At 40.4% G+C, this 43,785-nt stretch carries 52 protein-coding genes and 3 pseudogenes; 6 read left to right on the top strand and 49 right to left on the bottom strand.

What is annotated here, in order from left to right; genetic code table 11:
* From JL57_RS25160 to JL57_RS25170, 3 genes are all read right to left on the bottom strand, one after another.
* Positions 1-529, bottom strand: a 529-nt coding sequence (locus JL57_RS25160; protein WP_034144651.1) for a transposase, incomplete at its 3' end; no start/stop codon positions are given.
* A 179-nt stretch (positions 530-708) separates the two neighbouring features.
* Entirely contained in the window at positions 709-894 is a 186-nt protein-coding gene (locus JL57_RS25165; RefSeq protein ID WP_291300549.1) for a YcxB family protein, read from the bottom strand.
* A gap of 4 nt (positions 895-898) precedes the next feature.
* Positions 899-1,594 (bottom strand): DUF1287 domain-containing protein, encoded by a 696-nt coding sequence (locus JL57_RS25170; RefSeq protein ID WP_034144652.1) that lies wholly within the window; start codon positions 1,592-1,594, stop codon positions 899-901.
* A 257-nt stretch (positions 1,595-1,851) separates the two neighbouring features.
* Between JL57_RS25170 and JL57_RS35515 the strand changes: the two genes are divergently transcribed.
* Positions 1,852-1,974: a hypothetical protein gene (locus JL57_RS35515; RefSeq protein ID WP_291300550.1), complete on the top strand. Its 123-nt coding sequence runs from the start codon at positions 1,852-1,854 to the stop codon at positions 1,972-1,974.
* 26 nt (positions 1,975-2,000) lie between these two features.
* On the opposite strand, the gene JL57_RS25175 is transcribed toward JL57_RS35515, so the two are convergent.
* The 18 genes and pseudogenes from JL57_RS25175 to JL57_RS25260 all read right to left on the bottom strand — a co-directional run bounded on the left by JL57_RS25175 (position 2,001) and on the right by JL57_RS25260 (position 19,845).
* Complete coding sequence (locus tag JL57_RS25175; protein ID WP_034144653.1) at positions 2,001-2,642, bottom strand: HAD family hydrolase; 642 nt, start codon at positions 2,640-2,642, stop codon at positions 2,001-2,003.
* A 109-nt stretch (positions 2,643-2,751) separates the two neighbouring features.
* Complete coding sequence (locus JL57_RS25180; RefSeq protein ID WP_034144654.1) at positions 2,752-3,378, bottom strand: GyrI-like domain-containing protein; 627 nt, start codon at positions 3,376-3,378, stop codon at positions 2,752-2,754.
* A gap of 16 nt (positions 3,379-3,394) precedes the next feature.
* Positions 3,395-4,018 (bottom strand): LysE family translocator, encoded by a 624-nt coding sequence (locus JL57_RS25185; protein WP_034144691.1) that lies wholly within the window; start codon positions 4,016-4,018, stop codon positions 3,395-3,397.
* 91 nt (positions 4,019-4,109) lie between these two features.
* Entirely contained in the window at positions 4,110-5,780 is a 1,671-nt protein-coding gene (locus tag JL57_RS25190; protein ID WP_291300551.1) for a diguanylate cyclase domain-containing protein, read from the bottom strand.
* Between the two features lie 36 nt (positions 5,781-5,816).
* Positions 5,817-6,200 (bottom strand): MmcQ/YjbR family DNA-binding protein, encoded by a 384-nt coding sequence (locus JL57_RS25195; RefSeq protein ID WP_034144655.1) that lies wholly within the window; start codon positions 6,198-6,200, stop codon positions 5,817-5,819.
* Between the two features lie 447 nt (positions 6,201-6,647).
* Positions 6,648-8,270 (bottom strand): annotated as a pseudogene (locus JL57_RS25200) (CoA-disulfide reductase); the annotation flags it as partial.
* 176 nt (positions 8,271-8,446) lie between these two features.
* Positions 8,447-8,662: a hypothetical protein gene (locus tag JL57_RS25205; RefSeq protein ID WP_034144657.1), complete on the bottom strand. Its 216-nt coding sequence runs from the start codon at positions 8,660-8,662 to the stop codon at positions 8,447-8,449.
* On the bottom strand, positions 8,655-8,855 hold the full coding sequence (locus tag JL57_RS25210; RefSeq protein ID WP_034144658.1) for a DUF362 domain-containing protein: 201 nt from the start codon (positions 8,853-8,855) through the stop codon (positions 8,655-8,657). Before JL57_RS25210 ends, JL57_RS25205 begins: the two co-directional genes overlap by 8 nt.
* 54 nt (positions 8,856-8,909) lie before the next feature.
* Positions 8,910-9,113: a zinc ribbon domain-containing protein gene (locus tag JL57_RS25215; RefSeq protein ID WP_034144659.1), complete on the bottom strand. Its 204-nt coding sequence runs from the start codon at positions 9,111-9,113 to the stop codon at positions 8,910-8,912.
* 317 nt (positions 9,114-9,430) lie between these two features.
* The gene (locus JL57_RS25220; RefSeq protein WP_034144660.1) at positions 9,431-12,577 is read right to left on the bottom strand and encodes a molybdopterin dinucleotide binding domain-containing protein; all 3,147 of its coding nucleotides are present in this window, start codon (positions 12,575-12,577) and stop codon (positions 9,431-9,433) included.
* Entirely contained in the window at positions 12,540-13,844 is a 1,305-nt protein-coding gene (gene nrfD, locus JL57_RS25225; RefSeq protein WP_291300552.1) for an NrfD/PsrC family molybdoenzyme membrane anchor subunit, read from the bottom strand. Before nrfD ends, JL57_RS25220 begins: the two co-directional genes overlap by 38 nt.
* A 21-nt stretch (positions 13,845-13,865) precedes the next feature.
* Positions 13,866-14,756: a 4Fe-4S dicluster domain-containing protein gene (locus JL57_RS25230; RefSeq protein WP_034144661.1), complete on the bottom strand. Its 891-nt coding sequence runs from the start codon at positions 14,754-14,756 to the stop codon at positions 13,866-13,868.
* Between the two features lie 114 nt (positions 14,757-14,870).
* Positions 14,871-15,512: a response regulator transcription factor gene (locus JL57_RS25235; RefSeq protein WP_291300557.1), complete on the bottom strand. Its 642-nt coding sequence runs from the start codon at positions 15,510-15,512 to the stop codon at positions 14,871-14,873.
* On the bottom strand, positions 15,481-16,941 hold the full coding sequence (locus JL57_RS25240) for an ATP-binding protein (RefSeq protein ID WP_034144663.1): 1,461 nt from the start codon (positions 16,939-16,941) through the stop codon (positions 15,481-15,483). The genes JL57_RS25235 and JL57_RS25240 overlap by 32 nt, the downstream gene beginning before the upstream one ends.
* 6 nt (positions 16,942-16,947) lie before the next feature.
* On the bottom strand, positions 16,948-17,862 hold the full coding sequence (gene phnD, locus JL57_RS25245) for a phosphate/phosphite/phosphonate ABC transporter substrate-binding protein (RefSeq protein ID WP_034144664.1): 915 nt from the start codon (positions 17,860-17,862) through the stop codon (positions 16,948-16,950).
* A gap of 399 nt (positions 17,863-18,261) precedes the next feature.
* A pseudogene (locus JL57_RS25250) lies at positions 18,262-18,777 on the bottom strand (heterodisulfide reductase-related iron-sulfur binding cluster); the annotation flags it as partial.
* 88 nt (positions 18,778-18,865) lie between these two features.
* Positions 18,866-19,279: a hypothetical protein gene (locus JL57_RS25255; protein ID WP_291300553.1), complete on the bottom strand. Its 414-nt coding sequence runs from the start codon at positions 19,277-19,279 to the stop codon at positions 18,866-18,868.
* A gap of 284 nt (positions 19,280-19,563) precedes the next feature.
* Positions 19,564-19,845 carry a metal-sensing transcriptional repressor gene (locus JL57_RS25260; RefSeq protein ID WP_366557099.1) on the bottom strand — a complete coding sequence of 94 codons (282 nt, stop codon included), beginning with the start codon at positions 19,843-19,845 and terminating at the stop codon, positions 19,564-19,566.
* A 304-nt stretch (positions 19,846-20,149) separates the two neighbouring features.
* Between JL57_RS25260 and JL57_RS25265 the strand changes: the two genes are divergently transcribed.
* The gene (locus JL57_RS25265) at positions 20,150-20,365 is read left to right on the top strand and encodes a hypothetical protein (protein ID WP_034144667.1); all 216 of its coding nucleotides are present in this window, start codon (positions 20,150-20,152) and stop codon (positions 20,363-20,365) included.
* A gap of 79 nt (positions 20,366-20,444) precedes the next feature.
* On the opposite strand, the gene JL57_RS25270 is transcribed toward JL57_RS25265, so the two are convergent.
* The 4 genes from JL57_RS25270 to JL57_RS25285 form a co-directional block, all read right to left on the bottom strand.
* Positions 20,445-21,299, bottom strand: a complete 855-nt coding sequence (locus tag JL57_RS25270) for an Mrp/NBP35 family ATP-binding protein (protein ID WP_034144668.1) — start codon at positions 21,297-21,299, stop codon at positions 20,445-20,447.
* 97 nt (positions 21,300-21,396) lie between these two features.
* A complete protein-coding gene (locus JL57_RS25275) occupies positions 21,397-21,774 on the bottom strand; it encodes a NifB/NifX family molybdenum-iron cluster-binding protein (protein WP_034144669.1) in 378 nt (125 codons plus the stop codon).
* 109 nt (positions 21,775-21,883) lie between these two features.
* The gene (locus JL57_RS25280; protein WP_034144670.1) at positions 21,884-22,225 is read right to left on the bottom strand and encodes a NifB/NifX family molybdenum-iron cluster-binding protein; all 342 of its coding nucleotides are present in this window, start codon (positions 22,223-22,225) and stop codon (positions 21,884-21,886) included.
* Between the two features lie 37 nt (positions 22,226-22,262).
* Positions 22,263-22,751 carry a DUF134 domain-containing protein gene (locus tag JL57_RS25285; RefSeq protein WP_034144671.1) on the bottom strand — a complete coding sequence of 163 codons (489 nt, stop codon included), beginning with the start codon at positions 22,749-22,751 and terminating at the stop codon, positions 22,263-22,265.
* A 436-nt stretch (positions 22,752-23,187) separates the two neighbouring features.
* On the opposite strand from JL57_RS25285, the gene JL57_RS25290 reads away from it, so the two are divergent.
* Together JL57_RS25290 and JL57_RS25295 are read left to right on the top strand one after the other, a co-directional pair.
* The gene (locus tag JL57_RS25290; RefSeq protein ID WP_034144672.1) at positions 23,188-23,520 is read left to right on the top strand and encodes a hypothetical protein; all 333 of its coding nucleotides are present in this window, start codon (positions 23,188-23,190) and stop codon (positions 23,518-23,520) included.
* 54 nt (positions 23,521-23,574) lie between these two features.
* Positions 23,575-24,924 (top strand): 4Fe-4S binding protein, encoded by a 1,350-nt coding sequence (locus JL57_RS25295; RefSeq protein ID WP_034144673.1) that lies wholly within the window; start codon positions 23,575-23,577, stop codon positions 24,922-24,924.
* 226 nt (positions 24,925-25,150) lie between these two features.
* Here JL57_RS25295 and JL57_RS25300 read toward each other — a convergent pair whose 3' ends face one another.
* From JL57_RS25300 to JL57_RS25345, 12 genes and pseudogenes are all read right to left on the bottom strand, one after another.
* Positions 25,151-25,429: a metal-sensitive transcriptional regulator gene (locus JL57_RS25300; RefSeq protein WP_034144674.1), complete on the bottom strand. Its 279-nt coding sequence runs from the start codon at positions 25,427-25,429 to the stop codon at positions 25,151-25,153.
* 109 nt (positions 25,430-25,538) lie between these two features.
* Positions 25,539-26,126, bottom strand: coding sequence for a lytic transglycosylase domain-containing protein (locus JL57_RS25305; RefSeq protein WP_045691447.1), 588 nt, complete (start codon positions 26,124-26,126; stop codon positions 25,539-25,541).
* A gap of 60 nt (positions 26,127-26,186) precedes the next feature.
* Entirely contained in the window at positions 26,187-26,792 is a 606-nt protein-coding gene (gene coaE / locus JL57_RS25310; RefSeq protein WP_034144675.1) for a dephospho-CoA kinase, read from the bottom strand.
* Positions 26,793-26,805: 13 nt separating this feature from the next.
* Complete coding sequence (gene ytaF, locus JL57_RS25315) at positions 26,806-27,465, bottom strand: sporulation membrane protein YtaF (RefSeq protein ID WP_034144676.1); 660 nt, start codon at positions 27,463-27,465, stop codon at positions 26,806-26,808.
* Between the two features lie 61 nt (positions 27,466-27,526).
* The gene (locus JL57_RS25320; protein ID WP_034144677.1) at positions 27,527-29,374 is read right to left on the bottom strand and encodes an ABC-F family ATP-binding cassette domain-containing protein; all 1,848 of its coding nucleotides are present in this window, start codon (positions 29,372-29,374) and stop codon (positions 27,527-27,529) included.
* Between the two features lie 161 nt (positions 29,375-29,535).
* A pseudogene (locus JL57_RS35520) lies at positions 29,536-29,664 on the bottom strand (metallophosphoesterase); the annotation flags it as partial.
* A 9-nt stretch (positions 29,665-29,673) separates the two neighbouring features.
* Positions 29,674-30,465, bottom strand: a complete 792-nt coding sequence (locus JL57_RS25325; protein ID WP_034144678.1) for a lipid II flippase Amj family protein — start codon at positions 30,463-30,465, stop codon at positions 29,674-29,676.
* Between the two features lie 266 nt (positions 30,466-30,731).
* On the bottom strand, positions 30,732-31,160 hold the full coding sequence (locus JL57_RS36670) for a DUF3795 domain-containing protein (protein ID WP_366557100.1): 429 nt from the start codon (positions 31,158-31,160) through the stop codon (positions 30,732-30,734).
* A 94-nt stretch (positions 31,161-31,254) separates the two neighbouring features.
* On the bottom strand, positions 31,255-32,184 hold the full coding sequence (locus JL57_RS25330; RefSeq protein ID WP_034144695.1) for a TIGR01777 family oxidoreductase: 930 nt from the start codon (positions 32,182-32,184) through the stop codon (positions 31,255-31,257).
* Positions 32,185-32,249: 65 nt separating this feature from the next.
* On the bottom strand, positions 32,250-32,606 hold the full coding sequence (locus JL57_RS25335) for a hypothetical protein (RefSeq protein WP_034144679.1): 357 nt from the start codon (positions 32,604-32,606) through the stop codon (positions 32,250-32,252).
* A gap of 61 nt (positions 32,607-32,667) precedes the next feature.
* Positions 32,668-33,207 carry a GNAT family N-acetyltransferase gene (locus JL57_RS25340; protein ID WP_034144680.1) on the bottom strand — a complete coding sequence of 180 codons (540 nt, stop codon included), beginning with the start codon at positions 33,205-33,207 and terminating at the stop codon, positions 32,668-32,670.
* Between the two features lie 143 nt (positions 33,208-33,350).
* Entirely contained in the window at positions 33,351-33,803 is a 453-nt protein-coding gene (locus JL57_RS25345) for a DinB family protein (protein WP_034144696.1), read from the bottom strand.
* A gap of 216 nt (positions 33,804-34,019) precedes the next feature.
* Between JL57_RS25345 and JL57_RS25350 the strand changes: the two genes are divergently transcribed.
* Positions 34,020-34,334 carry a hypothetical protein gene (locus JL57_RS25350; protein WP_034144681.1) on the top strand — a complete coding sequence of 105 codons (315 nt, stop codon included), beginning with the start codon at positions 34,020-34,022 and terminating at the stop codon, positions 34,332-34,334.
* A gap of 70 nt (positions 34,335-34,404) precedes the next feature.
* On the opposite strand, the gene JL57_RS25355 is transcribed toward JL57_RS25350, so the two are convergent.
* The 8 genes from JL57_RS25355 to JL57_RS25390 all read right to left on the bottom strand — a co-directional run bounded on the left by JL57_RS25355 (position 34,405) and on the right by JL57_RS25390 (position 39,657).
* Positions 34,405-34,713: a hypothetical protein gene (locus JL57_RS25355; protein WP_034144682.1), complete on the bottom strand. Its 309-nt coding sequence runs from the start codon at positions 34,711-34,713 to the stop codon at positions 34,405-34,407.
* A 23-nt stretch (positions 34,714-34,736) separates the two neighbouring features.
* Complete coding sequence (locus tag JL57_RS25360) at positions 34,737-35,039, bottom strand: class I SAM-dependent methyltransferase (protein ID WP_034144683.1); 303 nt, start codon at positions 35,037-35,039, stop codon at positions 34,737-34,739.
* 273 nt (positions 35,040-35,312) lie between these two features.
* Positions 35,313-36,122 carry an aminoglycoside N(3)-acetyltransferase gene (locus JL57_RS25365; protein WP_034144684.1) on the bottom strand — a complete coding sequence of 270 codons (810 nt, stop codon included), beginning with the start codon at positions 36,120-36,122 and terminating at the stop codon, positions 35,313-35,315.
* A 160-nt stretch (positions 36,123-36,282) separates the two neighbouring features.
* The gene (locus JL57_RS25370) at positions 36,283-36,777 is read right to left on the bottom strand and encodes an HAD family hydrolase (RefSeq protein WP_034144685.1); all 495 of its coding nucleotides are present in this window, start codon (positions 36,775-36,777) and stop codon (positions 36,283-36,285) included.
* A 251-nt stretch (positions 36,778-37,028) separates the two neighbouring features.
* Positions 37,029-37,472 (bottom strand): DUF3795 domain-containing protein, encoded by a 444-nt coding sequence (locus tag JL57_RS36675; protein ID WP_366557102.1) that lies wholly within the window; start codon positions 37,470-37,472, stop codon positions 37,029-37,031.
* Positions 37,473-37,687: 215 nt separating this feature from the next.
* Positions 37,688-38,437: a hypothetical protein gene (locus tag JL57_RS25380; protein ID WP_034144687.1), complete on the bottom strand. Its 750-nt coding sequence runs from the start codon at positions 38,435-38,437 to the stop codon at positions 37,688-37,690.
* Between the two features lie 193 nt (positions 38,438-38,630).
* On the bottom strand, positions 38,631-39,047 hold the full coding sequence (locus JL57_RS35525) for a DUF3795 domain-containing protein (protein WP_291300554.1): 417 nt from the start codon (positions 39,045-39,047) through the stop codon (positions 38,631-38,633).
* 118 nt (positions 39,048-39,165) lie between these two features.
* Positions 39,166-39,657, bottom strand: a complete 492-nt coding sequence (locus tag JL57_RS25390; RefSeq protein ID WP_034144688.1) for a DUF2867 domain-containing protein — start codon at positions 39,655-39,657, stop codon at positions 39,166-39,168.
* A gap of 114 nt (positions 39,658-39,771) precedes the next feature.
* Between JL57_RS25390 and JL57_RS25395 the strand changes: the two genes are divergently transcribed.
* Positions 39,772-40,131: a YopX family protein gene (locus JL57_RS25395; protein WP_034144689.1), complete on the top strand. Its 360-nt coding sequence runs from the start codon at positions 39,772-39,774 to the stop codon at positions 40,129-40,131.
* Positions 40,132-41,044: 913 nt separating this feature from the next.
* On the opposite strand, the gene JL57_RS25400 is transcribed toward JL57_RS25395, so the two are convergent.
* The 4 genes from JL57_RS25400 to JL57_RS35530 all read right to left on the bottom strand — a co-directional run.
* Positions 41,045-41,536: a GNAT family N-acetyltransferase gene (locus JL57_RS25400; RefSeq protein WP_366557103.1), complete on the bottom strand. Its 492-nt coding sequence runs from the start codon at positions 41,534-41,536 to the stop codon at positions 41,045-41,047.
* A gap of 166 nt (positions 41,537-41,702) precedes the next feature.
* On the bottom strand, positions 41,703-42,350 hold the full coding sequence (locus JL57_RS25405) for a reverse transcriptase domain-containing protein (RefSeq protein ID WP_291300559.1): 648 nt from the start codon (positions 42,348-42,350) through the stop codon (positions 41,703-41,705).
* A gap of 312 nt (positions 42,351-42,662) precedes the next feature.
* Complete coding sequence (locus JL57_RS25410) at positions 42,663-43,394, bottom strand: reverse transcriptase domain-containing protein (protein ID WP_291300555.1); 732 nt, start codon at positions 43,392-43,394, stop codon at positions 42,663-42,665.
* Positions 43,395-43,520: 126 nt separating this feature from the next.
* Positions 43,521-43,785: group II intron maturase-specific domain-containing protein (locus JL57_RS35530; RefSeq protein ID WP_291300556.1), on the bottom strand; the 265-nt coding region annotated here is incomplete at its 5' end.

Here is a 43,785-nt window from a genome sequence, read left to right on the forward strand (position 1 = left end):
CATCCTTATCCGAGAAACGGGGTGGACAGGTACATTTCTCAGGGGTCTTACAGGTGCATTCTTTCTTAAATCCGCCGACTGCTGCGAAGATTGGACGAGAATCTAACGCCGAGATCATAAGGTTCAGAAAACCTTCCATCTTCTCTGCTTGACTTAAAAAAGGCTTAGAAAGTTCATTGATCGTATTGTCGTTTATACTTAACAGCTTGCGAAACCGACTTAGCGCCACGTGACTAGGTACTTTTGTGCCTGTGATACCGAGGAAATTTCGATAATCCTGATGCTTAGCTTTTGACAACTCCTTGCACATTTGACGAAATGAGACAAATTCTGGTCGCGTAAAGTAAAGAATATGCATGCGAAACAATACAACTGCGTCCCAGGGTTTACGCCCACGTGGATCAACAATTTTGCGAGGAAATAGGTTCCTAATTTGATCGTCTTTTATAAAAGTCATGTAATCAATGAGTTCATCATCAAAACCAAGTGTGCTATAATATAGGGGAGAGAACATGTCTAGTTGAATCAAGTTTTACACCTCTTCCTTGTGTGTTAATTTGGCTTGTCACCTTATTTTACCGCACAAATGGATAGAGGTGTAATTATTTTTTCAGAACAGACGTTTGGGACGTAATTATTTTTGAAACAGACACTAGTAGGCAAATCAACCCCAATAAATAATCTCATATACTCTTCTCCTATAGAAGCTTAATTTATTCCATCAACCCTCTGACGCAAAACGGTCAAAAATTCATTCTTTTGAGCTTCATTTACGAATATTCTATTGGGGATAATATGTGCAGAATCTGCACTTACATAAATATAAATATGCTCTTTTTCTTCCAGAATATTTTTTATTGCACTAAATTGAGTCTTTGCTTCACTATGTACCATTATGCTAAAACCTCGGAAAGCGGAAATGGCCAGTAATCGGAGATGGCCAAGTTAGCAAATGGTCTGACTCACTGGCAATTGGCCCAGAATTATGAAGTAGATAAGGTACACCATCTGGGCGACGCTTGTCAGATATAATCGCTATGTGTTCATGGGGATGATCAAATGTGACAATATCTCCTGCCTGCCATAAATACAGATTGTCCACATCTCCTGGTTTTATCTCTTTTGATAATTCCAATCCATATCTTCGAAAATAAACTAGGAGGTTAGGAACCCGCCTATAATCAATATTTGGATCTGGCTTCCCTCCAACTCGAAGATACTGCGATAAGTTATCTCTGATGTCCTTGTCGACTAATGCTTTAAGATTATAACCCGCATCTCGCATTGCCCTCCACACCACATCAGTACAAACTCCCTCGGTCTCTGGTGGATTCCCCCCTTGATAATAAGCACTGCGATATAGGGGTTTCCTGAGCACTTCTTCTTTGGCTCCAGCCACAATATCTTTTAGATCATCAAGGCCATCGCCATCTTTGTCAACTGGGCAAGAAATCCTTTCAACCTGAACCGACTTAACAAAAGGCTTAAACTCAGCAAAGTATGACTTCTTAAATTCTGTCTTAGTCAAAATCAAAACTAGCACGGCTAATCCGAGTATAGCTATAACTATACTGGACTTAACTAATCTTTTCATGAAGAGTCACCCCATTTAACATACATCAAAGGTAATTATTGCGTATCGTAGCTTACCTTGCCATACCTCGTTAAGAAATGCAACTGAAAAATCTTCTTGTATTTCATCAAGGAATTTTTTGTCGTATACTTCGACATAATTGGAATAATTTACAAACCTTTTGACCCTCTTAATAGTTGATATCCTCGCGTATAAAATAATGAAATTTGTTGAAATTTGCAAGGGGAAGGGAATATCTTTTTGGCAGGAGGAAGATAATGGCTATATCGGGAAGAATTTCAGATCTGAAAATACTGATAGCTTTATTCGGCAATGTAACTATTAAGGAAATCATTCAATTTAAAGAATTAAGAACGATAACTAATCCTAAAGTTGCTTAAAAGCTGAGCCTATGAACATCCCATTTCTACCCCAATTGCTTAATCCATTCAATAAAGGATTCTACATTATCAAAGGCAAAGGCTGGATTCATATCTAATACTTTTTGAACCTGCGCTGTTTTAGCCCATATCGCACTAATCGGTAAAACACCGACTTCTTTAGCGGCTTTCACGTCATAGGCAATGTCACCTACATAAACCACGTTCTCCGGTGGGTAATTCCAAAGTTTCAAGACTTGTTGAATATGTTCAGGTTTACTTGCTCCATGCTCTGAGCCCGTTAGAATTACCTCGAAAAAAGGCTTTAACCCCGAGTGTTTTAAGGATATCTCCATACTTCCAGGGCCTTTTCCTGACACAATAGCCAACCTTATTTCACGTTCTTGCAATAAAGACAGGGCCTCATGGACACCTGGAAATGGCTCAGCATAACTAGCATGAATTCGATCATACTCGTCAAGATAAAACTGCAAACTTTCTTCCCATGAATCAGGAAACAGTTTCTTAAAGATTCCTTCTTCTGAAGGTCCAAATAGGGAAGCTAACTCTTTGGAAGAATATTCACGCCCAATAAATTTTACTAAGGTACTGCAAAAACTAGCATAAACTACAGGCAATGAATTAATTAACGTACCGTCCAGATCAAAGATAAATCCTTTAAGTTTCATGTTCTACCCCCTAAAAACTGCTATTTTTATAAATCACCTAAATCTTGGTAATCTGCAGCATTCTTAATAATTCATGACATCCCATGGATTTGTAAACCAATTAAATTATCTAATTTTGATACTCTACTTTAAAACGCAGTACGGTTTTAAGCTTATCTGGCTGAGTATTACGGGCATCTGAAAGATAAATCTCTCGGTGAATCTTTGTTATCCGTTTCAAATTGTTCTGTGCACAATAATCCTCCATGATTGAAAAACTCTCTGGCTCATCATCATAAGGGCCTAAATGTAGCATTTGAACACAAAGTCCTTCTTCTAAACGATTAAATCTCACCTGATCAAGCAATGGGTGAGGTTTTTTTAATTTTACACTATTTATGACTTCTAGAGCCAACTTATCTGTTACAAAATCAGGTTGTCTTATCATGATTGTGTATATCAACCAATTTTTATCCAATATTTCCATCATTCTTGCTTCTTCTGCTAAATCCCAAATACCTTCAAGTGGAAATACCGTGTAATCAAAATACCCCTCAGGAATAATATCTTTTTTAGGCAACATTTTGATAGCGTAAGATAAAGAATACAATACACCAATAGCCTCAGAAAATTCTTCAGAATTAGGATTACCCTTTCCATCAATCATAAAGAATTTAAAATTTGGTACCGTCACAAGTTCAGGTTTATTTTTTGGCAAATACAGTTCCTTGGCTTGTTTTTTCCACTCATATTTCATGTTCTTTCCTCCTTCATTAAAAGAAATCAGCCACACTCGCTAAAGCAATTAGACCAAAAATCATGATTACTAATCCTGATGCCCGATTAACCCATTGTAATCCAGTGATACTAAATCTTTTTCGAAATAAATTCACCATTAAACATAGGATTAGCCACCATGAACCCGATCCTAGGAATACCCCTATTACTAAAATGAGTGAAGACACATAACTTGAACTATTTGCTCCAAGACCTAAGCCCGCAAAAACTGCTGCAAATGAAATTATGGTCATAGGGTTAGTAAGCGTAAGTAAAAACGTGGAAAAGTAATTACCAAACAACCCTTTATCATCAACCAAAGCTGGCTTTTCAGCTGGTCTCTTAATGAAAGTCCTAATTCCTAAATAACATAAAAATATCCCGCCAATTAACCTTAGCAAAACTTGTTGCCCTATGAGAAAGTTCGAAATTATGGTCAAACTGAAGCCTGCTATTATACCGTAAGTAGCATCTGCTGTAGCGGCGCCTAATCCTGATAAAAATCCGGACACCATACCCTCTGCCAATGTACGTCTTATACACAGAATACCGATGGGCCCCACTGGCGCAGCAATTGAAAATCCAATGATTAATCCCTTAATAAAAAACCCGGTATCCACCAACCTCAAATCCCTTCATTTAAACGCAATTTCGAATAATTTTATCCCTTTAGCCTCAACCGCGACATCCATGGCGACGGATACATACTTATCAGCCAGTCTCATCAAGTTTTAACATCATCAGCTTAATAAAAACACGAACCAAATCGGGATCAAACTGTGTCCCTGCGCATCGGATTAGTTCATTAAGTGCATCTTTCTCACTCATTGCCTTTTTATAGGATCTATTATGGACCATGACATCATACGCATCAGCAATAGCAATTATCCTAGACGATAGTGGAATATCATGCCCCGATAAGCCCTGGGGATATCCATTGCCATCCCAGTGCTCATGATGATAAAGAATTGCCTCGGCAATGCTGGCAAATTCACTGGTTGAGAGTGCAAGTCGATAACCTGATTCTGCGTGTTTTTTCATACATTCCCATTCGGTAGAATTTAGGGGTCCTTGTTTTCTTAATATGTATTCAGGTATGGTAATTTTTCCTATGTCATGTAATTTCGCAACAAGGCAATAGTTTTTAATCAAACTTTCAGGTAGATCAAGCTGAAGACCCATCTCCCTTACTAAGCTTTCCAATCTGTCCACATGTTCCTTCGTCTCGTAATCTTTAATAAATAATAATTGTCCTAAAGCATTGATGACTGCCAGCTTAGTATTGTTTCCTTCCCTAAGCTTATCTGTATACATGTCTTCTTCTGCCTTATTAAAAACATCTTCAATGCTTTCCCCCTGATTTGTTAAAGTAGCAACACCAATAGCCATACTTAAGGGTATGGGTTCAGGAGGGCATAACGCTAAAGCTGCTCTAACACGGGTAGCAATCTCTTTTGCATTACCGTTACTTGTACTGGGTAGAATCACTAAAAATTCATCGCCACCCCAACGTACTACGAGATCATCTTTTCGGCAAATAGATGCCAAGAGATTGGCTACTTTTTTGATTAATTCATCCCCTTGTTTATGCCCAAGTGTATCATTGATCAGCTTCAGACCGTTTACATCACATAAAATAATTGCTAAAGGTATTTGTTCGGAATTATTAACAAGATGTTGAATTATATCCTCGTAAAAATCCCGATTATAAACACCTGTTAATTTATCGTGAATATTAAAGTATTTTATGTGTTGTTCATCTTGCTTATAACTTTCATTAGTTTGTTTAATGTATAGCATCAAAAACCCTATAGCCAAGGAAAGTGCCACGACTTGGTAGGCAAAGTAAATAATAAATTTGATTTTTCCATCTAGAAATGTCAAGCTTAACGGACCAAAGTTGGTGCTCAATAAAATAAATGACCACCCTAAGCAATATTGTATAGAGCCCCTTGTGCTACTCTTAAGAAGAAGAATTCCAGCCCAAAATCGTATTACTCCTACAAAGAAAAGAGTAGCAATAATTGATAGAACTTGAACATGGAGGATAAATAGCCCAATAATAATGTTCAAGATAAAAACTAACCCACCACTGATTAACCATTTAGGTGGTTTCATATTTACATGCAGGAGGGTTCCTTTGAAAATACACAAATTAGATATTATGTAAAAAAGCCCATTAACGTAGAGTAAATAGTCATTATTGTAAGAGGAAACCTCAATTATGTACCTGAAGAAATTTGATATGAAACTCATGAACCACCCAATGGTTAACCACCCAATATATTGACTACGATCCAAGAAATAAATGAAAATATAGAAAGTAAATATAACAATAATTGCTCCTAAAGAAGCTGACATTACTAACTCTGCACCAAACATAAAAGCACCTCAAAAATCCCTATATACTATTGTCAATTAATTCTCCACTGCCTTTTGATTATTTCCTTCAATAATTTCTTTGAGCATTTTTTTGCTTAATTTCCCTAATACCAATTCATATGACATATCTATCATTTGTTTTAAAATATCATCCGGCACATCACCCTCTAAATACAAAGAGTTCCAGTGTTCTTTATTCATGTAATAGCCCGCAACGATATGTTTATATTGTTCTCGCAAGGATCGCGTAAACAATGGATCGCATTTCAAGGTAATAATTGCTTTTTTTTCTTTATCTCCACCTTGCATGGCAAACATTTTTCCACCTATTAGGTATCTTGTTGCGTCCCATTCTACCTTAAAATCTTTTTGTGTTCCTTTTTTAGAAAGACAATACTCATCAAGCCATTCATATTTCATTAGAAATCACTCCTTCTGTATTCAACGAGGACAGCTATTTAATAATTTCGCCAGACAACTTACATATCCTTCATTTGATGCCAATATTAACCCAGACCCATTATCCCGAGGTATCTTCTATCTTCTTGCATAATTCGCACTAATCTTTACGTGATAATGATGTGCCTGATACCCCTCTATTTTGAGAATCATGTAGACATTGGAGTCCGAGCGGTGCTAGCCCAAACAAAAAAGCCTCCAATCCTGGAGGCTCTCAAAAGCTTAATGACCATTCTAAGTTGGAACTAATTACTCAGAACAAATTCCACAATCACTATGACTCTTCTGATAGTCACTGATCTCTTTTCCCGCGTCACCCTTCACAACCTGGGTATCGGGATCGACTATTTGTTTTTCTAGCGTCTCTGCAGGAGCAACACATGCGGGTTTCAAAGGAGACATGAGACAAGATTTATAGCCGCCAGTAAGGTTTCTAACCTTAAATCCTTTTTGGCTTAAGATTCTAGACGCTACATATCCTCTCAGTCCAATTTGGCAATAGTCCAAGATCTCTTTACTTTTATCAAGTTCACCCAATCTTGCTCTCAGGCTATCGACTGGGATGTTGAGCGCTCCCTCAAGATGCCCCCCCTTATATTCCGTTTCTGTGCGGACATCTAATAAGATGGTGTTTTTCCGATCATGCTCCATGAACTGCTCAATCGATATGTCATCTACTCTGCCAGCTAGGACATTCTCTGCTACAAAACCAGCCATATTGACGGGATCTTTGGCTGATGAATAAGGTGGCGCGTAACAAAGCTCCAACTCGGTCAAATCTGTAACGCTTCCCCCCAGCCTTATGACCGTTGCAATGACATCAATTCTCTTATCTACGCCATCATTCCCAACGCCCTGCGCTCCTAAGATTTTGCCCTCTTCGTTAAAGATGAGTTTCAAGGTCATCATGAAGCCTCCCGGATAATACGAAGCATGTGACGCTGGATGAACGGTAATTGTCTTATAAGGGATCTTGAGTCGTTTTAAGGTCCTCTCATTATTGCCTGTACTAGCCGCCGTTAGCCCGAAAACTTTGAGAATCGAAGTGCCTTGAGTTCCCTTATAAGTACTCCTCAGACCTACAATATTATTTGCTGCTATTCGGCCTTGTTTATTGGCAGGCCCTGCAAGAGGAATGGCAGTAGCTTGCTTGTTAACAAAATCAACGACTTCAATGGCATCCCCGACGGCATAGACATTGTCTGCATTGGTCAATAAGTATTCATTGACTAAGATATGCCCTTTGGACCCGAGCTTAATTCCACTATCCTTTAGAAAGCCAGTATCCGGGATGACCCCTATAGCTAAAATCACGAGATCGGCAGTCAATGTTTTGCCACTATTGAGGGTTATTTCTACACCGTTTTCCTGATCCTTAAATGACTTAACCCCATCATTTAAGATGAGTTTCACTTCATGGTCCGCAAGTTCTTTTTCCACGGCTCCGACAACATCCGAGTCGAAAGGTGCTAAGACATGAGGTGCAGCTTCGACTATAGTCACGTCAAGCCCGCGATGTTTTAGATTTTCTGCCATTTCCACCCCGACAAAGCCACCGCCAATGACGGCAGCACTTTTGGTGCCCGCTTTATCTATATAAGCCTTGATTTTATCTGTGTCTGGAATATTTCTTAACGTTAAGATTCTCTGACTATCGATACCCTCAATCGGTGGTTTAATCGCTTTTGCTCCAGGAGATAAAACAAGATAATCATACGTTTCTTCATAGATTTCGTTCTTCTTGTGCTTAATCGTCGCTACTTTTTTATGGGTATCTATACCAATCACTTCGCTATTAATTCTTACATCAATGTTAAATCGACTCTTCATACTTTCTGGAGTCTGGACTATGAGCCTCTCTCTTTCTTTGATGGTCCCCCCAAGGTAGTAAGGCAAACCGCAATTGGCAAAGGAGATATACTCATCCCTTTCAAACATGATAATCTCGACTGTTTCATCCAGTCTTCTCAGTCTGGCAGCAGCGGATGCCCCACCAGCCACACCACCAATAATCAACACCTTTTTACTCACAGTGTGTCCTCCCCAATTATCTGATTTGGTTAATCATTATATTTTTAGCCGCTAAACAAGTTCGGCTGTCCCATTGCACCCGTCTATTCTTGAATCAGAAGAAAAGCATTCGACTAATATTACGGGAAATCATTTTCAAAAATAGTACCGTAAAGTGAAGTGTACACTCTTTATTATTAGGCTGGAGTAAGTAAGCCTAGTAAGCGCTCTCTTTCCTCTTCCAAATCCTCTCGTTCGGCGACCATCTTTGGTTGCACAGAATGAAAGGGCCAGCGTGCTTTTAAGTCAGTTAACTTTTTCTCCACATCGTTAAGCAGGAGCATAAGCTCCTGCTTATCTATAGTCTGTTCGATAGTCTGTTCTTTTTCGATCCGTTGTTCTTTCTCATCCATTCGATTTCCTCTCCTCTGACATGGTAAATGTTATAGCGCCATGCATACATGCTTCCATGCAGCTTTCACATTCAATACAAAGCTTAGGATCCACGACTGCCAGATGTGAAAGCATCGAAATCGCTTGAACAGGGCAAGCATTAACACAACGTTTGCACCCCCGACATAGCTTTTCTAAGATGAACGCAGACATTACTCCAACTCCCCTCATCAAGAGAAACACACGGTTTCTCGCTTAGCAGCCAGCTCAGCCAAAGCGGCGAGGAGCCGATTTGGCGGTCCCTGAGGATCCTCGATCTCCACTTGTACCCAAGACATTAACCGTTGTAAACCGCTGCTTGATTTGGTCACTCCCACAAATTGGGCAACTCTGCTGATCTTTTTGACTCATCGTACAAAAAACAGAAAATTTATGTTCGCACGATTGACACACTAAATCGTAACTTGGCATTGAGATTACCCCCTCTATTAATAAACTTATCGCAGATCAATGTTAATCCCTGTATACCCCGGAAGGGTATTATATGTTAAATATATTCATCTCTAACTAATTTGTCAACCACTTTTAAACAATATTTACTAATTTCAAATTATTTATGCAACCTGCAAGTACCTTTCCATGCAGTACGGAGGTTTCTGAGTTCGTTCTTTTGAGCGATGCAAGGCCATATAGCAAGGTTGTTTATCTTAGGTGACTATTCATCCTGTAGCAATTAGATAAAGAAGCAGACGTGGATCAACGACCCACGTCTGCTTCTTTAATCATATTTATACTTTTTGTAAATTAACCCAAGTATCATAAAATGAAGCACTACCACCAATCGGTTCGCTTAAAGGGGTGCCCCTCAGATTATCATCCAAGCGAAGAATTGGGTTGATATGGATTCCTTTCGCTCTCCTTGGATCCCCTTTAATCACCATCCCATCGACCACTACATCACTAGAACCGTAAGCCCAATGTCCATAACCCGTCGAAACAGCGACTACTCCGGGGCGTATCCCTTCCATTACTTTAATATCCCCTTCAACATAACGTTGTTGTCCATTCCCTAAATCTTGAACCCCTTCAGGGTTACTTTTTGACTTGACTCGAACCTTGTCTCCATTTTTCAATCCAAGTCGTTCAGCGTCGTGCCGACTTATTTGGACAAAGTTTTGAGACTGAAGTCCTACTTGCGACCAATAATTACCAGAGGTCCTTGATTGAGTCACAAACACTTCTTTGTGGGTAATCAGCTTAAGGTCTCCTTCTGCCTCAATCTTTTTACCCATCGAATCCTGAATTTCCTGATAGACAGCATGACCTTCAAAATACTTTCCACTGATTGCATGTCTGCTCACAGCTACTTCCTCGATATAGAAGCGTTTTAGACCTCCCAACAAATAGCGTTGCTGAGATCCGACATAAGCTTTGTCGATACTTTCAAAGCGACCCCCTCGATTCAGGACGTAAACCACCTTGCCCCATTCCGTAGGTTTTAATGCCTTTTGCCACGCTTGTTCATCATACACCGCAGGTGATAAATGCCGTCGAGCTTTTCTAAATAGCTCCAGTTCCTTATCATCCGCATCGGGGACCGTATCTCCCTCTTTATCTCCATAGGCAATATTGGCCACAAGCTTAAGATAAAAATCCTCAGGTCGCTTAAGCGGTAATCCCGCACCGAACGCGTCGTCCCCAAATCCCGGAAGATTAAGCTTCCTAGCTATAGCGATCATCAAGGTTTCCAGGGATAGCGGCAACTTTTCTCCCTCAATTTCCACCGTGTCTGTCAAAGCTGGAATGACAGGTTGACGTATCGACGTCGCCTTAACGCGCAATTGGTTTGGGCCTTGCCCAGTCGTCCAACGTTCAAGATAGGTTATGTCTGGGAAAATATAGTCGGCATACATACTGGTTTCCCCAATAACGATATCCGCTGCTATCAAAAGTGGTACTTTAGCTGGATCTAGAAGCGTTCGTAATTGGTGAGCTCCGCCAGGAACGGAATACATCGGAGTATGACTTGAAAGAAGAACTGCCTTAATCGGATAGGGGTAACCATCGGCAATGGACGGCCATGTTTCCTGGGCCACGTTTCCGCTAAAAGGGTACCAAGGTCGTTTAGCTGGGTATCCGGCAAAAAGCGTGGACTCTTCATATTGCCAAGTTTCCCGGGTAATAGGAACCCCGAAAGCTGATAGTTTTCCAGGGTGTAATTTACTCATGTCATAAGGTTTATTCGGTTTAGCACCTTTAAAATCCCACCCGCCTGCTGGTTTGGTTAATCCACCCTTCCAATCAGGATTCCCGATCAAATAGTTTAAAGCGATTAACGCTTGGCAATTATACCATCCGTTCGTATGCTTTACCGGGCCACGATAAAACTCCACCGCTGCTTTCTTACCATGGGCAGTAAATTCGCGGGCTACCCCGACAATATCTTCGTACTTTATACCTGTTATTTCAGCATATTCCTCGAGACTCCGCTTAAAGGCCTCTTCTCTTAACAACTGAAGGGACGTCTTAAGGGGAATTTCTTGATAAACCGTTTCAACCAACAGATCTCCTTCAACAGGGTTTACCGTGTCGTTTGGATCAGCAGCAATAAAGTTCCCACTACGATAGACCACAAATTGGTCCTTAGTTCCTAAACCCACTTCGTCAGCCCGAAGAAACTTGCCTGGCCGTCCGTCGACTATTTTGACAAGATAACTGGCATCACTCCATGACGTTTCGCCATCTGCTTTTGCAGCTGCAGAGTTGGCGTTTTCCAAGTATTTTTGATCATAGCGATTATTTTCTAATATCCAACGGACCATCGCCAGGCCCAAGGCAGCATCCGTTCCTGGCTTAAGAGGCAGCCATTTCCAGGCTTTACCCGCTACCTTCGTAAAGCGTGGATCCGCGACTGCTAATTTTAAGCGACCACTTACCAAACCGTCCGTGATCGGTTCGGTCATCTGAACTGGACCATAATTCGCCTCAAAAGAGATCGTCCCTACAACGAGTGCGAACTCAATATTTGCCCAATCAGGGCGAGGAGCCTTCACACCGCCTGCCCATTTTCCTTCCTTGAAGTCCATGGTAGAGCGTGTCCAGGCTTTATTACTGGTCTGACCGCAGATCGAGGTTTTTTCGATCCAGTTAACACTACCCATGGCATTGTTCACAAACCGTTTTGTAAATTCAATACGACCATTATGAATACGACCTACTTGAAAGAGAAACTGATTATTTTTCGGCCCCAGATCCGGATGATCCGGGTCGATCAACACATCAAGGTTTTCTTGATGCTTCTCTTGAAATTGAGCGACTGTCATCTTCTTTTTTCGGATTTCAACAACATCTGTCGCCATATCCTTAGCCACTTTAGCATCCTTCAAAACGGCAATGTCTTTGAGCCCCGTAACCTCTTGGTCTTCCCCAAGTTCTTTGAAGATTTGTCCTCCATTAACAATTTCGTCCACAGCCTGTTCAAACGGAATCACTTTCCATTCGCCAGCTCCCCTGGCTCCAGAACGTTTTAAGACTTTTCGCAATCGATAAGGGTCGTAGACGTGTTGTATTCCAGCTTGACCTTTAGGGCAGACCTTACCATCAATTCGAGTCGCATCTTGAGGGGATAAACTATAGGGTAGGTTTGGTATCATGCTTGTCGCGCTATAAGGATTTCCATCAATCTTTACTAAGGTACCCTCATAGATCTTAGCCTTAATCGAGCAAGCCACTGTACACTGTAAACAACAGGTATAAATAATGTTTTCCTCATTGGCTAGTGCGTAGGTTTCATTCCCTGACTCAGTTTCGGCATGAGCAATTCCAATCTTACCGAAAACTCCAGCTTGAGTCGCTAAAATACTGGTACCTCCAATAAAGGCAGTACTCTTTATAAAATCACGCCTTGTGAGTTGTCCCTTTGGGGTTGATTCCATAATCGTTGCTCCTCCTTCCTTGATTCGGATGGTTATTACGCTCTAAAATCGGGAGCCACTCCCAAGCCACACTAAACATTAAAATCACAAAAGCAATGATTCCCACGGAACTGAAAATCTCATTGGTGCTTGGAAAATAGCTATACAATAGGCGGGAATCGACAAAGGCTTTGTCTAGCCCATGCAGCGGCGGAGTGATGTAAGCTGGCATAACTAAATTAATCCTTACAGCAATAATCCCCAGCACAGTGGATAAACCTGCCAACCCTTGCAGCCTATAGTCACCGTCTGTTTTACGAGCAAGGAAAATTAACAGGATAGGGATAACAACTGCCAACCCAATCTGGCCTATCCAGAAAACCAATCCGTATGACCCTGTCAGTATCTCCTTTAATGAATGCACATCGTCAGGAATTCCACCATATAGACCAATTAAAAATTCTGCTGCAACTAAGAGTAGATCGATCCCGATAAATAAAACCAGCAGATTCGTGAGTGACGCTATAACATTCGGCTTATCCTTATCTTGCTTACCGAAGAAAGCATATAGGAAAGTAATCAGTGCAGCCCCAGAAACAAGTGCGGAAACGATAAAAATAATGGGGATAATGGCACTGTTCAAAGCAGGCTTGGCAATCTGTACTGCAAAGATCGAACCAGTTCCTCCGTGCACAGCGATAGCCATAGGAACCCCAAGAATACCTAGAATTCTGACCCAGCGCCCTGCGAACTGGGATTGCTTAACCCGTCCCTCGGGGTTTGCTACAGTCCTATATCCCATCGAGAAGATACGACCTAGTTTCCCACGCATTCCTGTTTCGTTGGTAGCCATTAAGGAAAGATCATCTCTCATTACGAGCCACAACTCTCCTAGCACCAGCATGATATATAAGAGGTAAAAATGAATTTCCCACTCCAAAACTGACGTGAAATTACGATGAACTAGAGTATACCAGAACCGCTCGGGATGTCCCAAGTCGATAAGGACAAACATTAGACCTCCTACCAAAGAAAACAAAGCACTTAAGAGTGAAAGTCGCCCAATTTTCTCCAACGCGTGCATTTTAAATACATAAATCATGGTCGATAACAAAAAAGAGCCTGCGGACAATCCAATGAAGAAAATGTAAAAGACCACCCATAAACCCCAGCTAAAACTACTGGTCAAATTAGTGACTAACATCCCATTCATCAGCCTCTGTCCTATGAACCAAAAACCAATCCCGGTTAGAATAAGCAAGAGTATATAATACAGACGCTTCTGCATAAGTTTCCCTCCTTCCTTTCACTAAATTAGATAAAATACGTTGGGTTCAGTTCCTAGTTCCTCTTTAAGACGCATCAGATTGGAACTCCCAATCAGTTCAAATACTAAGCTCTCTGGATCACTCTTGTCACCAAAATAGGTAGCTCGTCCCATGCAGGTGGTTACGCACATAGGCAGCATCCCTGCATTGAGGCGATGTAAACAAAAGTGACACTTTCGTGTGTTATTGATCGGAGATTGCTTCTTTTGCCGTTCTCGTTTATCTCCGTACTCAAACGATGGTACTAATTCATATTTCTCGATATTTGGCGTTCCTTGAGTATGATACTCTCCCCAGTCAAAGGTCCGTGCTCCATAAGGACAGGCGGATATGCAGTAACGACAGCCAATGCATTTATCGTAATCAATCACCACTATGCCATCTTCTCGTTTATAAGTAGCCGCAACAGGACATACCTTTGTACAAGGAGAATTGGTACAGTGCATACACGGACGCGGTAAAAAACGCCTAGCTAAATGAGGGTAGGAGCCAAACTCTTCCTCGATTACTGGACGATATACGACACCCGGTGGAAGTTTATTTTCTGCGATACAACCTACGGTACAGGAAAAGCACCCTACACACTTGCGAGTATCAATCACCATCGCCCATTTCCTCTCGGCAACAGGTTTTTCAAGGGCCTTGTATAGTTCTCTGTGCATTCTATAAATGAGTTGATCCTGAGGAATCTGCTTTGCTAATGGCTCTAAGGTCGTCGTTTGTTGTTGTTCATTTCCTGGTTTTGCAAGCGCTTTTCCTGCTGATACTACAGCTATTCCCGCAGTCAAACCCAAGGTTGCCTTAACCATATTACGAATTGCTTCGCGACGTGGAACTTTTTGCGGTGCATCATCTTCGATTATTTTTGACATATTGTTAACCTCCTTCACCTTGATCACTCTGTAATGCCAAGTATACCTAATCGTTCTTCTTTACACATGAGGAAATCCCCTCAATTTAAAACGGTCTGGTATAGGGGAAATCCCCTATACCAGACCGTTATCCTTAGCGTAGCGTACTAATTTTGATCGGCTGTTTATGCCCAACTTGTCATGAATCCGTGTCTTATGATTCTCAACCGTCTTAATACTAATATTTAGCTTTTTAGCTATTTCCATATTGGAATACCCTAAGGCTATAAGTTGCAATAGTTCGGTTTCTCGAGTTGTAAGTTCGAACTTCTTCATTTCAGCGTATCTTTCTGGCTTAAGAGCACGTGTTACCAAATATTTCTGGAAGCTCGTATCTACATAGAATTCACCCCGGTGAACGGCCCTAATCGCACTTAGAAGTTCTACGTCAGCTACGCGTTTTAGGACAAACCCGTTTCCCCCTGCGGCCAATACCTTATCCAAGTATATAGAGTCCTCATGCATTGTTAGGACCAACACTCGCTGGTCAGGCTTTATATCCTTAATCATTTTCATCGCTTGAATTCCATCGATCCCTGGTAAATTCAAATCCATAATAACTAAATCGGGAGCGTATTGGAATGTAAGTTCAATGGCCTCTTCGCCATTGGATGCTTCTCCAACGACCTCGATTTCTCCACTATCTTCCAGCACCAGACGTAAGCCTTTGCGGATTACCTGATGATCATCCACTAAAAGGACAGATATTTTCTGCATCAACGCGCAACCCTTCCGGAACTTTCACATAAATGGTCGTCCCTTGACCAAGAGCAGACTCAATCTGGAAACTCCCTCCTAAAACTACCACTCGTTCCTGAATTCCAAACAGCCCGAATTTCCTATTGGCAACCCTTTGTGCTAATACTTCGGGCACATTAAATCCTTTGCCGTTATCTTCAATAGTAAGGTTAACCTCACCTAAATTATAAGTTAGAACTATGCTCACCTGTTTCGCTTGGGCATGACGAGCAATATTAGTTAACGCTTCTTGAACAATCCGATACAATGAACTAGCAACCTCGCCTGTAAGTGTACCAAAATCATCATCTATTTCCAAATCCATATTAATTCCATACCGCTCTTCAAACTCTTGGGCATATCGTTTTACAGCTTGCCCCAATTCTCCTTCTTCTAATACACTAGGCCTAAGAACAATGATTAGGCGTCTTATTCCATCAAACGTTTGATCTAAAAGATTCCGTACTTCTATCAAACGAACTTTTGCTTCCTCAAGAGTTGGTGCCTTCTCGGTATATTTCAAACCGAGGCGAAGAGATGCTAAAGACTGGCTTGTTTCATCATGAAGCTCCCTCGCCAGATGACTTCGTTCCTCTTCTTGAACTTGCATCAACTTTTTTGCAAGCCCCTGCCTCATATTACTTAATTCTTTGATCTCTAAAGCAGATTTTTCCATTGATTCGATCATAAGGTTAAACGCCTGGGTCAATTGCCCTCCCTCGTCTTGGATCGACCATTCAGGTATCCGATAACTTAAATCACCCGAGGCGTAAACTTTCGTAGCCTCAAACATTCTTCGATAAGGAGTTGACAAAAGGTGTGCTAGGAGATACGCCAAAACTAACCCTAAAAACATAAATAACAAGGTAGCGAGAGCAAGGCTGATTAGCATCTTAGATTTTGCTTGAGTAATCCCCTGTACAGACATACCGATACGAACCGTCCCTAACTTACCGTCTGATATGGGCAGGGCTATATCGCGAACAAGCCCTTCTTCGGTATGAATAACATTGACATGATAAGCTTCACTGGGTTTTACCTGGTTAGCGTTTAATAGCCCATAGGGCAGGGCATTCCCAAAGGTATCGACTAAAACCGTTTCGTCTGCATCAATTATAAAAATATAACGGATATTTTCGTTACTCTCGCGAGCATCCCGAATTAAAGTATAAAGCTTAAATAGATCCCCACGATAAATGTACTCTGGACTTCGGTCCGTAATATATTTTCCAGTGGCAATCCCCTGAGCGTCAAGCTGTTGATTCATAAAAGGGCTAATACTCCGCTCAGTTTGGATGAGGACGGTAACCGACAATAATAGCAGCAAACTTACAACTAGCCCAATAATTTTAGAGCGTAAACTGATTCCTAAAAACGACCTCGCTAATCTCATAACCCACAGTCTCAACTAGACTCACTCTCCAATCAGCTTAACTAGTTCTCTGACAGAGTCGTAGAGACTGTCTTCCAGCAAGTTAAACTGGTCGTATCCGGCAACTTGTAAAGCTTCTAGCCCATCTTCGTCTTGATGCATAGTTAGAAATGCCTTCTGTATCGCTAAAAATGACTGCTCATCTAGCCTTGGGCTAGCTACAACAGGATTGTTCGCATAGTCTGGAGATGTATCAATTATCCGGATAGAATCTATTAATTGAGGAGATTTTGCAAAAGCTGCTGCCAAAGTATAATTATCCACCGCAGCTGCATCAACTAACCGGTCCTTAACAGCTGCAATCGAATTGCTATGGCCATAGGTGTAAATGTAACTTTTAAAAAAGTTTAGGCCTCCCTGATCTTTGACCTTGCTCAAGGCATATAAGGATCCTGAGGTTGATTGAGTATCCACAAAGGCAAAACTATGGCCCTTTAACTGAGTCCAGTTCCTTATTCCACTACCGGTATCGGCAATAATCACAGACTGGTAGTACGGTGACCCATTTGTAATAGGGACTGCCACTAGACGCTCTCCAAATTTCTCATGCCCAATAACATACGACGATGAACAAACAAAGGCAATATCTACTTTTCCTTCTTGGATTAAATCATCAACTTCTTTATAGCTTTTCCTCTGTACCAACTCGACTGGTCGATTTATCTTTTCTGATATATATTGGGTCAAAACTTGATATCGAGCAATACTTTGGCTTGGAGACAACCCCACAGCCAAAGCCACGCGCAAGCTCTCCTGAGCCGATTTTGAGGGACTATCCAGTGGCTGTAGGTTCGAAAGAGTTACATGTTGTTGTGGATCAGCCTTACTACATCCGTTCAAGATCACAATGGCAAGTATCACTGTGCATAATAAAACTATACGAGACAGCATCTTCATGAATAAACCACTCCTATTGTTTCAACTTACCACCAATTAATAAATCATACTTTAACGTACTATTAAACGCAACGCTTATATTCGAATTGGTCCTAACTATCACTTTGTACATCTTAAGATGTATACCGCCTCATTATAATTGTTTATTACCAGGAGGGGAAGTCAAAACCTGGCTGGAAAATAATAACAGAAGCAATCCCTGCCCTATCGATTTTTAGTTGAATGATTCTCAGTGCCCTTTGCTTATAACTCAGTAGCACGGACTCTATGCAACCTAACCTTTACGCAGATGATGCAGATTTTTAGGGGAAAAGCTAACAAATAAAACATTCCTAACTTATTGTTTCCAAGAAGTTAGGAATGTTTTATCGATAAAGAAGTACAACCTTGCTGAAAGATTCACAAGCTGATCAAGTTGTTGACATATACCCTCAGGGGGTAGGGCCGAATCATATATACCCAAATATTTACTAGGTCAATACTTCTTTTCGATGCATTCATGAACTTCGTCGGATGGTCAAATCGGGCAATCTTCGCCGGGCGAGTCAGCATGCATCCGTAATAGGGAGCAATCTTCAAACCCTTTAAAGGTTTTTTCACTTTAGCAGCCACTTTGTCAAGCCCAATCCGATCCACCAATAGTTCCAAGATGTTTAACACGTGGACCGTATTTTTGTAATTCATCTCGATAGCCTGTTGGACTTTCTTGGAAGTTTCTTTACTTTCGGCACACTCGATCTCAGCCGTGCGCAAATGATTGAAACATGCGGCACAGGGAGCCATCACTTCTTTCAGACCAGCCTTCTCCGCTTGAGCTAAGTTTCTAGCCGGTAAGGCCAAGGCCAAGAGATGATCCACCTGATGAGCAGGGGTTGACCCACAGCAGTTCCAATCTGGAATCTCTTCCAATTGAACATCTAACGCTTTTAAACTTCACGAGTTGAGGATTCATAGTTCTTAGCGGTTGAATGGAGGGAACACCCTGGAAAGTAGCCCGTTTTCATCATGCCTGCCCTCCTTGCATTTTCTGTACATTGTCAAAGATTTTAGCTACAGCGGCCTGTCCGTGAATCTTACGTGGTAAGATGTCACCGATTCCCATAATACCCTTTAAGAACATCGGCGGACCGATCGGAATCAGAGCTGCCACATCCCGGACCAGTTCTCCTTGGGAAAGCATATTCTTGACCATGAGACCGACTTCATGCATCCGCCCGATATTCCGAACTTCTCCCAGGAAAATCTTATTCATCTTAGGAATTTTCGTTTCGTTTGATGTATACCCTTCTTCTTTGGCCATCGCCCGCAGGGTATTCATCACTTCGTAAAGTTCGAAACCCGCAGGACAATTGGCACCGCACGTTCCGCACTGGATACACATTTGAATCGATTTGCTTGGCAGAATTTGATCTTTCATGCCATAGACGATCATTTCTAAAATTTAGGACGAAATTCTGAAACCAATTTCCCACAATAAGAACACTCTAACACCAAATACCCCCCCCGGTTGGGATTATATTTTAAGGATAGCATCTAATCTATTGCAGATCAATAAGTAAAATAATAATAATTTCACTTTCTCATCTTACAATTTATTTATATAAAATGCCGTCATCCTTATTGAAAGGATAACGGCATGAGAGCATAGTTTCTGATAGTTTATTAATCGAATAGAATTACGCTTATTGTATATTATTATATTCACTGATTGAGTTTCATTAATGTAGCTATGGCTCTATTTAGCACAGTCTCGAGGTCCTCCCCCTCTTCAATCGCATCGGCCATACACGTTTTTGCATAGCGTTGCGCGACAATTACCGATACCTTATGCACAGCTGAACGGATAGCGACGAGTTGTAAGAATATTTCCTCACATTTCTTTTCTTCCTCCATCATTCGTTCTACCGCCGAAATATGACCACGCACTGTTTTAAGTCGAGTAATGATACTTTTTGTTTCTTCTGGGTCTACATTTTTTGACAAGGTCTCTCTTCCTTTCATATTCGTATTTTTTCTTGTATCTGATCGGAGGGCATCAATATTATTTTAAGTTAACACTTCATAGCACTTTGATGACTTTGATAAGATATTCACTTGGTAATAAAGCTTATTGATTACCTTTATTAAGAGGGTTATAATTGAGATACCCTCTCCAGAGGGGGGTGGATGTTACCTTTAGCATACAACTTAACATTATATTGGTCAAGAAGGTAACCTTAGAAAAAGAATGTCATTAAATGGCTTCTTATATTTAATTAATCAATAACTAGTGAAGGGATATACGTTGATGGAAGATTTGTCGATATTACGTAATGAGGATTTGACGAGACGCTTACAAACTTTGTCTGAGGAACTGGAAGAGTTGGAAGAGGAACAAAGTTTTGTGCTAAAGCAGACTGGGATTCACCTCCCCGGTCGCACTGTTAAACGCTATGAATTCCAAATACAGTTGTTAAAGGAATCCATAACAGAGTTACAAGCGGAAATAGAGCGTCGCAAATAATACAAAATAAGGCCCTTGCTTAATTTTAACTTTAAGCAAGGGCCTTTAGAATAACCATACAAACCCCAAAAGGTTTAACTTAGGCTAGATTTTTGTTACTATTCGTTTTTATCTGTTCAGCTAACATGTTTGCGATCTGATCAAAGTCTGGCGATTGATAATCTTCAATCTTGCCAGCATCTGACAACGCAGATAAAGCTGGATCAAGCGGCAGTGCTCCCAAGAAAGGAATAGAATTACGCTTAGCTTCTTCCTCACCTTGTGGTTTTCCAAAGACTTCTATCTGCTTACTACAATCAGGACACTGCACATAAGCCATATTTTCTATCAATCCATAAATTGGCGGTTCATAATTCCTGACCATTTTAATCGCTTTGCGCACTACCATATTCGCTAAGGCTTGCGGACTTGTCACCATCACTACCCCATTGATCGGCAACGATTGGAATATCGTGATAGCGACATCCCCTGTACCAGGAGGCATATCGATTAATAGATAATCCAATTCTCCCCAAATTACGTCCTTCCAAAATTGATTGACGACTTGAGTGATCAGCGGTCCACGTAAGATCACGGGATCATCTTCGTTTTCAATCATAAGATTGAGAGACATGACTTTAATACCACCACGACTTGTTGGTGCAATAATACCACCTTGGCTCGCTCCTGCCCTTTCCTTAATGCCAAATATTTTTGGGATACTTGGGCCAGTTATGTCCGAGTCCAAAATTCCGACTTTATAGCCTTGGCGCATAAGGCTTACTGCTAACATGCCAGTTACAGAGGATTTACCTACTCCCCCTTTACCGCTCATGACTGCTATTACTTTCTTAACATGGCTTACTTTTTGAGCCTTAGTCAATTGGGGTTCACTAGAACAACTCTCAGTATTACACGACCCTGCTGCTGCACAACTATTGCACGACTCGCTCACGATGGTTCCTCCCATTCAATTTAACATTTTTTACCACCTAAGGGTTAATAATCCAAATTCATCTTACTCCTCAGATTCTTTCTTTGTCAAGTTTGGCTCAATGATGATGTTCGTGATTATGCCCATCACCGTGATCATGTTGACAAATAGATCCAGTACTCACTATTTTTCCTTGAGCATAAGACTTTGCGACGTCAGTCACGTTTCCTGAGGCGCCCGATACAACCTCAAGACCAACCGCATTAAGACCATTAATCATGCCACCGCCAATACCGCCACAAACAAGCACCTCTACGCCTTTACTCTTGAACATATTCGCAAGTCCTGCATGCTGATGTTGAAGACCCGCAGCACTAAGGGCTTCGACAAAACGCGCTTCATTGCCTTCAATTTCAAACACTGTAAATCCTGAAGCTCTTCCAAAATGGGGATCGAGAACTTCACCGTTTGTTGGGATTGCAATCTTTTTTGACATTATGGACCCTCCTAAATTATAAAAATTAACGTCTCTTGGACAGTCTGAGCTGGCCAAGATGAACGCTTGACCTCAGTTTCAAGTCGGTTTTCAATGCTTAAGCTTCAACTTAAGTAAACTCAACTAAATTACCCTCTTTCCAGGCCACGATAGCCTCCCTAGGGGTCATGGTTTGGGGTGCTGAATAGGTCGAAATATTAACAGCTCGAGTTATCTTCAAAGCATTTTGACCTAATTTACAGGCTATAATTAGTTCGACGTGTTCGCTAGCCATGTATTCTGCAACGACAATACCAGCACCATCGGTCCCTATTAAGGAAGGATTATTTCTATACACAGCAGTACCTTGTGGATCTTCCGAGTCGCAAAAAAGAAAATAAGGGCTACATCCAAATCGCTCACACATCAACTTATCTAGATCACGCCCCTGAGCAGGAATCGCTATACGCAATATAATCCCCCTTTTCCTTAAACATGATCAAACTATTTTAGGAATTTCCTCCACAACAACCACCTTTGCCCTGCTCAGCTTGATGACCACCACTACATGTCTGCTTACTCCCTTTGTCAAGCTTCATTTTTTTCATACTCCCACACTTGGGACATGCAATTTCATAGCCGTGTTTTCCACCTACAGTGCACGGTTCAGCCTCCCAGACTTGTCCGCAACCGAGACATTCAAACACCCGGTTTTTGACCATGTAGTTTCCTCCCCGAATAATTATCGGTCGTCCTTCTACTAAAGCCGTAGCAATTTTCGCCCTAGCTCCTCCTAAGATTCGCTGAAAGGTAGCTCTTGAAACCCCCATAGATGCAGCACACTCAACCTGATCTAAACCCACTTTGTCTTTAAGACGGATGGCCTCTAATTCTTCAAGCTGGACTATGACTTCCGGCCAACGTGATTGGCCCTGAGGAATAAATGTTTGACATACTATTCCTTCATCGATATGGCCACAACAACGCCGTCTTGACATCGCATCAACCCCTTTTGAGCATATGCCCAATTTGATTATATTCCTCTTATCGAGATAAATCAATTGGAAACTAACCTAGTTACTGGCAATTACTAAAATAATTATATAAAGACCTAGCCTACGGAAGATAGGGCTTTATAAGAGAGAATCCTTTGTGAATTAATCATTATGCTCAGTGAATATCTACGCCTTCTATCCCCCTTAAGATGTTGATGAACAGTCGACACAAAAAAATGACATAGTTGGTTCGAACTTTTGTCAAACTTATGCCATAATTGCTCTCCATAATAAAGCCATAAGCTATAAATAAACGAAATGAAAAGGAGCGTGTATTTTATGAAAACTTCAAAAAACCCATTGCAGTTGCCACAATAGTTGGAAGTTTAGGAGTGGCTGGAGTCGCCTATGCTGACATTAGTTGTTAGGAGGGATATGGATGAGGTATGGTCACAATATTGGCACCAATCTTCTTTATTCACCGTTCTTTACGATAGGAGTCCTTCTTATAGCTATTACTATTTTCTTCTTGGTATTTATGCAACCAAAAAAAAATAAATCTGAACATAACCGAATCTCCGATATTTTAAATCAAAGATACGCAAAAAACGAAATAGATGACGATAAATACTATGAAGTTAAGTCCCTTTTAGAAGACGAAGATTCTAATAGTTCAGCGATTATGCTACTCAAGGAGAAATATGCCTTAGGAAACATAAGTACGGTTGAGTTTATAAAAATGCGTAACATTATTAAGACTAGACAAACTTAGCATCATTTCTTTATTTAAACTATATTAAAAATACAGCAATAGGAGTGGCATTAATTGAAGAATAATAAGCAAGTAAAGTATCTGAGATGGGGTCTATTGGCATTATTCGTTGTGCTTATTAGTACATCGGCATATCTCCATCAAGTCTTAGGAGCAACAAAGGCACCTTCAATCCATGCATTATGTCCTTTCGGAGGACTTGAGAGCCTTTACCAGGTATTCACAACTGGGAGCTTTGTCAGTAAAATATTTACAGGAACAATGACCTTGTTTGTAATCACTCTAGTTGTTGCTATCCTTTTCAGACGTTCTTTCTGTGGGTTGATTTGTCCATTTGGAGCGATTCAAGAATTCTTTGCAAAACTAGGTCAGAAGATTTTCAAGCGCAAGATGGTTGTACCTTCTAAGCTTGATCAGGCTCTGAGATATTTAAAATACGTTGTGTTAGCTGTTACAGTATTTTATGCTTGGAAAACTGCCGGACTTTGGATGGCTCCCTACGATCCTTGGTCTGCATATGCTCATCTTCCGGAAGGCTTGGAGAGTGTGTGGGCTGAATCGGCAGTAGGGTTGATTATTCTAGTCGTAACGGTTCTTGGTTCCTTGATCTATGACAGATTTTTTTGCAAATATCTTTGTCCAGTAGGGGCACTTTACGGAATGGTAGGTAAAACCAGCCCTTTTAAAGTGGTTAGGAACGAAAGTTTATGTATTGATTGCGGAATATGCAATAAAGTCTGTCCGATGAGCCTTGATGTCCAGCACGGTTTGAAAGTCACATCCCCGGAGTGCATGAATTGTCAGACCTGTGTTTTAAACTGCCCTACCGCAGGCGCTCTTGATAACCAGTTCTCCAATAAGATAATTAAACCTTTTACTGTGATCATTCTGGTGCTGGTGCTGTTCTTTGGCTCAATATTTGCTGCACAGGCTACTGGAATCTTTGAACTAACCGCAGCCCCACTAAAAGTAGGAGAATTCATTAATTATGATGAAGTTAAAGGGTATATGAGCATCAAGGAAGCAGCGGAATCAACCCAAACTGACCTTACGGAGTTTTACATTAAATTTGAGATTCCGGAAAACGTTCCTGCAGAAACAAAAATGAAAGAAATTTCTCAAGTCGCTCTAGGCTATGATTTTGATAAAGTTAAAGAATCCTTAACTTTGACAACGGATCAAGCTGACCTTATATTGAGCGAACCCCAAACTAAGGTCGATCTAGAGGGTATAAAAGGCTCTATGACGATAAGTGATGCGGCAAAAACCGTAAAGCTTGATATCGAAGAGTTTTATCGGATTTTTAAGCTCCCTGAAAACATACCTTCCAACACCTATATGAAGGATATCGTAAACGCAGTCCCCGGATATGACTATCATGAAATTATAGGTTCACTGAAGTAAAAATAAAACTATTCGTCACCCGGAACTGAATAATGCAAAAAGCCCTTATCAAACTTGAAGTTTGGTAAGGGCTCCTACTTTGTGTCTGTTTTTTTCTGTTTTGATTTGTTCAACTTTGTTTTATTCTGCTTTGTTTTGCGCAAAAAGTACTACTAACAGGCAACAACCTCATGCTTAAATGATTACCTGTCCGATGATCTATTTATGTTTGGATTGCAGGCCTAGATTATTGATTAAGTTTCATGAGAGTTTCAATCGCGTTGTTCAGAACCTCTTGGCGATCCTCGCCAGAGTCAATCGCCTCTAGAAGACAGGAACTAGCATAACGTTGTGCTATAATGACTGAAGTTTTATGCACAGCGGAACGGATAGCAACGAGTTGTAATAAGATTTCCTCACAACTCTTCTCCTCCTCTATCATGCGTTCTACTCCTGCAATGTGACCACGAACTGTTTTAAGTCGAGTCAAAATCCGTTTAACCTCTTCCGCGTCAACCTCTTTCAAAAGAGCTATCTCCCATCTCATTATGATTCATACTATCCCGCTTACCCATGGTGATTACTCCAGTTTTCAATAATTGGCTTAATCAATGGGATGCTACTCTAGAGTTAACTTAGTTACGGTAAAGTTTAATATATTTTTGGTAACTATTCAAGACACGTCCGACATAATCCCTTGTTTCTTGAAAAGGAATGTCTTGGATTTGGATATTTTTAGGGTCAATTTGACCGGAGCTAATCCATTCTTTGACATGTCCTCTTCCACCGTTATAAGCTGCGATTACCAACCGTCTGTCATTAGAAAACTCTTTTTGCAAGCTAGAGAGGTACCAAGTTCCATATTGTATATTCTTCTCCGGTTGGAGTAAATCCTTACTAGAAAATGATTTATCTCCTATGGTTACAGCGATCGATTGTGCTGTGCTGGGCATTAATTGCATCAAGCCAATAGCCCCTTTGTGAGATTCAGATTGCGGCAAAAACTTGCTTTCTTCCCGAATTACTGCGATAACCAGTAAAGGGTCTACTCCATATTGTGCGGCATAGTTTTCAATTACGGCTCGATGAGGATAAGGATAGATAATCTTCTGCAAGCTGGGAATCTGAGTTATACAATAACCCACAAGGACGGCAAGAAATATGAATAAACTTAGGTTTTTGTGTGATCGCTTAAAACTTATATTTCCTTTTATCCGTCCCATCCCCTCTCTCATAAAGCGCTGTGCTATTTAATCTATTAGCAGGGGGTCAATGATTATGATTCATCGAGCCAGTTGATTAATTATTCTTTTCCATGCTTCTTCAAGTTGATTAACAGTTTGCAAATGATTACCAGAGTTATCAATCACCACGTCTGCTCGCTGTCGCTTATCATCTAACGACCCTTGCGCAGCAATTCGTGCTTCGACCTCACTAAGGTTTAGCTTGTCCCGCGCAAGAAGACGAAGAATCTGAAGATCCCGTGGTATCCACACTACCCATACCTCATCCACAAACTTTTCAAACCCTGCCTCAAAGAGTAAAGGTACATCCCACACACAAACTTTTGTTCTGCTATTCAGAAGGACGGCTTCTTCCGCCTTCATGCATTCAACCACGCGAGGATGCACGATGCGCTCAAGGCGCTTTCGTGCATCTTCATCATTAAAAATCTGCAGACCTAGTTTGGAACGAATGATTTGCCCCTTTTCATCGAGGATTTCCGTCCCGAAATCACGAACTATTTTTGAAATCACCAACGAGTCGGACTGTAACAGGCTATGCACGGTTTTATCAGCGTCAAGCACGGGGACTCCCTGTTTTTCAAACCACTGGGCTACCGTTGATTTACCACTTCCGATCCCACCCGTTAAACCGATAGTAAACATTAGTTACCTCACTTTAAATTAATTTACTGAGTCCAACCAAGATTAATACAATACCCGGTAAGTACTCGGCCTTGTTTGTCCAGTATTCCGGAACCTTGCCCGCCATTAGTTGCCCTATACGCAACATCACAATGAGAGTTAAGGCCGCGATTCCAATGATCCAGAAGGTCATACCCGCCATTGCTGCACCAATCCCACTGGCAAAAGCGTCCACTGCCAAGGCACATCCCAGTAAGACACTCTCTCGCAGACTTATCACCCCAGAACGATCGACATCCGCAATATCCGGCGTTTTAAGCACCTGAATCACTAAGCCAAAAAATCGTAATTGGAATCGGAAAACGGGCTCCAAAACGGGATTGGGGTGGACTACAGCCAACGCCGGTACTGCTTCTGGAAGGACCTCCTCTTTACGGTTCCAGATCGCTTTACCTAATTGAAAAATACCCAAGGATAGTAAAATTGAAGCTCCTAATAAACGCACCGGAATTAACCTAAGCCATAATGATACCCAACCTCCAAAGAGCATGGATATCCCCATAGCCATTACTGTACACATTGCAATAGCAATAAGAGAATTGACGGGTATGCGAATACGACGTAACCCATACGCTAATCCAACCCCAAACCCATCCAAACTTAAAGCTAATGCCATAAGCATAGCTATTCCCATATGTATCCCTCCACCTTGCGACTTCAGGATAATATATGGGTTCAAAGGCTATTTGGTGAAATCAATCATTTCCAGTAATCCATTCTTCTAAAGCACGATCTCGGCGTTGCCTAACCTGTTCGCACTCTTCATGAAGTCTCATAGCCAATTCATAATTTGTATCTGCTAAGGTCAGTTCTGATTCTAAGCGGAGGAGGGTTTCTTCCAACTCTTCGATTTCGGTTTCGAGTTGCTTCATCCGCTTTTTTTCTCGAGCTAAATTGCGGCTTTCCTGTAGATCCTGAGCATTAGATTGCAGCTTCGAACCTCGTTCGATGGGGGCAAGGACTATTTCTTCTTGTTGTTTATATTCCTTGAACCCAGTGTAATCTCCTTCAAAAAGCGACAGGCCCTGAGGGGTGAGTTCTGCAATCTTATTTACCACTTTATCCAAAAAATAGCGATCATGGGAAACTACTAACACGGTTCCTTCATACTCTTGAAGGGCTTCTTCCAGCACTCCACGGGTTTCAGCATCTAAGTGATTCGTTGGTTCATCGAGCAAGAGCAAGTTTCCTTGCTCCAAAAAAAGTTTACATAAAGCTAAACGGCTCTTTTCTCCCCCGCTCAGCACAGATATCAGTTTAAAGACATCATCTTTTCTAAAACCATATCTAGCCAGTAGATTTCGAATCTCCGGGTCCCTTAATTTTGAAGCGTTCCGGATCTCATCCATCACCGTCCCCGCAGTACCCAGATTCTCATGTTCCTGAGAGTAATAAGCAATCTTTACATTGGCTCCTAAACGGATGGTTCCCTTATAAGGAGCCTGATCGAGAATCGCCTTAAGGATCGTAGTTTTTCCAACGCCATTTTTGCCCAGTAAGGCTACTCGGTCTCCACGACGCAAATCTACTTGGACGTTTGAAAAAAGAGGTCGAGTTCCGAAGGCAATCGAAAGATCTTCTATTAAAAGGACTCGATCCCCACTTCGCCCTCCACTTCCCAGTGAAATAGAAAGACCATGATCTATCTTAGCAACCTGAATCGGCTTGAGTTTCTGGAGCTGGCTTTCTCGCCCACGCGCCTGCTTGGAATTGACTCCCGCCTTATTTCTGCGGACATACTCCTCTAGTTTAGCGATTCTATTCGCTAAGCGCTCAGCTTCCCGGCTAAGAGTTTTAGCTTCTAAAACTTTCAATAATTCGTATTCCGAATAGTTCCCTGTATACCCTTTTAACCCACCATTTTCTAAACAGAACACTCGCGTCACGATGCGATCTAAAAAGTATCGGTCGTGAGAAACAATCAGCAGGGCCCCAGCATAATCTCTCAAGTACCCTTCGAGCCACTCCATGGCAGCGATATCCAAGTGGTTTGTTGGCTCATCTAAAATTAGGATTTCGGGCGCTCGAAGCAAAAGCTTACATAAAGCCAACCGTGTCTTCTGGCCTCCACTTAACCTAGCAACTTGAGAGTTCATCTCTGCATCAAGTCCTAGACCAGCCAGGATTCTCCTGACTAAGGCTTCTAAAGCATAGCCTCCCTGGCGTTCAAACGATTCGGTCAAAGTTGCATATTGCTCCATGACTTTCTCACTGGGCGTCGAAGCCATCTTTTCTTCTAATTCACGCAGTTGCTCCTGCATTTGCAATAAATCTACTCGTTCTTGGATCACACACTCAAAGACATTCCCCTCATCCTCCACAATAGGAGTTTGGGGTAAGTACCCGTAAGAACCGAGAATTTGAACTTCTCCCTCTTCTAAACGCACATCCCCTAAACAAGCCCGAATCAGGGTTGTTTTACCCGCCCCATTCGGTCCAACCAAGGCAGCCTTTTCTCCATTTTCCAAAGCAAAACTAATCCGCCGAAAAAGCGGTTCACCTGATATATCGACGCCGCAATCACGGCAAAATAAAACACTCATACTTCTAGATAGCCCCTTTATTATTCTCGGGTGTAAACTATTACAAATATAACAATGTAACCAACCATTTCTTTCGAATTTACTATACCATAGACACACGGGAAATATCTACTTTTACCATGACAATTCGACCATCTTCAAACTCTAAAAGGGCCGGCTGGTTATATCTCAGGGGAAACTAAGGTTACTAGTACAATTTCCGGTCTATTATAAAACCTTATTGGTAAAACGCTTTCTCCTAAACCGCCATTTATAATCATATTCGTAGATCTGAAAGTAAATTGACCGTAAAGTCGTCACTACAAGTAAAAAGAAGCAATTAGCCGAGCTGCGGGTAAGAATAGTACCTGACCTAACAAAGTACCAACTACCTTTGAAGTAATAAGCAACACCACTAGAGCCTTAACATCGCCATAGGGTCTCTTTCCTCTTAAAGCCTGGTCAGTTATCATAGCTGCCTTTGGATCAATGAGGAGCGTTAGTAAAATAGCCGCAATCCCATTGATCATTCCTGATGAGGCAACAACCGCAAGTCTATGCTCCACTGAAACCAACGTTGCCGCATAACTTGCTGAAAGAACGCCGATCGTATATATTCCTGTGACTAATGCATTTAAAATAAGCAATCGCTTTGGGATTTCTCGATACCTTAATCTTTCCAACATTGTCTTGGATGGTTTTGTAACACTTTTTACGATTCGTTTAATATTATTTATCTGTAAGGCCTCAACCACAAGAGATGGGACAGAACCTGTTACTTCTAGGCGGTTTACTGCTTTCTCAAAAACCTTAAGAAATGATGGAATTAAAAGTACACCTAATAGAGTTCCAATCGTTGCAGCAAAAATCACCTTACGCATATCCATTATTGGATTTAAACCGTGACTAATACTTATTCCTATAATACCTGCAATCAATGGAGCTTGTAAGGTATTTGCAGTACGTGAAACAAGTGCGATGAGATTAAATAAAGAAAAGGATAATGCAACTTGCCCACTCTTAACAGAGTTTAGCCTCACAGAATATGCAAGAGTATCGACAAGGTGGATTATAGACGTTAGAATAATCAATTCAACCAACGTTCTTTCCACTGACACGCCATCCTTTCTCCGACATAACGATTTGGTCGTCAAGGTAGAGTCACCTGTTACCCGGCCCCCCGAGTATTCTCTTTGATCGCGTCCTCATATTATAACTACAAAGAAAATCCGCACATGAACGTGCGGCTTTTCACGTACGGTTTCGTATAACGTCCCGAAGGTTTGCGACGCATCCCAACCACTTTCATCTTTACTAAAGTGATGCAAATACTCTGTTATACGTCGTTTGGCGGAGAACATCTAAAAGATAATGTTTGTTAAAGATTTTGCTCAGTTGGCGATTTTCTATACTCACTTCCACATTTAAGGCAACTATCCTTATGAACACTGAGCACTTCACCACAATTATTACATTTCCACTTTTCATTTTCAATATTAATAAATTGAAGCACTCCGTATTTGTTAATGTACTTGAGATTTTGTATTAAACTTAAATGGTATTTTTTAATATACCTCTTATCAAAACCTTTTAATCTAGTGCAAGGGAATTTATGACATTCATAGCAATATCTAAACTCTGATTTGTCATGTTCATCGCAAAACTTAATTCTGCATTTACTGCAATGTGCAGGTTTATTCGTTCCGGTACTCAGACAACTACAACAATTATTTTTTTCTCTTAAATATACAAAGCAAACACCACAGTTTATTCCACATGGGGCAATTAGCTTTTCGGTGAATTTCAAAACATTATCCCCTCACTCCCACAGTAAGAATAATTAGCCATGCAATCAAAAACTGCAATCTCACAATAACACACCGACCATATAAATTGCGCACCTACTCCGTCTTAAAACCCCTTTGCATACCCAGAGCATTCTCTAAAGCTGCCTTTAAGCTTGGAAACCTATATTCAAAATCAGTACTGAGAATTATTTTCGGCATAGCTCGTTGTCCATGTAATAACATTTCCGCCATTTGACCTAATGCTATCTTTAATACTATCTCTGGAACTGGTAACCATGATGGTCTATTTAGGACTTTGCCTAGTATCTTGCTGAAATCTCTCATTCTTACTGGATTTGGAGCAACAGCATTTATTGAACCAGCTAGCTCCTGATGTTCGATTAGAAACCTTATCATACTCGTTAAATCTTGGATATGTATCCAGGAGAGCCATTGATTGCCCTTACCTAATGGGCCCCCTAAGTAAAATTTAAATGGTAATGCCATTCTGTTTAGTGCACCTTCATTCCCTAAAACTACGCCAATTCGAATAGTTATTACTCTTGTTGAATCAACTTGAACCTTGTAAGCTTCATTTTCCCAATCTCGGCAGACTTGTGCTAGGAAATCCTGTCCTTCTTCTTCAGACTCAGTTATCTCTTCGTCCTCACGGAAGCCATAATATCCAACTGCTGAAGCATTAATTAGAACTTTTGGCTGAATAGTACCACTATTAATGGCATCAACAATTGTACCCGTTATTCTAATCCTACTTGATATAATTTCTTCTTTTACTGAATTGGTCCAGCGACGATTACCGATTGACTCACCCGATAAGTTAATTACTACGTCAATTTGCAGATTAAAAATCGAAGATAGAGGGGAAATATTGTCCCATTCTATTACCTTAATTTTATTTCCCAATCGACTGGCGGTTTTTTGAGGATTTCTCGTTACCACATATACCTGATACCCATTCGCAAGTAATTCCTCAGTAAGGTTTCTTCCGACAAAACCTGTCCCACCAAAAATCATAACCTTCATTATTTCCATATACGCCTCCCCAAACATTATTTAACGACCTAGATGTCTCATAACGTTCTGGGCATTTATACAATAATATTATATTTAGAAAGTAAAAACCTTACTACCTTGATAAAAATTAATAACGTCACAAGCCACCATACTAGTATTAGAAGATAATAACTGAAATCCCCTGAAAAACCATTTTCGTTGGCACTTAATAACCAATAATCTTTTTCGTAGTACCAGGTTCCTTGATGTCGTGCGATATTGACTGCATTCTCTTCCCCCATGCTCCAAGTATTTTTTATAGTAGGATAAGTCTTAGCCACTAAACTGTAGGTTGGCTCGCCTAACCCTACAACTACTCCTGTAAACATCTTTACCACCGTTAGCAATACATATATTATCGAAAAAAGAATAGTACGTAACTTTTTGCGCATTTTAGTTTCTCCTTAAACTCATCCGAAAGAACTAGTCATTCTTCACCGCTGTACCCCTTCCTCATAGCCATTCCCGAGAAAGAATTCCGTATACTACATCATCAACGTAATGGTCATAAAGCCACTCAGCTTCCCTGATGATTCCCTCTTTAACAAAACCTAACCGTTCAGGTATTGCTCTGCTTCTGGTATTTCCCTCTGCACATCTCACTTCAACCCTATTAAGCTTTAGCTCTCTAAAAGCATAGTCTACAAAAGCTTTACAGGCCTTCGTCATAACCCCGTTTCCCTGATAAGTCGCGCCAAGCCAATATCCGATGCTCACTGATTTATTAGACCAATTCATTCCATAGAAACCTATAACGCCTGCAATACTTCCTTTGTACCAAATTCCAGCCTGAAACCCGTTATTTGAGGAAAACTGCTTTTTCGTCATTTCGATAAAAGCTTTGGTGTCTTCAACGCTCTTCGATCCATCAACCCATGGAAGCCATTCCTTAAGGTATGGCCGACATGAATCGGTCAATTCAGACAATTGATCCGCATGTATGGTATCTAACAGTTTTAATACTACCTCATTATCAACCACAAATTCAAACATGTTCCGTCCTACCTTTTCGTTCCGCAGACTTTCAGATAACGCCTCGCGTATTCCCAAAGTCTGCTTACTACTTACATATTCTCTCAGATTACGGGAATACGCTGTTATCCGATGCTACGGCAAAGAACATCTATACAAATTACTTAAACGTCAGATGTACCAAAGATTTGCCTTAGATGATGATCTATATGTCGCAAGTAATCTAGAACTAGCTCTGATAGAGTAATGGATTTATTATCACCTATATCACACAGGTACAATAGTTTCTCTTCTGGAATCTTCGTTATGACTCTAACAATATGTCTATTTAAAGTTGTCCAAAAGTCAACAATCTCGTCAGTTGGTATACCTTGATAGTCCTGAATCAATACCCAGTTGTTTTGGTTATAAGGAACTACTATAAAGGGTTGCCTATCAAACTGGATTTTAATAAACCTATGATAATTGTTGGTGGCGGAATCGCATAAATGTCCTAATATCTCCTTTTTGGACCATTTACTTACTAACTGTGCTGAAAATTCCTGTTCTGAAAACTGTTGGACTCTTTTGGGGACTGCTTGAATTAAGTAGTTTAGCCTTTCGATAATTTCTCTCATTTCCTCACTCACTCCTTGCATATAAATATACTTCCCAGAGGCTGGCTAGGTAATCGTACAATCTCAACCTCAAAAGCACCTTAAATTAATAATACTACTTCCGAATTTAGTCTTTCATACATCTTTAGAAAAAGAGGTAACTAATACCTTAATGACGAAATCTTGGTCAAATTATCCAATTTAGGAGAGTGAGGAAAGTGACTGCTACAAAACTAAATGATTCTCAAAGTAGAGTTCAATCGTCTTGAAATAGCTCCTAACAATGGATTAACCGTAACGAGACTTGATCCTAGTAATGTCATGCTTCTACACGAACGTGTCGAACAGCCGTTTATCAACTGGACCTGGGTTTATTACTTGGAAAAAAAAATCGATAATGAAAGAACTAGATTAATTATCCGGACCCGAATTGAAAGCGATAACACTTCACTAGGTGCTCTTATTGGTACCTATGTGATCATGGAACCCGGAGCCTTTATCATGGAAAGAAAAATGCTTAAAGGTTTTAAAGCTAGGGCAGAGACCAATTAAAAAGACATTCTTAATAATTGTATATAATTTGCTAGGATAATGGGTAGGTACCCAATCTCAAGATATATATCTATTTGTGTAAAACATAATATATTGATCTGAATATCTTTGGATTTTTCTTATACTCAACTATTTCATTAATTTCTTTTTGGAATAATGAGTTATTATCTATTTGTTTTATTGCCTTTTCTAGATAGTAGTAATAATCATTCCACCACACATTTTCATTTAACTCAAACGAGTTTATTAATTCCAAATTGCATCTTTCGAATATGATTCTCTTTTCTGTATCATTATTTAATTCATCATGAATTATTATATAGCCATTATTTTTTAAGTACTTAATAAGGATAGCCAAGCCCTTTTCAAAACCAATCACATTTAATAAACCTTCGGCTAAAACTATATCGAATTTCTTATCAAATAGATCATTATTAAAACCGAAGCATGAATTATTCGAATCCTATCTGAATAGTTCAATTTCTTTACTTTTTCCTTTAACCAAAACAAAGATGAATTATCGGGATCAACGGCATAAATCTTACCATTGCAAACTTCCATCAAGAGTGTTGGCACTCCGGTACCGCATCCCATGTCTAATAATTGTGGATTATCGATTTTCGGAATTATAGAAAACGCTTTAATTGTATATTTATTTAAGTTTTTTCTGCAGTTATCTCTTATTTCAAAAGTATTTAGATCCATAAAAAAGATACTTCCTTTTCACTGTCACGGACAGGTGTATGATTGAGTTGATAATACTTAGATATTCAATGAATCTTCCCCAATTCATACTAACAAATTCACTTTAGTATTCGAGTAATTCCGATACAGTTTTAAACGATTAAAAAAACCAGTAAGCTCTTCTTCAAATATTTCACTCCATTTATACTTGAATAGCCAATTGCACATAACGTCCCGAGGGTTTGTGACGCGTCATAACCTCTTCCTTCTATGCAAAGTGTAGCAAACCCTCTGTTATACGATGGGGCGGGTTATCCATTCTAAAGCAAAATCAACTGCCTCCTTTTGACTAAATAACTTGGTATTTGCCGAACCAATAATTCCATTAGTAACCTTATTCCCAGTTAGTTTGAAGTCTTGACCTATTTGTTTAAACTTTTCAGTTTCGAATTCGATATCCTTATATGTCGTCCACACACGCTTTCCATTGACAATGATAGGGCCAGCTGCCTCACACACGTTTCTTTTGTTTGACCTATACTCTGCCAAGTGAAATGATGTATTGTTGCTAAAACCTACCCCTAATAACAATACACTACTATCTAAATCATATAAGTGACTCAACGGTGATTGCTCGCCCATTGGAAAGTCCAAAGGTTGATTGGAAACAATATAGTTCGCATGATTCCCCCAAGCTGCAAATGAAGATGACGGATGTGAACTTCGTACGGCATCAGGCCACTTTCTAAATACTTCCGGAATTACTCCCATTCCTCTACATGGAGTAATTTGGGGATCAAAAGCCGGCATAGTATCCCTAATTATAGTGCACCAGTCTTCAGGAACTGGGGGATTACCCCACAAGGTTGGATCGGAATAATCGCCTGAATGAGTGGGCATGACTATAGTTCCTAACGGGGTAATTACGTCAACTAAGGCCTGAATTACAGTCACTGCGCCACCATTTACCCAACCAAGGGAACTCAAAGATGAATGAACTATTACTGTCATTCCTTTTTCCAAGCCAAGTCTCTCAAAGTCTGTAGCGATACTTTGTCGTGTCCGAGGATGATTGGTATTCTCAATAATACTTGCTTCTCTCAATCTACTTCCAACTCCTTTCTGACCTAGCCCTGTCGTATAACGTCCAGTGGTTTGAACGCATCCCAACCACATTTATCTTTACAAAGTGTTGCAAACCCTCTGTTATCTGCTGTGTGGGGCCACAAAGAATACTAATACAATCGTTCTCCCGCGCAACTAACTAAGTGTGTAAATCCTTAAGACATTGAAGCAACCCATACATTGATTGAATAGTCGCATCTGCCAAAGGAGTTCCGGAGACCAAGTTCCTTTGATACAGTATCGTCTTCATCCCAGTCATTTTTGCTGGAACAATATCCTTTTCATAATCATTTCCGACCATTACACATTGTACCGGCCTAACTGCAATTCTATCCACGATCTCTTGAAAAAACTTTGGACTTGGTTTTTTATAACCGAGTTCCTTTGAAGTGTATAGAAAATCAAAATAGCCCCTAAGCTCAACCCTTTCAAGTGCTTGAGCCATAAGCATTGCATCTGAATCCCCCGCATTTGAAGCCATACAGATGGAAAAGCGTCTATGAATTTCTGGCAACGATTCCGCAATACCTTCCGTGACTTCTACCTGAGGCCAAAATACCATTGGTCCTCTGAATTGAGGAAAATCACGCATCACAGTGTCACCCCAATCAAAAATCACTACCCGTTCATGCATAGATCAACAATCCCTCCGAATAAACTTTCAAGCGTTCTCCCTTCGCATTGCAGATAACGTTCTGGGCATTCACGAAGCGACATACTACCGCATCTTGGCCAGTTTCGTGAATGAGGTGTTAGACGGCGGGCCATGCCACAAGATTCAGAGACGACCATGGACGGGAGTCCCTTAAACGTCCCCCTCGAACTGTATTAATGCATTAAACACGAAAACTGCGAAACAACTTTTTAATTATGTATCATGAAATCTCACTTTATATATGGAGTTTTGCAAACTACACAAATCAATTTATGTACACAAACAATATTCCCATATTCTTTGTAAGTCCATCTAATTTCCTCATTCTGTAAAAATGCATCCATACCATATTGCTTAATGTGATCAAGGATTTCAAGCATACTCATGAGATATTTAGTTCGATATCGTTTATCCAACTGTTTTAGCCTTTGGCAAGGGAATTTGTCGCATTTAAAGCAAAACCCTGATTTGTAACTTTGAATTACAGGACAATTTTTGATTACGCAACTGGTGCTGCCTTTTGTTTTATACCTTATATCACTCTCACTCCGACACCCTTTGCATTGATTTTTCTCTCTTTGGTTAGCCATACAAAGTCTGCAATTCATGCCGCAAGGAGCAATAAACTCTTCTCTCATTTCGTTCATCTCAAACCTCACAAAATGTTTATACATCGCATAATTTTACTGTTGCGGAAAATCTACAGGTGCGCATTAATCACTCCAACAACAATCCCCGCCATATCCGAGCAAGGACGCCTGGTCCCGCATGGTCTTTCGTCTAACGTCCCGAGTGTTTGCGACGTCTGTTATTACATTCATATTTTCTCAGATGTCCGCAAACGCTATGTTATACGGCGTCGACAAAAGCTACCCCAATATTTCCACGTCTATTCCACACCCAGATTCAATTTCCAAGTTCTTGTCCAATCTAGATCCATTCTAATTAATCGTTTTTTTCTCAAGTTTTCCTTCATCATCCACCTAATATCTTTATCCTCATTTACAAACCATTTCTCCATAAGCTTTTTTCCATTCTCAGGATCAGGTACCACTGCAACACTCCAACCATATCCTAATGTTTTTCGTAGTACTTTAAAGTCCTTATCTTTTCTATTTCCCTCATTTAAGATGTCTTGCGTAATTTTATCAAGTATTTGTAATACACTTAGAATTTCTTTAGGCTGCTTAAGTAGTTTTGGTTCGCACAAAGCCGCAACTACTGCCCTCTTTTCCAACAGACTTCCTTTTGCCCACTCTATCATCTCATTTAACAGCACATCCATATTCGATTCGCCAAACCTTTGCAAGGCTATCGCTACCCCTTCTCTGATCCTCCACCTAATATCTGAAGCAAACGCACGCAAGAGACCAAGATGTTTCATATTTCCTTGAGATATCAGACTTCCTAAACCAACAACACCACAAATAGGCAAAAACTCACTTACTGAACCAAATGGGGCTTTCTCTGCATCGAAAGATAAGTACCGCATAAATCTTTCCTCAGTTCCTTCTTCTGCAACTGCCTCTATCAATTCAAGATTCGCTCTAGGTCCAGGAAGGCAAGACTCGTTTAATAGGTATTGGTCCCAATCTTCTATCTCTTTTAGAACCTGCCTGTATAAATCAACTTTTCTCATTAATCTATAACTCCTTTTAAATCCCTTATAGACCCAGATGCGGTATAACGTCCCGAGGGTTTGCGACGCGTCCCAACCGCTCTCATCTTTGCAAAGTGTCGCAAACCCTCTGTTATAAAAAGCCACGGCAAAGACAACCTCAGTCGAGATTCTATACCTCTAACCGACAATCTTTGGTTGAGTTTAGAGCTCATTAGTTCTGGTCACAGTCTTCTCCTGTCCTTAATATAACTAATACTTCATCCTCGTTCTGTTTGAAATCGTAGTCTTTTTGATAACCGTATCTTATACCTTTCTCTTCATTTCCAATTATGTACTCTGCTAATTTATCTAAACCATCCTCACGAATGCAACGCGCAAACGCACGAAGTCTTACATCATGAGTATGGCTATACATATCTTTGTTACAAGGAAAATTGTCGCATTCCCAACAACCTTTTAGGTTTTGCTCAATACAACAATTTCTATGATGGCATCCGTCCCATTTTTCTGAGTGGTTCGTACACATATATGTATGATTTTTACAACCATCGCATTGATCAGCCAGATGACATAGGCTACAAATCAGTCCACAGTATGAAATACTCTCTACAATTTCTTTCTTGTCCATTTAAAACATCTCCTTTGATCGAAAAAACTTGTAAGTTCGGACTTACCGATTGCATGTAATTAATAACCCAAAGCCAAAACCAAATGGTATTTGCTTTCAATCATCTTACAAAATAGAGCTATAGCCTCTTTAATAAAGATTTGATAATGATTTGGTGAAATGGCTTTACTGGTAAAAAATATATTTTACACCAAATATTATTAAACCTTACAATCGTGGTAAGATAAATAGAACAATCTTGCTCGCTTTTCTTTTTCATAACAGCTGTTCTAAAGTTTAAATGTTTATCATTTTCAGCCATAACAATTTCATTTTCATTTCTGTAAATAACTGTAAAATAACCTGCTTTCGTACCAATTGGATAATAAATAGATTCAGTAATATCCTTCTTTTTTCCAGTTTTTAATCCAAACAACCTTACTAACGAACCTCTAATCCTCATTAAAAAATCAACCCATTTGGGAATCCTAAATATTTCTGTTGTGAGATTATCAATCGTCTCATCCGTGCTTTTTACGATTTGATATGAATCACAGTAATCGATTCTACCAAAATCTTTATTAATTAATGATTGTTCAGGAGATACATGATATTTATATACTTTTGGCATATATGCTGCCTCCTTCAATTAAAGATACAAGCTCTTTTCAACCTCCTTAAATTTAGCTTCCTCTACGTAGTTATATAATATAGGCATTTCGCAGTCTATAAAGGAGGTATCTAATTGAGAGAACTAAAATTTCGAGTTTGGGACAAGGTTATGAAGAAAATGTTTAAACCACAAGCCATAAGTTTTGATATTCAGAGTTCAGTTCCATTTGCAGTGAGTGTGCCTGGCAGATCGTGGGAACCAGTCGGGAAATTCGAATTGCTTCAATGGACTGGTTTTTCTGATGAAAACGGAATAGATGTGTATGAAGCTGATTTAGTCCAACTCTCATCTGATATTTACAAAATCGTTTGGAATAAAACTCTAGCGACTTTCGAACTTGAAGAACTAGGAAGTTCGTCAAGGTGTAACATCAGCGCAATTACGTCTGGTGGTGTTATAGGAAATGAGTTTCAAAACGGCATTTTATATTGATAAGGGTACTAAAATTTAATATATTAGCATGTTACTTAGGTAATATCTAAAACTGAACTTTAGATTAAAGACCAAGATGTCCTATAACGTCCCGAGGGTTTGCGACGCGTCCCAACCGCTTTCATCTTTGCAAAGTGTCGTAAAACCTTTATTATATGACGGAGCCTCTCCCGTGTCGGAAACTTAGAATAACCCAAACACCTAATTCCTTGGCGAACCGTAAACAGTACCTAATACTATCTAGGTAAATGATGACTGGAAAACAACATTGTAAACTTAATCCAAGATCATTTTCTCTGTTTCCTGTCTTTGCTACTTAATTGCCATATTCCGATAACCATGCATACCATACTTAAAGCCCAATAAAGTGCAGATAGACCAATGACTAATGATACCTCTTCTGAGAGCATTGCACTCGGTACCATCTTTCGGTCAAAAATCTTGAGTGTAGAATTAAATCCAAGGACCAAGAAAAGTACTTGCCCAATGATCCAAGCATATGAAAAGCCCCTGTTTTTCCATCAAAGTACTAAAATGTAAATAACTATCAAGATAATTACTCCACTGAACCCGTTGATTAATGTTGGAATCGTCTCAGTTTCCATTGGTATGTTTAGCGTTTCCAAGCAATCCACCTCCCTAAGGACTTTTCCTTCGTTTATTCAGAAACCTCCATTGGACGAAAACCTCTCTTTGCTGTAACTAAATTACTCTACATAGGCTGTCGTTTTTTTAATTAAATTTTCCTGTAATACAGTCTCAATTAATTCCATCCCAAAAAACCGACATGCAAGGCTCTGTCGTATAACGTTCTGGGGATTCCCGACGCGTCATATCTCATTTATCATGGCTGAGTGCCGGGAATCCCATGTTATGTAAAGTCGCGCTTCCCCATAGAAATACATGCAAATTCTCATATTGGAAACTTGTATAATGAAACTGTTCTCCCTTTGATATTCGACGGAACAGCCTCGATAAATTGGGCACCTATTCTATCATAGAACCCTTTTGCATTCGGTTCTGAAAGAATATGTAAACAACTAATATTCTTTTCTTTACATAATCCCTTAGCAAAAAATATAAGTTCAGAGCCAATTCTATTCCCAATAAAAGATGGATGGACAAAAATATGATCTAACCAATAACCCTTTCTTATCAACAAGTCTCCAGCCTTAAAATCATTTTTCACTTCGACTATCGAAATAAACCCAACTACTTTCCCATCAACCTTTGCGACATGAACCTCATTCTGAGTTATGTAATCTGGAGTAATCGTCAACTCGTCCTTCCACACTTCGAAATACTCTTCAGGATATTTCCAATATCGTTTTGCCGCGAATGAAATTGATGTTAAGGTTTTATTTTCTCTATCCTCTGCACGCCTAATCATAATATTCAATTGCAACACTTTCACTCCTTGCTGGGAACAATTCTTATGACTTCTACCCCCAATAGTGCTATTTTACAGTCACGGTAGACGCGCCGGTTACCCGACGCACCCCGCGCAGATCCCGGCGTGCGGATTTCCCGCACCGGGCTCTTCAAAAATACTCGCTTCCGTACTTCCAGCACTAGAAATCAAAGTGAAGTTGTACTAGATCCGACTCGACAATCTTCGGTTCTGGAACGCCATATCGTTTCCAGCATGCAGTGAACTCATCCAGATTAAAACTACGTCGCTGACTTCTTCGGTTGAGCCATTTGTAAAGAATTCTCTTTACTTGTTCGTGAAATTTGCTCAAGCTGCCATAGTTTCCAATCAGTCCATAGTAATTGTAATATCCTCGCAGCTTTGCTATGAGTTTAGGAAAGAGCCTTCTCAGACGCTTATTTCGCATCTCTCTGCACCATTCTGTGAATGCAGCTAACGACTTTCTTAACTTGCCCGGTGCTGTGCGTCGTTTGATGATATCTTCTCCTTTGCGAGACACTCCCCAGCGAAATTCAAACCCCAGAAATTCAAACTTTGTGTTTTCCTCTTTGCGAAATCGTGAAAAGCTTATGATGTTGGTTTTCTCCTGCGCCAGGTCCAGTCCAAATTTCTTTAAGCGTTCCCCTACTGCTTGATAAAACTGCACCGCGTCTTGTTTGTATTGAAAGGCGCACACGAAATCATCTGCATATATACAGTTCATGCCTTTGCAAGACCGCTTGACTCTCTTTTCGAACCATAGATCCAGTGCATAATGTAGGTAGATGTTCGCTAAGATCGGACTGATGACTCCGCCTTATGCGAAGTAATCCGTTATGCAAAGTAAGCGACGAAAACCTTGTATTTACGGCTTTTTTGTGAGATTTACTTTGCATAATATCCTAAGCTATTTCAAATCTAAAACCTCCTAAAGTTACAATTTATCTTAGCTCCAGCCAGACATACCACAATAAACTGATACCAGGATACGTTTTCTTCTCGATTAATGATGCCACCAATCTAATATCTTGGAAAATCATACTTGCTTTTTTAAATTAGCTCGGGGCATTATGCAAAGTAAATCAAAGAAGATATGAGGATTAATCAGCACTTCAATAGTTTACTTTGCATAATAACTTTCTTTGCATAAGCCGCCTTGTGGGCACCCGGTTACTGGATGTTTAACCAAACCATCAACATCCAGTACTCCTGCTTTTAGCCATTTCTTGATCAATCTCAGAAATGCTCTATCTGCTATCCGCAGTTCCAGCATTCGGATTAGCCAATCATGATCAATCGAATCAAAGAAGCATCGGATGTCCGCTTCCACGATGCAACTATATTTTCCAAAGTTTAGTTCATGGGTTAAGTCTTTTACTGCTTTTTGTGCTCCCGTATTAGGACGGTATCCATAGCTGTGTTCACTGAATTCCGTCTCATAGATAGCCTCAAGGATCTTTGCAGCTGCACGCTGGACGATCTTTTCAGAGACAGCTGGTATTCCCAGCGGTCTTTTCTTTCCATTGCCTTTGTCTATATACACTCTTCGTACTAGCTTCGCCCGGTATTGTTTGCTTTTTAACTGCTCTACTACCTGCTCAAGGTTGGTTCCCAATTTCTCCGCGTATTCCTTGGCCGTTATGCTGTCCACTCCTGCTGCAGCTTTCTTCTTTAGGTCATAGAACGATGCACGCAGTGCTTCGACGTTGAGCTGTTTATATAAGTTCCCAAACCGGTGCGTTTTGTTTTCTTTTGCCTTCTTTGCTATTCCCCGCAGGGAGGTTTGCCAGCGTACTTCCGATCCTACATGTCCGGCACTGGTTTCCTTTACAGGCTGCATATTTCTGTCCATCCCTTCCCCATGTGAACGGCTTTCCCGCTCTCGGAGTGTAGAGTCGAAGGAGGTCGGCAGAAGCCTTCCTCCGTCCGCTCGTTCAAACGGATCGTACAGTTTTCCCGTAATCCGCTTTCCTTTATGTCATCTAATAGATGCAGTCTTTCGGTTCAAGTCCGGTATGAGAGACGTCAGGTTCTCTAGACGATATACTTCGTAGAGCATCTTAACCGGATATTTCTTCCACCCGGCGTTCCGCCACCGTTTGCGACGATGACTCCATATCCTCCGTAAAATCCATCTTTGTAACTTGTTGAACAGCTTGCGCACATGGGCTTTGCGATAGTAGTTACCCCATCCTCGTATGACTGGGTTTATGCTCTGGATGAGCTCGTAAAGCTTTAGAGGT

It is taken from the genome of Desulfosporosinus sp. BICA1-9 (genome assembly GCF_000802135.1).

What these genes read in the sequence shown, in the direction of transcription:
- JL57_RS25165 (WP_291300549.1), bottom strand. Translation starts at nt 894, where the DNA reads ATGGTACATAGTGAAGCAAAGACTCAATTTAGTGCAATAAAAAATATT.
- JL57_RS25170 (WP_034144652.1), bottom strand. Translation starts at nt 1,594, where the DNA reads ATGAAAAGATTAGTTAAGTCCAGTATAGTTATAGCTATACTCGGATTA.
- JL57_RS35515 (WP_291300550.1), top strand. Translation starts at nt 1,852, where the DNA reads ATGGCTATATCGGGAAGAATTTCAGATCTGAAAATACTGATAGCTTTA.
- JL57_RS25175 (WP_034144653.1), bottom strand. Translation starts at nt 2,642, where the DNA reads ATGAAACTTAAAGGATTTATCTTTGATCTGGACGGTACGTTAATTAAT.
- JL57_RS25180 (WP_034144654.1), bottom strand. Translation starts at nt 3,378, where the DNA reads ATGAAATATGAGTGGAAAAAACAAGCCAAGGAACTGTATTTGCCAAAA.
- JL57_RS25190 (WP_291300551.1), bottom strand. Translation starts at nt 5,780, where the DNA reads ATGTTTGGTGCAGAGTTAGTAATGTCAGCTTCTTTAGGAGCAATTATT.
- JL57_RS25195 (WP_034144655.1), bottom strand. Translation starts at nt 6,200, where the DNA reads ATGAAATATGAATGGCTTGATGAGTATTGTCTTTCTAAAAAAGGAACA.
- JL57_RS25205 (WP_034144657.1), bottom strand. Translation starts at nt 8,662, where the DNA reads ATGGATGAGAAAGAACAACGGATCGAAAAAGAACAGACTATCGAACAG.
- JL57_RS25210 (WP_034144658.1), bottom strand. Translation starts at nt 8,855, where the DNA reads ATGTCTGCGTTCATCTTAGAAAAGCTATGTCGGGGGTGCAAACGTTGT.
- JL57_RS25215 (WP_034144659.1), bottom strand. Translation starts at nt 9,113, where the DNA reads ATGCCAAGTTACGATTTAGTGTGTCAATCGTGCGAACATAAATTTTCT.
- JL57_RS25220 (WP_034144660.1), bottom strand. Translation starts at nt 12,577, where the DNA reads ATGGAATCAACCCCAAAGGGACAACTCACAAGGCGTGATTTTATAAAG.
- nrfD (WP_291300552.1), bottom strand. Translation starts at nt 13,844, where the DNA reads ATGCAGAAGCGTCTGTATTATATACTCTTGCTTATTCTAACCGGGATT.
- JL57_RS25230 (WP_034144661.1), bottom strand. Translation starts at nt 14,756, where the DNA reads ATGTCAAAAATAATCGAAGATGATGCACCGCAAAAAGTTCCACGTCGC.
- JL57_RS25235 (WP_291300557.1), bottom strand. Translation starts at nt 15,512, where the DNA reads ATGCAGAAAATATCTGTCCTTTTAGTGGATGATCATCAGGTAATCCGC.
- phnD (WP_034144664.1), bottom strand. Translation starts at nt 17,862, where the DNA reads ATGAAGATGCTGTCTCGTATAGTTTTATTATGCACAGTGATACTTGCC.
- JL57_RS25255 (WP_291300553.1), bottom strand. Translation starts at nt 19,279, where the DNA reads ATGAAAGATCAAATTCTGCCAAGCAAATCGATTCAAATGTGTATCCAG.
- JL57_RS25265 (WP_034144667.1), top strand. Translation starts at nt 20,150, where the DNA reads ATGGAAGATTTGTCGATATTACGTAATGAGGATTTGACGAGACGCTTA.
- JL57_RS25275 (WP_034144669.1), bottom strand. Translation starts at nt 21,774, where the DNA reads ATGTCAAAAAAGATTGCAATCCCAACAAACGGTGAAGTTCTCGATCCC.
- JL57_RS25285 (WP_034144671.1), bottom strand. Translation starts at nt 22,751, where the DNA reads ATGTCAAGACGGCGTTGTTGTGGCCATATCGATGAAGGAATAGTATGT.
- JL57_RS25290 (WP_034144672.1), top strand. Translation starts at nt 23,188, where the DNA reads ATGAGGTATGGTCACAATATTGGCACCAATCTTCTTTATTCACCGTTC.
- JL57_RS25305 (WP_045691447.1), bottom strand. Translation starts at nt 26,126, where the DNA reads ATGGGACGGATAAAAGGAAATATAAGTTTTAAGCGATCACACAAAAAC.
- coaE (WP_034144675.1), bottom strand. Translation starts at nt 26,792, where the DNA reads ATGTTTACTATCGGTTTAACGGGTGGGATCGGAAGTGGTAAATCAACG.
- ytaF (WP_034144676.1), bottom strand. Translation starts at nt 27,465, where the DNA reads ATGGGAATAGCTATGCTTATGGCATTAGCTTTAAGTTTGGATGGGTTT.
- JL57_RS25320 (WP_034144677.1), bottom strand. Translation starts at nt 29,374, where the DNA reads ATGAGTGTTTTATTTTGCCGTGATTGCGGCGTCGATATATCAGGTGAA.
- JL57_RS25330 (WP_034144695.1), bottom strand. Translation starts at nt 32,184, where the DNA reads ATGAAGGTTATGATTTTTGGTGGGACAGGTTTTGTCGGAAGAAACCTT.
- JL57_RS25335 (WP_034144679.1), bottom strand. Translation starts at nt 32,606, where the DNA reads ATGCGCAAAAAGTTACGTACTATTCTTTTTTCGATAATATATGTATTG.
- JL57_RS25340 (WP_034144680.1), bottom strand. Translation starts at nt 33,207, where the DNA reads ATGTTTGAATTTGTGGTTGATAATGAGGTAGTATTAAAACTGTTAGAT.
- JL57_RS25345 (WP_034144696.1), bottom strand. Translation starts at nt 33,803, where the DNA reads ATGAGAGAAATTATCGAAAGGCTAAACTACTTAATTCAAGCAGTCCCC.
- JL57_RS25350 (WP_034144681.1), top strand. Translation starts at nt 34,020, where the DNA reads ATGATTCTCAAAGTAGAGTTCAATCGTCTTGAAATAGCTCCTAACAAT.
- JL57_RS25360 (WP_034144683.1), bottom strand. Translation starts at nt 35,039, where the DNA reads ATGGATCTAAATACTTTTGAAATAAGAGATAACTGCAGAAAAAACTTA.
- JL57_RS25370 (WP_034144685.1), bottom strand. Translation starts at nt 36,777, where the DNA reads ATGCATGAACGGGTAGTGATTTTTGATTGGGGTGACACTGTGATGCGT.
- JL57_RS36675 (WP_366557102.1), bottom strand. Translation starts at nt 37,472, where the DNA reads ATGTATAAACATTTTGTGAGGTTTGAGATGAACGAAATGAGAGAAGAG.
- JL57_RS25380 (WP_034144687.1), bottom strand. Translation starts at nt 38,437, where the DNA reads ATGAGAAAAGTTGATTTATACAGGCAGGTTCTAAAAGAGATAGAAGAT.
- JL57_RS35525 (WP_291300554.1), bottom strand. Translation starts at nt 39,047, where the DNA reads ATGGACAAGAAAGAAATTGTAGAGAGTATTTCATACTGTGGACTGATT.
- JL57_RS25390 (WP_034144688.1), bottom strand. Translation starts at nt 39,657, where the DNA reads ATGCCAAAAGTATATAAATATCATGTATCTCCTGAACAATCATTAATT.
- JL57_RS25410 (WP_291300555.1), bottom strand. Translation starts at nt 43,394, where the DNA reads ATGGACAGAAATATGCAGCCTGTAAAGGAAACCAGTGCCGGACATGTA.